At 65.0% G+C, this 57,671-nt stretch carries 45 protein-coding genes, 3 other RNA genes and 1 pseudogene (2 of these 49 running past the window's edge); 33 read left to right on the top strand and 16 right to left on the bottom strand.

The window, feature by feature from the left end:
- The 8 genes from treS to ACZZ0O_RS06535 all read left to right on the top strand — a co-directional run.
- On the top strand, positions 1-1,093 hold the 3' portion of the coding sequence (treS, locus tag ACZZ0O_RS06500; RefSeq protein ID WP_463590325.1) for a maltose alpha-D-glucosyltransferase. It extends 2,258 nt beyond the left edge of the window; only the last 1,093 of its 3,351 coding nucleotides appear in the window; its start codon lies off the left edge, out of view; it ends in the stop codon at positions 1,091-1,093.
- An 11-nt stretch (positions 1,094-1,104) separates the two neighbouring features.
- On the top strand, positions 1,105-3,288 hold the full coding sequence (gene glgB / locus ACZZ0O_RS06505; RefSeq protein WP_463592406.1) for a 1,4-alpha-glucan branching protein GlgB: 2,184 nt from the start codon (positions 1,105-1,107) through the stop codon (positions 3,286-3,288).
- A gap of 316 nt (positions 3,289-3,604) precedes the next feature.
- Entirely contained in the window at positions 3,605-3,892 is a 288-nt protein-coding gene (locus tag ACZZ0O_RS06510) for a hypothetical protein (RefSeq protein ID WP_463590326.1), read from the top strand.
- Positions 3,882-4,154 (top strand): hypothetical protein, encoded by a 273-nt coding sequence (locus tag ACZZ0O_RS06515; protein WP_463590327.1) that lies wholly within the window; start codon positions 3,882-3,884, stop codon positions 4,152-4,154. Before ACZZ0O_RS06510 ends, ACZZ0O_RS06515 begins: the two co-directional genes overlap by 11 nt.
- Positions 4,151-5,713: a PepSY-associated TM helix domain-containing protein gene (locus ACZZ0O_RS06520; RefSeq protein WP_463590328.1), complete on the top strand. Its 1,563-nt coding sequence runs from the start codon at positions 4,151-4,153 to the stop codon at positions 5,711-5,713. The genes ACZZ0O_RS06515 and ACZZ0O_RS06520 overlap by 4 nt, the downstream gene beginning before the upstream one ends.
- 145 nt (positions 5,714-5,858) lie before the next feature.
- On the top strand, positions 5,859-6,326 hold the full coding sequence (locus ACZZ0O_RS06525) for a metallophosphoesterase family protein (RefSeq protein WP_463590329.1): 468 nt from the start codon (positions 5,859-5,861) through the stop codon (positions 6,324-6,326).
- A gap of 229 nt (positions 6,327-6,555) precedes the next feature.
- Positions 6,556-7,098: a hypothetical protein gene (locus ACZZ0O_RS06530; protein ID WP_055853889.1), complete on the top strand. Its 543-nt coding sequence runs from the start codon at positions 6,556-6,558 to the stop codon at positions 7,096-7,098.
- Positions 7,099-7,540: 442 nt separating this feature from the next.
- The gene (locus ACZZ0O_RS06535) at positions 7,541-7,813 is read left to right on the top strand and encodes a hypothetical protein (RefSeq protein WP_463590330.1); all 273 of its coding nucleotides are present in this window, start codon (positions 7,541-7,543) and stop codon (positions 7,811-7,813) included.
- Positions 7,814-7,874: 61 nt separating this feature from the next.
- On the opposite strand, the pseudogene ACZZ0O_RS06540 reads toward ACZZ0O_RS06535, so the two are convergent.
- Positions 7,875-8,039: pseudogene (locus ACZZ0O_RS06540) on the bottom strand (lysophospholipase); the annotation flags it as partial.
- A gap of 281 nt (positions 8,040-8,320) precedes the next feature.
- On the opposite strand from ACZZ0O_RS06540, the gene ACZZ0O_RS06545 reads away from it, so the two are divergent.
- The 3 genes from ACZZ0O_RS06545 (at position 8,321) to ACZZ0O_RS06555 (ending at position 14,623) form a co-directional block, all read left to right on the top strand.
- Positions 8,321-8,719, top strand: coding sequence for an STN domain-containing protein (locus ACZZ0O_RS06545; RefSeq protein ID WP_463590331.1), 399 nt, complete (start codon positions 8,321-8,323; stop codon positions 8,717-8,719).
- A 158-nt stretch (positions 8,720-8,877) separates the two neighbouring features.
- Positions 8,878-11,586 carry a M16 family metallopeptidase gene (locus ACZZ0O_RS06550; RefSeq protein ID WP_463590332.1) on the top strand — a complete coding sequence of 903 codons (2,709 nt, stop codon included), beginning with the start codon at positions 8,878-8,880 and terminating at the stop codon, positions 11,584-11,586.
- 211 nt (positions 11,587-11,797) lie between these two features.
- A complete protein-coding gene (locus ACZZ0O_RS06555; protein WP_463590333.1) occupies positions 11,798-14,623 on the top strand; it encodes a M16 family metallopeptidase in 2,826 nt (941 codons plus the stop codon).
- Between the two features lie 386 nt (positions 14,624-15,009).
- Here ACZZ0O_RS06555 and ACZZ0O_RS06560 read toward each other — a convergent pair whose 3' ends face one another.
- The 4 genes from ACZZ0O_RS06560 to ACZZ0O_RS06575 all read right to left on the bottom strand — a co-directional run bounded on the left by ACZZ0O_RS06560 (position 15,010) and on the right by ACZZ0O_RS06575 (position 21,027).
- A complete protein-coding gene (locus ACZZ0O_RS06560; RefSeq protein WP_463590334.1) occupies positions 15,010-16,020 on the bottom strand; it encodes a FecR family protein in 1,011 nt (336 codons plus the stop codon).
- Positions 16,017-16,592, bottom strand: coding sequence for an RNA polymerase sigma factor (locus ACZZ0O_RS06565; RefSeq protein WP_115526682.1), 576 nt, complete (start codon positions 16,590-16,592; stop codon positions 16,017-16,019). The genes ACZZ0O_RS06560 and ACZZ0O_RS06565 overlap by 4 nt, the downstream gene beginning before the upstream one ends.
- Before the next feature lie 108 nt (positions 16,593-16,700).
- Positions 16,701-19,784 (bottom strand): TonB-dependent receptor, encoded by a 3,084-nt coding sequence (locus ACZZ0O_RS06570; protein ID WP_463590335.1) that lies wholly within the window; start codon positions 19,782-19,784, stop codon positions 16,701-16,703.
- 250 nt (positions 19,785-20,034) lie between these two features.
- On the bottom strand, positions 20,035-21,027 hold the full coding sequence (locus tag ACZZ0O_RS06575; RefSeq protein WP_463590336.1) for a rhamnogalacturonan acetylesterase: 993 nt from the start codon (positions 21,025-21,027) through the stop codon (positions 20,035-20,037).
- Between the two features lie 82 nt (positions 21,028-21,109).
- On the opposite strand from ACZZ0O_RS06575, the gene ACZZ0O_RS06580 reads away from it, so the two are divergent.
- Positions 21,110-21,185: non-coding RNA, sX9 sRNA (locus ACZZ0O_RS06580), on the top strand.
- Positions 21,186-21,335: 150 nt separating this feature from the next.
- Here ACZZ0O_RS06580 and ACZZ0O_RS06585 read toward each other — a convergent pair.
- Both ACZZ0O_RS06585 and ACZZ0O_RS06590 read right to left on the bottom strand, forming a co-directional pair.
- Positions 21,336-22,955 carry a carboxylesterase/lipase family protein gene (locus ACZZ0O_RS06585; RefSeq protein ID WP_463590337.1) on the bottom strand — a complete coding sequence of 540 codons (1,620 nt, stop codon included), beginning with the start codon at positions 22,953-22,955 and terminating at the stop codon, positions 21,336-21,338.
- Entirely contained in the window at positions 22,952-24,004 is a 1,053-nt protein-coding gene (locus tag ACZZ0O_RS06590) for an alpha/beta hydrolase (protein WP_463590338.1), read from the bottom strand. Before ACZZ0O_RS06590 ends, ACZZ0O_RS06585 begins: the two co-directional genes overlap by 4 nt.
- 138 nt (positions 24,005-24,142) lie before the next feature.
- On the opposite strand from ACZZ0O_RS06590, the gene ACZZ0O_RS06595 reads away from it, so the two are divergent.
- The 9 genes from ACZZ0O_RS06595 (at position 24,143) to ACZZ0O_RS06635 (ending at position 34,017) form a co-directional block, all read left to right on the top strand.
- On the top strand, positions 24,143-24,964 hold the full coding sequence (locus ACZZ0O_RS06595; protein ID WP_055853865.1) for a 2-keto-4-pentenoate hydratase: 822 nt from the start codon (positions 24,143-24,145) through the stop codon (positions 24,962-24,964).
- Positions 24,965-25,001: 37 nt separating this feature from the next.
- A complete protein-coding gene (locus tag ACZZ0O_RS06600; protein ID WP_115526688.1) occupies positions 25,002-26,000 on the top strand; it encodes a TRAP transporter substrate-binding protein in 999 nt (332 codons plus the stop codon).
- 10 nt (positions 26,001-26,010) lie between these two features.
- Positions 26,011-26,532, top strand: coding sequence for a TRAP transporter small permease (locus ACZZ0O_RS06605; RefSeq protein WP_161963779.1), 522 nt, complete (start codon positions 26,011-26,013; stop codon positions 26,530-26,532).
- The gene (locus ACZZ0O_RS06610; protein WP_055853858.1) at positions 26,532-27,815 is read left to right on the top strand and encodes a TRAP transporter large permease; all 1,284 of its coding nucleotides are present in this window, start codon (positions 26,532-26,534) and stop codon (positions 27,813-27,815) included. Before ACZZ0O_RS06605 ends, ACZZ0O_RS06610 begins: the two co-directional genes overlap by 1 nt.
- A 99-nt stretch (positions 27,816-27,914) precedes the next feature.
- Positions 27,915-29,498: a family 43 glycosylhydrolase gene (locus ACZZ0O_RS06615; protein WP_463590339.1), complete on the top strand. Its 1,584-nt coding sequence runs from the start codon at positions 27,915-27,917 to the stop codon at positions 29,496-29,498.
- A gap of 141 nt (positions 29,499-29,639) precedes the next feature.
- Positions 29,640-30,698, top strand: a complete 1,059-nt coding sequence (locus ACZZ0O_RS06620) for a LacI family DNA-binding transcriptional regulator (RefSeq protein WP_055853853.1) — start codon at positions 29,640-29,642, stop codon at positions 30,696-30,698.
- A gap of 583 nt (positions 30,699-31,281) precedes the next feature.
- A complete protein-coding gene (gene kduI, locus ACZZ0O_RS06625; protein ID WP_055853850.1) occupies positions 31,282-32,136 on the top strand; it encodes a 5-dehydro-4-deoxy-D-glucuronate isomerase in 855 nt (284 codons plus the stop codon).
- A 180-nt stretch (positions 32,137-32,316) separates the two neighbouring features.
- Entirely contained in the window at positions 32,317-33,072 is a 756-nt protein-coding gene (gene kduD, locus ACZZ0O_RS06630) for a 2-dehydro-3-deoxy-D-gluconate 5-dehydrogenase KduD (RefSeq protein WP_463590340.1), read from the top strand.
- Between the two features lie 288 nt (positions 33,073-33,360).
- Positions 33,361-34,017: an RpiB/LacA/LacB family sugar-phosphate isomerase gene (locus ACZZ0O_RS06635; protein WP_463590341.1), complete on the top strand. Its 657-nt coding sequence runs from the start codon at positions 33,361-33,363 to the stop codon at positions 34,015-34,017.
- A 366-nt stretch (positions 34,018-34,383) separates the two neighbouring features.
- Here the strand turns inward: ACZZ0O_RS06635 and ACZZ0O_RS06640 are convergent, their stop codons facing one another.
- Positions 34,384-34,623, bottom strand: a complete 240-nt coding sequence (locus tag ACZZ0O_RS06640; RefSeq protein WP_463602940.1) for a hypothetical protein — start codon at positions 34,621-34,623, stop codon at positions 34,384-34,386.
- Positions 34,624-34,651: 28 nt separating this feature from the next.
- On the opposite strand from ACZZ0O_RS06640, the gene ACZZ0O_RS06645 reads away from it, so the two are divergent.
- Positions 34,652-35,770, top strand: coding sequence for a GDSL-type esterase/lipase family protein (locus tag ACZZ0O_RS06645; RefSeq protein WP_463590343.1), 1,119 nt, complete (start codon positions 34,652-34,654; stop codon positions 35,768-35,770).
- 201 nt (positions 35,771-35,971) lie between these two features.
- Positions 35,972-37,708, top strand: a complete 1,737-nt coding sequence (locus ACZZ0O_RS06650; protein ID WP_463590344.1) for a M61 family metallopeptidase — start codon at positions 35,972-35,974, stop codon at positions 37,706-37,708.
- 218 nt (positions 37,709-37,926) lie between these two features.
- On the opposite strand, the gene ACZZ0O_RS06655 is transcribed toward ACZZ0O_RS06650, so the two are convergent.
- Both ACZZ0O_RS06655 and phhA read right to left on the bottom strand, forming a co-directional pair.
- Positions 37,927-38,571 carry a DMP19 family protein gene (locus tag ACZZ0O_RS06655; protein WP_463590345.1) on the bottom strand — a complete coding sequence of 215 codons (645 nt, stop codon included), beginning with the start codon at positions 38,569-38,571 and terminating at the stop codon, positions 37,927-37,929.
- 293 nt (positions 38,572-38,864) lie between these two features.
- Complete coding sequence (gene phhA, locus ACZZ0O_RS06660; protein WP_055853828.1) at positions 38,865-39,755, bottom strand: phenylalanine 4-monooxygenase; 891 nt, start codon at positions 39,753-39,755, stop codon at positions 38,865-38,867.
- Between the two features lie 129 nt (positions 39,756-39,884).
- Here phhA and ACZZ0O_RS06665 point away from each other — a divergent pair, with 129 nt between their 5' ends.
- Together ACZZ0O_RS06665 and ACZZ0O_RS06670 are read left to right on the top strand one after the other, a co-directional pair.
- Positions 39,885-40,367, top strand: coding sequence for an Lrp/AsnC family transcriptional regulator (locus ACZZ0O_RS06665; protein ID WP_055853825.1), 483 nt, complete (start codon positions 39,885-39,887; stop codon positions 40,365-40,367).
- Positions 40,368-40,720: 353 nt separating this feature from the next.
- Complete coding sequence (locus tag ACZZ0O_RS06670; protein ID WP_463590346.1) at positions 40,721-42,922, top strand: TonB-dependent siderophore receptor; 2,202 nt, start codon at positions 40,721-40,723, stop codon at positions 42,920-42,922.
- Between the two features lie 1,007 nt (positions 42,923-43,929).
- Here ACZZ0O_RS06670 and ACZZ0O_RS06675 read toward each other — a convergent pair.
- Positions 43,930-44,967, bottom strand: a complete 1,038-nt coding sequence (locus tag ACZZ0O_RS06675) for a patatin-like phospholipase family protein (protein WP_055853820.1) — start codon at positions 44,965-44,967, stop codon at positions 43,930-43,932.
- Between the two features lie 427 nt (positions 44,968-45,394).
- Between ACZZ0O_RS06675 and ACZZ0O_RS06680 the strand changes: the two genes are divergently transcribed.
- A non-coding RNA gene (locus ACZZ0O_RS06680) (sX9 sRNA) lies at positions 45,395-45,470 on the top strand.
- A 99-nt stretch (positions 45,471-45,569) separates the two neighbouring features.
- Here the strand turns inward: ACZZ0O_RS06680 and ACZZ0O_RS06685 are convergent.
- Positions 45,570-46,589 (bottom strand): TIGR00266 family protein, encoded by a 1,020-nt coding sequence (locus ACZZ0O_RS06685; protein ID WP_323526626.1) that lies wholly within the window; start codon positions 46,587-46,589, stop codon positions 45,570-45,572.
- A 317-nt stretch (positions 46,590-46,906) separates the two neighbouring features.
- Here ACZZ0O_RS06685 and ACZZ0O_RS06690 point away from each other — a divergent pair.
- A non-coding RNA gene (locus ACZZ0O_RS06690) (sX9 sRNA) lies at positions 46,907-46,983 on the top strand.
- Between the two features lie 4 nt (positions 46,984-46,987).
- Here the strand turns inward: ACZZ0O_RS06690 and ACZZ0O_RS06695 are convergent.
- Entirely contained in the window at positions 46,988-47,824 is an 837-nt protein-coding gene (locus tag ACZZ0O_RS06695) for an ABC transporter ATP-binding protein (RefSeq protein WP_463590347.1), read from the bottom strand.
- A 152-nt stretch (positions 47,825-47,976) separates the two neighbouring features.
- Here ACZZ0O_RS06695 and ACZZ0O_RS06700 point away from each other — a divergent pair, with 152 nt between their 5' ends.
- The 4 genes from ACZZ0O_RS06700 (at position 47,977) to ACZZ0O_RS06715 (ending at position 51,822) form a co-directional block, all read left to right on the top strand.
- Positions 47,977-49,182 carry a DesA family fatty acid desaturase gene (locus ACZZ0O_RS06700; RefSeq protein ID WP_055854001.1) on the top strand — a complete coding sequence of 402 codons (1,206 nt, stop codon included), beginning with the start codon at positions 47,977-47,979 and terminating at the stop codon, positions 49,180-49,182.
- Positions 49,183-49,249: 67 nt separating this feature from the next.
- Positions 49,250-49,567: an EF-hand domain-containing protein gene (locus tag ACZZ0O_RS06705; protein ID WP_082473630.1), complete on the top strand. Its 318-nt coding sequence runs from the start codon at positions 49,250-49,252 to the stop codon at positions 49,565-49,567.
- A gap of 48 nt (positions 49,568-49,615) precedes the next feature.
- On the top strand, positions 49,616-50,353 hold the full coding sequence (locus tag ACZZ0O_RS06710) for an ATP-binding cassette domain-containing protein (RefSeq protein WP_463590348.1): 738 nt from the start codon (positions 49,616-49,618) through the stop codon (positions 50,351-50,353).
- The gene (locus tag ACZZ0O_RS06715; protein ID WP_463590349.1) at positions 50,350-51,822 is read left to right on the top strand and encodes an ABC transporter permease/substrate-binding protein; all 1,473 of its coding nucleotides are present in this window, start codon (positions 50,350-50,352) and stop codon (positions 51,820-51,822) included. The genes ACZZ0O_RS06710 and ACZZ0O_RS06715 overlap by 4 nt, the downstream gene beginning before the upstream one ends.
- 546 nt (positions 51,823-52,368) lie before the next feature.
- On the opposite strand, the gene ACZZ0O_RS06720 is transcribed toward ACZZ0O_RS06715, so the two are convergent.
- A complete protein-coding gene (locus tag ACZZ0O_RS06720) occupies positions 52,369-53,550 on the bottom strand; it encodes an aminotransferase class V-fold PLP-dependent enzyme (RefSeq protein WP_463590350.1) in 1,182 nt (393 codons plus the stop codon).
- A 65-nt stretch (positions 53,551-53,615) separates the two neighbouring features.
- Between ACZZ0O_RS06720 and egtB the strand changes: the two genes are divergently transcribed.
- Both egtB and egtD read left to right on the top strand, forming a co-directional pair.
- Positions 53,616-54,905, top strand: a complete 1,290-nt coding sequence (gene egtB, locus ACZZ0O_RS06725; RefSeq protein WP_463590351.1) for an ergothioneine biosynthesis protein EgtB — start codon at positions 53,616-53,618, stop codon at positions 54,903-54,905.
- On the top strand, positions 54,902-55,888 hold the full coding sequence (egtD, locus tag ACZZ0O_RS06730; RefSeq protein ID WP_323520003.1) for an L-histidine N(alpha)-methyltransferase: 987 nt from the start codon (positions 54,902-54,904) through the stop codon (positions 55,886-55,888). The genes egtB and egtD overlap by 4 nt, the downstream gene beginning before the upstream one ends.
- A 58-nt stretch (positions 55,889-55,946) precedes the next feature.
- Here the strand turns inward: egtD and ACZZ0O_RS06735 are convergent, their stop codons facing one another.
- Both ACZZ0O_RS06735 and ACZZ0O_RS06740 read right to left on the bottom strand, forming a co-directional pair.
- The gene (locus ACZZ0O_RS06735) at positions 55,947-57,224 is read right to left on the bottom strand and encodes a type II toxin-antitoxin system HipA family toxin (protein WP_463590352.1); all 1,278 of its coding nucleotides are present in this window, start codon (positions 57,222-57,224) and stop codon (positions 55,947-55,949) included.
- Positions 57,221-57,671 carry the 3' portion of a helix-turn-helix transcriptional regulator gene (locus ACZZ0O_RS06740; protein WP_463592407.1) on the bottom strand. It continues 206 nt past the right edge of the window, so the window shows 451 of its 657 coding nt (coding positions 207-657); the start codon falls outside the window, past its right edge; it ends in the stop codon at positions 57,221-57,223. Before ACZZ0O_RS06740 ends, ACZZ0O_RS06735 begins: the two co-directional genes overlap by 4 nt.

Raw genomic sequence — 57,671 nt, forward strand, 5'->3', positions numbered from 1 at the left:
GAGCAACAGCTCGCTGGTGGTCGCCGACAAGGCGGTGTTCAAGCTATTGCGGCATGTGGCAATCGGTGCAAACCCGGAAATCGAAATCGGCCGCCGCCTGACCGAGCTGGGCTACGCCAATGCAGCGCCGCTGCTGGGCAGCGTCAGCCGCGTCGACGGGCAGGGCACCATCACGACAATCGCGCTGCTGCAGGGATTTATCCGCAATCAGGGCGATGCCTGGCGCTGGACGCTGGACCATCTGGCGCGCAGCTTCGACGAATACGCCACCGCGCAAACCGACGAGTCGCGCGCCGAAGCCATTGCTGGCTACGATGCATTTGCGGCCGTGGTCGGCAAGCGCCTGGCCGAGTTGCACGAAGCCCTGTCACGCGCTACCGACGATGCGGACTTCGCACCGCAGCGGATCGATCTGCCGACGGCCAACGACGTGGTGGCCGGTGTGGCGCGGCAGGTCGAAGAGATGTGGGAGATGGTCAACGCACGCTTGTCGGGGAGCGAGGACGCGACCGAGCGCGAGGCACTGGAAGCGGTGCTCGCCGAGCGCCCGCAGCTGGACAGCTTGCTGGCCAAGGCGCCGAGCGTGCTGGCCGATTCGCTGCTGACCCGCGTGCATGGCGATTTCCACCTGGGCCAGATCCTGGTGGCCTTCGATGATGTGGTGTTGATCGACTTCGAAGGCGAGCCGGCCAAGCCGCTGGCCGAGCGTCGCGCCAAGGCCAGCCCGTTGCGCGATGTAGCCGGTTTCCTGCGCTCGCTCGATTACGCCAGCGAGGTTTCGGCGCGTGGCGAAGAAGGTACTGCCGCACGCGCAGGCGTCGGTGTGGACACGCATCTTGATGAATTTCTGGCGCAGTTCCGCCGCCGCTCCACGCAAGCCTTCCTGGACGCTTACCATGCCGTGCTCGACGCCAGCGCCCATCCGTGGATTGCGCCGGCGGCGTTCAACGCAGCCACCTTGCTGTTCCTGGTGGAGAAGGCCTGTTACGAAGTGCGTTACGAAGCGGCCAATCGCCCGGGCTGGTTGATGGTGCCGATTGAAGGCTTGCGACGCATCCTGCAACGCGCACGCGCCGGTGCAGGAGACACATGATGAGTGGAGTGATGACAGCAGTGACCAATCGATGGGACCCCGGCGTGGTACGCGCCCTGGCCGAAGCGCGCCACGGCGATGCGTTCGCCGTGTTGGGCGCGCACCCGACCGACGCAGGGCGCTTGCTGCGCACCTACCTGCCGGGCGCCGGCCATGTCAGCGCCGTGCTCGACGACGGGCAGACGATTGCCCTGGAGGCTGGCCCGGAAGCGGGCCTGTTTGCCGGTGAGTTGCCAGCGCACGGTGCGTATCGGCTGCGCATCGGCTGGCCCGGCGGCGAGCAGGAGACGGCTGACCCGTACGCGTTCGGGCCGCAGCTCAGCGACTTCGACCTGCACCTGATCAGCGAAGGCCACCATCTGCAATTGGCCGATGCGCTGGGCGCGAACGTGGTCGAGGTGGACGGCGTGCGCGGCACGCGCTTTGCGGTGTGGGCACCCAATGCCTCGCGCGTGGCGGTGGTGGGCGACTTCAATAGTTGGGACGCGCGCCGTCACCCGATGCGGCTGCGTCACCAGTCCGGCGTGTGGGAGCTGTTCGTGCCCGATGTCGGCCCCGGGGCGCATTACAAATATCAGCTGCGCGGCCCGCATGGCCACGAGCTGCCGGCCAAGGCCGACCCGGTCGCACGTCGCGCCGAGCTTGCACCCGGCACCGCTTCGATCGTGGCCGACCCTACGCCGCACCAGTGGAGCGACGACGGCTGGATGGCCACGCGTGCGCGCCGCCAGGCGCACGACGCGCCGATGAGCGTCTACGAGATCCATGCCGGTTCCTGGCTGCGCGAAGAAGGCGTGGACCTGGACTGGGATGGTCTGGCCGACCGGCTGATTCCGTATGTGGCCGACATGGGTTTCACCCACGTCGAACTGATGCCGGTGACCGAGCATCCGTTCGGCGGCTCATGGGGCTATCAACCCTTGGGCTTGTTCGCACCGACCGCGCGCTTTGGCTCGCCCGATGGCTTTGCACGCTTTGTCGATCGCTGCCACCGCGAAGGTATCGGCGTCATCGTGGACTGGGTGCCGGCACACTTTCCCACCGACGCGCACGGCCTGGCGCATTTCGACGGCACCGCGCTGTATGAACACGCGGACCCGCGCGAAGGCTTCCATCGCGACTGGAATACGCTGATCTACAACCACGGCCGCCGCGAGGTGTCCGGGTTTTTGATCGCCAGCGCGCTGGAGTTCCTGCAGCGCTTCCACGTCGACGGGCTGCGCGTGGATGCGGTGGCCTCGATGCTGTATCGCGACTACAGCCGCAATGCCGGCGAGTGGGTGCCCAATATCCATGGCGGACGCGAGAATTACGAAACCATCGCGTTCCTGCGCCGGCTCAACGACGTGGTGCGCGAGCACACCCCGGGTGCGGTGATGATTGCTGAAGAATCCACCGCGTTTCCCGGCGTCACCGCCGATGTCGCGCATGGCGGCCTGGGCTTTCACTACAAGTGGAACATGGGCTGGATGCACGACACCCTGCATTACGCGGGGCTGGACCCGATCTACCGCCGCTACCACCACGGCGAGCTGACTTTCAGCATGGTCTATGCGTATTCGGAGCGCTTCGTGTTGCCGATCTCGCACGACGAAGTGGTGCACGGCAAGGGCTCGTTGCTGGGCCGCATGCCGGGCGACGACTGGCAGCGGTTTGCCAATCTGCGTGCGTATCTGGGTTTCATGTTCACCCACCCCGGGCGCAAGTTGCTGTTCATGGGCTGCGAGTTCGGCCAGCCCACCGAATGGAATCACGACGGCGGCATTCCGTGGCACTTGCTCGACGACCCGCGCCATCGCGGTGTGCAAACACTGGTGCGCGATTTGAATCGGCTGTATGTGCAATACCCGGCATTGCACGCATACGACGACGATCCATCCGGGTTTGCCTGGGTCGTCGGCGATGACGCGGCCAACAGCGTGCTCGCGTTCCTGCGCAAGGGCAAACGCGGCGATGCGCCGGTGCTGGTGGTGATCAACTTCACCCCGGTGGTGCAGCACGGTTATCGCATCGGCGTGCCGCAGGGCGGCCAATGGCGCGAAGTATTCAACAGCGATGCCGGCATCTATGGCGGTGCCAATCTGGGCAACGGTGGCAGCGTGACCGCCGAGCAGCAATCCATGCACGGCCACGCCCAGTCGTTGCCGCTGCTATTGCCGCCGCTGGGCGTCATCGTGCTCACGCCGCACGGCTGATGCACCCGCCCATCGCCGGACGACTGGTCCGGCGATGGAGCACCTGCTAAATTCGCGCCTCATGCCGCCCGGGGAGGGTGGCTGGGCACAGCCGCCGCCATGCCTTCCGTGGACCGTCTTTACGGGAGTTGCGCGTGCGTGTGTTGAACGATGTTGTTGTATCCAGACCTGCCGTGCGTGCTCGCACGTGCGCCAGCGTGCTGCGCGGCGCGCAGTGGCGCCCGGTTGGGCAAGCTGACTGGCCGCGCATTGCCGCGATCGCCAAGCCAGGCGCATGCGCAGCTGTGTGCAAGCGGGTGGTCGCATGATCTGGCTGATGACCTGCGCGTATTTGCTTGCCGCTGCAGGCGCGGCGACCGCCTTTTATCTGGCAACCAGCCATCAACGCGTGTGGCAATCACGTGCCCCCTTGGTGCGCGCGCTGCGTCTTGGCGGTTGCGGTTTGTTCGCACTCTCGCTGGTGTGCGCCATCGCGGCCCTGGGACTTTGGGCCGGCATCTTTGCCGCGCTCACCACCCTGATGCTGTCAGCCATCGTGCTGCCGTGTGCGGACATGTGGCAGCACGCACGTGCGCAACGCAGGCAGGTGCGGCATGTGGGCTAGATGGCTGGCGTCGGTGGTGCTGGGGTTGCCGTTGGCGGTTGCGGCGGTGGGGCTATGCGCGTTGTTGCTACCGGGGCCGCGCCAGTCCTACACGCTGGCGTGGTTGCTGCTGATGTTTCCGGTGTGGATCGGCGCAATGGCCTGGCCATTCGCGTTTCGTAGCGCTGCGCGTGCCTGGCTGTGGCTGGGTGGGTTGACGGTGCTGTGCTACCTCGCGCTGGCCGCCATCAAGGCGCTGGGCTGGACGGAGCTGCAGGCATGAAGGCAGCGACGCTACGTCTGTTTTTGTCGGTACACAGCTGGATGGGTCTGCTGGCCGGCATGGCCTTGTTCATTGCGTTTTATGCCGGTGCGATCACCGTGTTTACGCATGAGCTCAGCGCCTGGCAGCCTGCGCCGGTGGTCGCGGAGACGGCGCCTGCCGACCCGGTTGCCGCCGCGCAGTCCTTGCTGGACACCGTCATCGCCACGCATCCGCAGGTGGCCGAATCGTTCCTGCTGCTGTTGCCGGGCGAGCACGGGCCGATTCCACGGCTGTACTGGTATGGCGCGCAGGTCGATGCCAGCGGCGGCATGCGCCAATACCAGGCAGCGCCGGATGGTGGCTTGCTGGAGCTGCCGCAGCGCGTGGGCTTTGCCGATTTCCTCTACGACCTGCACTTCACTGCTGGCCTGCCGCGGGTGGCCGGGACCTATCTGTTCGGCGTGGTGAGCGTGTTGTACGGGCTGGCGTTGGTCAGTGGCGTGGTGCTGTATGCCCCAGTGTTCTTCAAGGATCTGTTTGCGCTGCGGATCGGTGCCAACCTCAAGCGCCTGTGGCAGGACGCACACAATCTGGTCGGCATGTTGTCGCTGCCGTTCCATGTGATCTTTGCCTGGTCCGGCGCAGTGTTGTGTCTGGGTGTGTTGCTGCTGGCGCCATTTCAGTTTCTGGTGTTCGACGGCAAGTTGATGCAGATCCTGGAGCCGGATTTCGAGCTCGCACCGCATGTGGCGCCAGCCAAGCGCACTGCACCGCTGCTGCCGATTGCGACCTTGCTGGACACCGCGCGCGCAGCCAGCCCGGGCTTCGTGCCGGAGAGCCTGGCCTTCCACGATGCCGGCGATGCCAACGCGCGGGTGGAGGTCTATGGCCATCACCACCAACGCCGGCTCAACACGCTGGGAGGTGTGGCGCTGGACGCTACCACCGGCCAGGTGCTGCGCGTGCTGGCACCCGCCACCATGTCGCCCGGCACCGCCGCGTTACGTGGGCTGCAGGCGTTGCACTTCGGCAACTTCGGGCATGCCCCGGTGCGCTGGCTGTATTTCCTGCTGGGCCTGGGCGGCGCATTCCTGTTCTACAGCGGCAACCTGTTGTGGATCGAAACCCGCCGCAAGCGCCGCCAACTTGCGCAACCGCGTCGTACCCATGCAATGGCGCGCCTCACCGTAGGCATTTGCCTGGGCAGTGTCGCCGGCATCTCTGCGTTGTTTATCGCCGCGCGCGTGTTGCCGCAGGGTCAGGAACGCAGCGTGTATTACGCGGTCTTTGCGGCCGTGCTGGTGTGGGCGCTGATCCGCCCCACTGCACGTGGTGCGTACGAGGTGTTGCTGGCCTGCGCTGGATTGACGGCGCTGATTCCACTGGCCAGCTGCTTATCGGCGCACGGTGTGATGCTGCCGTGGCAGGATGCGACGGCACTGGTCGCGGACCTGATTGCATTGGTGTTGGCATGGGCGTACTGGCAACTTGCGCGTGCGAGCAAGCGGCGCGGACTGCAGGGCGATCCCAGCAGCGTCTGGGCCTGGAAAGCGCGCGCAATACACCGCGCCGATTGATGCCCGGCCGCCACGGTCTGCCGGCGGACATCTGCGGCGGAACGTTTGGTTGCTGACCATGCTGCTGGCTCGACAAACTGGCATGTTGACGCGACGGCATCATCCAGCAGTGCATCCTCATCGCCCCCACCTTCACACACAGCCGATGATGGCTACCGCCTTACGCATTGGCCTGATTTCCGACACGCATGGCGTACTGCGGCCCGAAGCCGTGGCTGCGCTGCAGGGCTCCGCGGCGATCATCCATGCCGGTGATGTGGGCAAGCCGGAGATTCTTGTTGCGCTGCAGGCACTGGCACCGTTGCATGCAATCGCCGGCAATATCGACGACAAGCCATGGGCCGCGGGTTTGCCGCAGACGCTGGATCTGCTGATCGATGGCGTGCGCCTCCATGTGCTGCATAATCTGAAAACGCTGGCACCGGGCGTGGCGGCAGATGTCATCGTCAGCGGGCATTCGCACAAACCCTCGATCCAGGCGCGCGATGGCGTGCTGTACATCAATCCGGGCAGTGCCGGTCCGCGTCGTTTCAGGTTGCCGATCAGTGTGGCAACGTTGTGGTTGGGTAATGGACCGCCGCGCGCGGCATTGCAGGTGTTCGAGCCGCATTGATTCCATGGGCGACTGCAACGAGTGGCGGATTGGCGAGCTATGGCAGCACGCGCATGCTCAACCGGTCTGCTGCTGTGCTATCCGAAGATGATGAGCTTGCGCAGGCGCAAACAATGGTCTGCGACGCAAGCGCAACCGCCCAGCCAATTCAACGCCGCTCAAAAGCGCGGCTGCTAGCGTGGCGGGCGCCGCCATGCGATGGTAATACCACCGGCTCTCGGGATAATCGATGCGCATTCTGATCAAACTATTGAAGCGTCTTGTGCTGGCATGTGGGATCGTCGCAGCAGCGGGCGTGCATCTGTGGATGGTATTAGGACTACAGCAACGCCTTGATACCATCGTCAGCATGCACGAACAGTTGCAGCGCAGTGGACTCGGGCAGGTCACGTCTTTGCGCGGGATACCGCAAGTCTGCGGGGAAACCGATTATTTTTTCGGAGACATGTACTACTTCTACGCTGTCGATGTGGCGAGTATTCCAGAAACGTTCTGGGAAAGTCACGCGGCGCGCGGAATTTGGTACCGAGGCCCTGACAAGTATGACGAATTTGATCTATTTAAATTTGAAATGCCATTAGATCACTTGCAGGGATGTCCAAAACCCCCTGAAATGAATTCCTCACGCTTTTTCTTCGCCCGGGTGTCGAACCCAGCGGATTATGCTGGTCCGGACTTGCCATCTTCTTTGAATGCAATTAACGTCATGGCCTATGACACCGAGACATCAAGGATTTACTGGGTGTACCAGCGTTTCTCTGGTTTTCCGTAGCACCGCAGGTGTGGGATCCATTCCCTGGCCGGAGAGGATTGACGGCGAAGATGGATTTTCCGAAGAAGAATCATCGGTTTTCCACGTGAAACCCTAGCAGGCGCTGCGATCAGAAGCCTCTGCCATCGACTTGCTGACAAACCAACACTGTGCTTGATGAAGATGGTCTCTGTTGTCGGCTGAAAGCTCACGGGAGCATTGCTCAGATCTTTCCTGGAGCGTGTTATGACTGTTGAGAGAGCGTTGCTGTTTTCTGTGCCCGCTCCTGGCCGGTATAGCCCTGATCTACAAAAGCAATCTTGATCGCTGCGCCAGCGTATCGATCGCCATGTGCACCTTGCTCTCGTTTTTGCTTGTGCAGCCATTCGGAGCCACCGATACTTCCACGGAAGAGTCCGCCAACGCGGCGGGCGTCATGATCGACTCTTAGGACACGCGCCACATGGATCGCACGCAAGCCGATGCCATCGCCGAAGCCATCATGCTGCCGGACACGCGCGCGCGGCTGCAGCGCGAACGCAAACGTGCCGCGCAGGCACGCCGCCTTGCGCGGCGCCGCGGGGTGGCGGGAATCTCGCTGCCGTGCATGGCGATCGGGGCGCTGGTGGCTCACTTCAACGGCCAGGGGTTTGCCCATGGCATCGTGGTGGGAGGTCTGATCGGCGGGGGGCTCGGCTTGGCGCTGTACTGGTTTCGCGAACGGCGTACCGGCTGAGCGCCACGCCTGGTCGAGCATCGGTTTGCAGATGCCGGGTCGCCCTCGCTGGTTTGTGGCCCTAGGGAATCAACAGCGGCCGCAGCGCAGGCAACTGCTGCGACAACTCGTCGGCCACAATGGCGGCGAACAACTCCGCGCCGTCCGGGCCGAGATGCGTGTAGTCGAACGCGCGTTTGGCCTGGCCCATCGGCTCGGCGCTGGCGTTGTCCTGCGCTGTGGCAGTGGCGTTACTGGATCAACACAAGCACCTGTCGATAGCCGCCGCACCGCAGGTGATGTCGGCAGTGATTGCTGGCGCACGCACCGCCGAGCAGGCGCAGGCGCGGAGCCAATCGACACGGCACCGTCCCGCACCGCTCAGGGCACCTCAGCAGCGGCTGCACCGTCGCGTGTGCAGCCGTACCGGTTGCCCGCAGGATGTGCACATAAGGAAGCGTCGCTGTGCTTCGTCCTTGAGTCATGAGGTCCAGGCATGCCGCGCGGGCCGCTTTGCAAGGGAACGACATGTGCTGGAAGAAAGTGTGCGCTGTGCCGCTGCTGTCATTGCTGCTGACGGCGGCAGCGACTGGGCCGGCAGAGATCTGGCGCTTCGATGTTCCCGCGCAAACTGCCGCCAGCGGGATCGCTGCTTTCTCACGGCAGGCCACGACAGTGCAGATTCTGGTTTCGCAGGACGCGGTTGCCGCACGCCGTACCAGCAGCCTGAAAGGGGCCTACCCGATCGAGTCGGCATTGACGGTCCTGTTGCGCCACAGTGGGTTGCGCTGGCTCAAGACCGGGCCAGGGACCTACTCGATCGTGCTTGCCGAGCAGGCCTCCAGTGCCGCGCAATCGCATTCCATGCAGCCTGCAGGAGCTTCGGCACCGGTCCATCAAGTGGCACGACCAGGGGCATCGCTATGAGAACGTCTGCGAAAAAAAGGACTTTTCCCACTCGCTTGTACGTTGGCCTGCTTGGGCTGGCATTGGTATCGAACGTCGTCAGCGCGGTAGCAAGCGCATTGCCAGCGGCGACCACGGTGACCAATGCGGAACGTGTGGCTTCGGAGGAGCCTGCGCCGTTGGCGGAGCTCGTACGCGCGATCCATATTCCGTACCAGAGTTTCACGCTGCAGAACGGCTTGCGCGTCTTCGTGCATTCCGATCACCGCGCCAAGATGGTCACGCTGACCGTCGACTACAACGTCGGCTCTACGTCCGAGCCTGCGGGTCGAACCGGATTCGCGCACCTGTTCGAGCATCTGATGTTCAACGGCAGCGAGAATGCGCCGGGTGACTACGCACTGCCATTGCAGCGGCTGGGTGCCGAACTCAATGGCGTCACGATGCCTGATCGCACCAGCTATTACGAAAGCCTGCCCACGCCCGGGTTGGAGCAGGCGCTATTTCTGGAAAGCGACCGCATGGGGTATCTGCTCGGTGCACTCACCCAAACCAAGCTCGACGAGCAGCGCGGCGTGGTGCAAAACGAAAAGCGGCAGGCCGACAGCAAGCCGCTGGCGATCGTGCGCTACCGCGTGCGCGAGCGGTTGTATCCGCCGGGACATCCCGCTGCGCACGAGGTCTTCGGCTCGATGGCTGACCTGGACGCGGCAACACTGGATGACGTCAAGGCCTGGTTCCGTGCCCACTACGGGCCCAATAACGCGGTCCTGTCGATGGACGGCGATATCGACATTGACACCGCCAAGCGGTTGGTCGAGAAATACTTCGGCGCGATCCCGGCCGGCCCGTCCAATCTGCCACCGGTCGCTCCGGTCCCGACCTTGCCCAGGCGGCTGGAAGACACCTTGACGGATCGGGTGTCCACACCGCACCTCTACCGCGCCTGGGCCGTTCCCGGCGAGGCCGATCCGGTGGCTGCATCACTCAAGGTGGCGGTGGCCACGATGGCGCAAATGGGATCGTCCTACCTCAAGCAACGGCTGGTGCAGCAGGAAAAGAGTTTCAGCGCGCTTGCGGTCACGCTGGACACCTCGGTGCATTCGGGGATCGTCATGATCGATGGCAGCGTGGCGGCCGGGGTGGATCCGGTGCTGGCAAGCCGCCAGCTGGATGCCGCCATCGCCAGCATGCTGACCGCCCCTGTGTCGGCCGACGACATAGACCTCTATGTCACCCGCCAGCTCGCACAGCAGCTCGCCGCGCTGCAGACGCCCTCCAGCAAGCTCGCTGTGGTGAACGAAGGGCTGCGCTTGGGCAAGGGGCCGGACTTCTACAAGACCGAGTTGCAGACGTTGGCCGCACAAACGCCAGCGCGCGTGCAGGCAGCGGCAGCCACCTGGCTCAGCCGGCCCGCGTACGCGTTGACGGTCCTGCCAGGGGCGCCAGCGGCATTCGCGTCTGCCGCCGTGCCTTCCGCACGCAGTGTGGCCGCCACTGTCGACCCGGTGGTTGCCGGAACCCGCGGTGGCCTGCCGCCAGTGGGTGTGTTCGGCGCCATCGCTTTTCCGCAGGCGCAGCAGCTGCGCCTGAGCAACGGCATCGAGGTGATGTATCTGCGCAGCGGCGATGTGCCGTTCACCCAGATCACCATCGATGTCGATGCCGGCGTCGTGGCCGATCCGCTGCAGCGGCCTGGCACTCACGCCATGGTGCTGGGATTGCTGGACAAGGGCACCACCAAGCGCAATGCCGATGCGCTTGCGATCCAGCGCGACCGACTTGGCGCATCTACCAGTCTGGAATCCGACCCTGACCGCACCACCGCCAAGCTGTCGGTACCCAGCGCCAACCTGCGGCCGGCGCTGACGCTGCTGGCGGACATGCTGCGCTTCCCCGCGTTCGACCCGAACCGGATCCAGGAGCAGCGCGACGAGATGATTGCCGGCATCGCTGCCGCCGACACGGACGGCTCCATGCAAGTGGGACGCACCTTGCTGCAGCTGATCGATGCCGACTCGCCTTATACCCGTCACCAGGGGCCGCAAGATGCGGACGCGGTGAACGCGATCAGCCGCGAGGATCTGATCGCCTTCCACCACGCCTGGTTCCGGCCAGACAAGACCAGCATCTTCGTCAGCAGCGATCTGCCAGCAGAGGTCGTGCAGCAGCTGCTCGAGCGCAGCTTCGGCGATTGGCGGTCGCAGGGCGCACCGGGGCGCAAGGACCTGCCTGGACCGGCCAAGGCGGCGTCGCCGCGCATCGTGCTGATCGACAATCCGGATTCGGATCAGTCGATGATCCTGGCCGGGCAGGCGGTGGAGACGCGCAATCGCGGGCGTGTGTCCGACGCCACGCTGGCCAACATCGCGCTCGGAGCGAGTTTCTCGAGCCGCTTGAATACCGAGCTGCGCGAAACCAAAGGGTGGAGCTATGGCGTCGATGGCCGCTTCGATACCCTCAAGATGGCGACCCGCTACCTGGTCAATGCGCCGGTGCAACAGGACAAGACCGGCGAGACGATCGCCACGATCCGCCGGGAGATGTCCGAGTTTCTGGGCAAACGCCCAATGACGCGCGAAGAATTCGACTTTGTCATCGAGGGCCAGATCAGGAAGTTGTCGGTGGCCTATGGCGATGCACAAAGTTATCTGGATGCCATTCGTGAGAATCGCTTGCTCGGCCGCGCCGACGCATATCAAACGACGCTGGTCGAGGGCTATCGCCGCCTGGACCGCGAGACGGCGCAGGCGGCGCTGCAGCAGTCGATTGATCCGGACAGGTTCGTCTGGGTCGTGCTCGGCGACGCGGCAAAGGTCGAGCCGCAGCTTGCCCAACTCGGGCTTCCGGTGACGGTCATCCCCGCTGCCGCCGCAACAGCGCCGTGATGCGTGCAGGCCCGGGTGAGAAGACACGCCGGGCCTGCACTGCGCCGGTGTGCTGTCACGACGTCGGCCTGCGGCGATCCTGGCGAGACGGGGCGCTGTGTGTTGCCTGCGTGCCGGATAAGGAAGCGGCCCGACGCTTCGTCTAACAAGCAATGTTGCCGTCTGCGTCGTCCGACGCAGCGTCGCTTTTTGCCATGGGAATCCTTGCACAATGAACCCAAGAAACGTCACAACCTGCGTCGTCGCCGGCATTGCGGTGATTGCGTTCGGTATCGCCCAATGCGCGGTTGCTGCGCCACCTACGCCGACGTCGCTCACAGCGCTGGTGCGCTCGGCGGACATTCCCTTCGAAACGTTCACCCTGGACAACGGCTTGCGGGTGATCGTGCACACCGACCGTAGCGTCAAGCTGGTCTCGGTCAACGTCATCTACGACGTTGGCGCCAAGCATGAGCCGGCCGGGCGCAGCGGCTTTGCGCACCTGTTCGAGCACCTGATGTTCAGCGGCAGCGAAAACGCGCCTGGCGATTTCTTCGCTCCGCTCAAGGTCGCCGGTGCCACCGCCCAGAACGGCATGACCCAGAGCGACAAAACCAGCTATTACGAAACCGTGCCCACGCCCGCGCTGGAACGGGCGTTGTTCATGGAGAGCGATCGCATGGGACATCTGCTCGGCGCGATCTCCCAGGTCAGGCTCGATGAACAGCGTGGCGTGGTCAAGAACGAGAAGCGCCAGGGCGACAACGAACCCGGTGGCTTGGTCGAGTATCGCCTGACCGAGCGGCTGTTTCCGAGCGGGCATCCCTATGGTCACAGCGTCATCGGCTCGATGGCCGATCTGGATGCGGCCACCCTCGACGACGTCAAGGCATGGTTTCGCAACCACTATGGCCCCAACAACGCCACGGTCACGCTGGCTGGCGATATCGATACGGCCACCGCGCGCCAGTTGATGGTCAAGTACTTCGGCGACATTCCTTCCGGCCCGCGCGCGCAGCGGCCGGTCGCGCCGATTCCATCGTTGCCCAAACGTTTGGACGAGACCATGACAGATCGGGTCTCGGCCACATCGATCATCCGCGTGTGGACGATTCCGGGACGCAACGATCCACGTTCGATCCCGTTAGAAGCCGCCGCCGGCGTGATGGGAGCGCTCGCGACATCGCCGCTGCAGGAGGTTCTGGTCCGTGGCGAAAAATTGTTCACCGGTGCCGCTGCCAGCGTCAATTTGTACGATCAAGGCGGCATGTTCGTCGTCTCCGGCGAAGTGGCTGAGGGTGTCGATCCGGTACGCGCAGGCCTGCGCCTGGATGAGGTGGTTGCTGCGTTCCTGCGCGACGGCCCCAGCGTCGATGCGCTGCAGCGCTACGTCACGATGGATCTCACCAACGCCATCAGCGGGCTGGATTCGGTCTCCAGTCGTGGCTACGCGCTGGCCGACGGCAGCCTGCTGGATCAGGGGCCGGGCTATCTGAAAGAGCGCGCCGTTGCGCTTGCCGCGCAGACGCCAGCGCAGGTGCGCGCTGCGGCAGCGCAATGGCTGGCTCGCCCGGTCTACGCATTGACGTTGGCACCGGGTCCACGCGTGGGCTACGAAGAGTCGCAGGCCAGCGAGCGCGCGCCTGCACCGAAAAAGACCGCAGATGCTGCAGCGGTGGTCGGCACGCGCGGTCCGCTACCGGCGATCGGCACCTTCACCGACCTGGCCTTTCCCAAGGTCGAACACGCGCGACTGTCCAACGGGATCGAAGTGATCTACGCGCAACGCAGCTCCAGCCCGATGAGCTATGCCTCCATCGAACTGGATGCAGGCATTGCGGCCGATCCGCAGGATGCAATCGGTACCCAGAATCTGCTGCTGTCGCTGTTGCAGCAGGGGACCGGTACGCGCAGCCAGAAAGAATTTGCCAGCGCTCTGGAACGGTTGGGTGCGCAAATCGCGACCGGCAGCTCCAGAGACCGGACCAGTCTGACGGTGGTTGCGCCTGGCGGTAATTTGGCACCGGCGATCGACCTGTTGTCGGACATGACCCGCAATCCCGCGCTTGTCCCGGCCGAAATCGAACTGCAGCGCAGAACCTTGCTGGCTGGCATCGCGCAGGAGGCCACCGACCCACAGTCGCTTGGCAGCGCCGCAATGCTGCAACTGATCAACCCGGCATCGCCCTACGCCAAAGACAAGGGAACCGGAGATGCAAAAGTGCTTGCCGCATTGCGCCGCAGCGATCTGCTTGCATTTCAGCGTGCCTGGTTTCGGCCTGACAAAGCCAAGGTGTTTGTGGTCAGCGCCCGCCCGCTTGCCGAGATCCAGCCGATGCTCGAGCGTAGCCTCGGCGACTGGCGGTCGACCGGGACGGCTGGAGTGAAGGATTTCTCGGCAGCGCCACGCCCTGCCGCGCCGCAGATTGTGCTGATCGATCGCCCGGACTCGGCGCAAGCGATGATTCTGGCCGGGCAGTACACCGCCTTGAAGGGGACCGACGAGCTCACCGCATTGGAAGTGGCCAACGATGGCCTGGGTGGCGGCATCCTCAGCCGCCTCAATGCAGACCTGCGCGAGCGCAAGAACTGGACGTACGGCGTCCGCGCAGGCTTTCGCACGCCAGCGCATTCGATCAGCTATTCCGTCGTCGCTCCGGTGCAGTCGGACAAGACCGGCGCCTCGATCAGCACCATCCGCGAGATCATCCAGGCGTATGTGGGCAGTCAGCCGATGACCCAGGCCGAGTTCGAGTTGGCAGTGGACAGCCGCGTGCATGCGCTACCGGGCGAGTTCGCAACCTCCAAGTCGATTCTCGATGCGATGCGTTCCAACGATATCTTCCAGCGCCCCGACGATTACGACAACCGTCAGACCAGCCGCTACCGCGCGCTCACACTCGCCGATGCCCGTGGGGCAATCGGGGCGGTGGTCGATCCGTCCAAGCTGGTTTGGGTCGTGGTCGCCGACGCGGCCAAGGTCAGGCCGCAGTTGGAAACGCTCGGCCTGCCGATCAAACTGGTGCCTGCCGATTCGGACGTCGCTGCGCAACCTTGATGCGCACGCCGGTGATCGCCGCCCGACTCGGCCGGCGATCACCGCAGCAGTCAGTGCATGCCTCGAACGGCGACGCCACGTCATCCCACGCAGGGCAGCGATGGGTGGGTGGCGTTTTGGTGTGCATGCGAACCGACCACAGTTGGCATGTCGAATCGACGGCGCCGACCTGTGCTCACCATTCACCACGACACGTCGGCGAGCATCCTGTTGCCTGTTGCGATGACCGTCATTGCATGGCAGTGCGAGACAGTGGATGGGCCGCCGAGGCGGCCTGTGCGATGCGCGCATGAGTTGGCCGTTGCGCCAGCGTGGGGCGATCGCACCGATGCATCAGCGCGATCCGGGCGCTGCGACCGTGCCGTCTCTCATGCCAAGCCGGTGCACTACTGGACGTTCGGGTGGTCGACTTCGCGGCCGTCGGTGATGACGATGGTCTGGTCGCGGCGCTTGATCGACGCGCCCAGCGTGATGGCTGCCGTGCGGGCGAAGCCTTCCGGATCGTCCAGACGAAATACGCCGAACAGACGTTTTCGCGCGACCTGCGGTTGCGCGACGACAATCGGGGTCGGACTGTAACGATTGAATTCGGCAACCGCTTCGGCCAGCGTCTCTCCCGATAGATCCAGCCTGCCTGCACGCCATGCCAGCTTGCGCTCGATGACCGGCGCGGCGATTTCTGGCTCCTGTCGAATAACGGCGGTATCGGCAATGAACAACGCCGAGCCGGCGGACAATGCCACCGCGCGCGGTTCGGCGCCCACCACCCACACGCGCACCACACCCTCGGTCACCATGACATCGGCACCGTCGCTGTGCCGCCGCACCGAAAACGCGGTGCCGACTGCTTCGACCCGGACCGGCCCTGCCGACACCACGAACGGACGTTGCTTGTTCTTTGCGACCCGAAACCACGCTTCGCCTTGCTCTAGCGAGATGGCGCGCAGTTCCTGGAGATAGGCGACCCTGACCTTGCTGGCGGTGTTGATGGCCATGGTCGAGCGGTCGGCCAGCGGCACCCGGCGGACTTCGCCAATGGCCGTCTGGTACTGCTCGCCGCGCGGTAGCAGGACCGACAGACCGACAACGGCGATGGCGACTGCCGCGCATGCACCGACGACCATGGGCCAGCGCGCACGGCGCGGCGCCCGCGATGAAGCGGACTTCGGTGCAGGCAATGGCACGTGTCGGAAAGCGGCATCGCTGGTTTCTGCCAGTGCGTCCAGCGTGCACCAGGTTGCCTCGGCCTTGAGCAAGGCGCCGCGGCGGCGCACATCCCCCCCCAGCCATTGCTCCAGTTCCTCGGACACTGCGGGCGTGCGCCCCTCGCGATCCAGGCGCAGCACCCAATGCATGGCCTGCTGTTCGATCTCCTGCGCGTTTTGACGGGTGCTCATTTTCGCCACCTTCGTACCGGCTGCGCCTGTTCGGGGTCGCTCTGCAGCGCCCGCGTCAGCAGCAACATGCCCTTGACCGCGTCATTTTCCACGATGCTTTCGCTGACTCCCAACTGGGCGGCGATATCGCGCTGTGACAAGCCCTGAATCTTGCGCATCTTGATGATTGCCCGGCAACGCTCGGGCAGGGCTTCGATCAATCGAAGCACACGATCAAGCTCATGTCTGTCGTTGGTAACGCGCTCGGGATCCAGTTCGTCGACATGGCATGGCAGGTCGGCAATCTGTCCTACCGCATCGATGCGCACGACGCGGGCGCGCCGAATCTGATCGATCATCAGGTAACGCACCGTCTGAAAGAAATAAGCCCCCGGACTGTCGATCTGCTCGGCATGACGCAGACCGGCCAGTTTGGCATATGCCTCCTGCACCAGATCGTCGACATCCTCCGGGCTCAGACCACGCTGGCGCAGCCAGCTGCGGATCGCCGCCTCGTGGGGCACGATCTCCCTCGCCACCCAGCGCGTTAACCGCGTGCGTTCGATCTCGCTGGTCGACCGGCGTTCGTTCACTGGACGGGTTTCGTCTACGACACTCTCCGCACTGCATGACCTGCCGATACGCTCGAATGGCCCCAGGTCGAATCCTGCGCGGCCCGTCCCCTGATGAATCTTGCCGCGTCAGAAACTCTTGATCAGCGTCAGATAATAGCTTGCCAATCGCGGGTCGCCGAAGGTGCTGTAATACCGTGCCGGCGAAACCGAATCGACCGGCGGACGCTTGTTGAGGACATTGTTGATGCCCAGACGCAGCGTGGTGCCATCAGCAAATGCATAGGATCCGGAGACGTCGTGGTAGATCTGTTTGGGGATCTTGGCCGCACCCTGGCTGAATTCAACCGTCCTGGTTTCGTTGAGATGGTAGGAGTCGAAGTATCTGGCTTGCCATGACAGTCCCAGATGCGTACCGGTCCATTCCACTCGGCCGGATCCTTTCCACCTGAGCCCACCAATGCCGCTCAGGCGCGACAAGAAGTCGGCCCCGATGACGCCGGCATAGTTGGTATTGGCCCCGCCGGGCACCTTCTGTTGGGTCAAGCTATCCACATAGGTCGCGTTGAGGCCGACACCGATCTGGCCGCCGAACAGATCATGCGAATAACTGGCCGCAAGATCGTAGGACTCGCTGGCCGAGCCGACTAGATTGGCCAGCGAAGCGTCGATGGTCTCGATCGGCCCGACTGCGTAGCCGTCCGATGCTGGCCCACGGGTGACCCGACCAGGGTAGCGGCCCAGGAAGCTTTCGAAGGAACGCTGCACCTGCGGATTGCCATCCGGGGTCAGCAGTTCGAGTGGGTCGTAGTAGTTGTCGCGTTTGGTGATCCGGGTCCAGTCCAGCGACATGCGCAGCCCGTCTGCAAACGTGGGCTCCACGATGATGCCCGCAGTGAAGGTCTTGGATGTTTCCGGCCGGGCATCGGGATTGCCGCCACTGAAGCCGGTGAGGTAGTAAGAACCAGGAAAGAGCGGACTCGGCAATCCGATCTGCTCATTGCCACGCTGCGGATCGGTGGCACTGACGACCAGCAACGGATTGCTGATCTTGAGCAGTTCGTTGAGCTTGGGAGTCAGATAGCCGGTCGCATAGGAGCCGCGCAGGGTGATGCTGTCGATGACCCGCCAGCGCGCGCTGTAGGTTGGGTTGAAATGGGCATTGCGTGCACTGGAGGCTGGCTGCGACGGCGGACACAGCGAGCGAATGTCCAGGCTCGGCAGCGGCCCGTCTATGAACAGGCAGTTGGCATTGGGTGAGCCGGTCTCTTCGGAGCGCTCGTACCTGCCGGCGATGGTCAACAACAGCTCGCGTACCAGCGGGATCTTGTTGTCGCTGCCAATCAGCGGCAGGTTGATTTCGGCATAGGCCGAGTCGACCTGCTCGCGGCCGGGCGCCGAGATATTGACCAACGACTGGGTGGCACTGTTTTGTGCGTTCATGCTTTCGGCCTGCTTCTGCAGCGTGCGCTCCAGGCTGACCGTGGCGGTTGGTTCGCCGCCGGGCAACTTGAACGGGATCGGGCCTGCCAGGCGTAACGAGGCGACCGTCAGGTCGTTGCGCGTGGGCGTCTGCCTGGATCCGTAAGGCACGTTTTCGTAGGCATAGTTGAAATTGGGCGCAAGCCGCACGTCGCGCAGGATGTCCTGTTCGCCGTTGCGGAACGTGTTGAGGGTGTCCTGGGCGACCTCGGTTGGGAAGTCGTCGTTGCGCATGCGGCTCTGGCTGCGCGAGACGTCGATCACCGCCTGCCAGCTGGCGGGCAGCTGCATGATGGCGCCGAACACACCGCGGTAGGTCTGCGCGATGTTCTCGTTGACCACGGAATTTCCCCCGGAAAACGGCACCGTGACCGTGACATCCTGCGCGAACGGATTGTTTGGCGCATCGGCGGCCAGTACTAGATCGTTGGGAATCGAGTTGCGGCGTGCCTTGCTGACCGCACGGGTCATGCTGGCCTCTGCGTAGAGCTTCAACCAATCGGTGACGTCATGACGCAGCGCAATCGAGGCGGCCTGTTGTTCGGTGCCGAAGATGAGTTCGCGCTGGCCACCGTCGCGTGCGTCGGTCGTGGACAAGTCGAGTTGATAGGTGCCGGCGTTGGCAATCAGCGGGTTCACCCCGTCCTGGGCCAAACCGCGATAGCCATCTGGCACGTGGGTATAGAACGAGGGGAGGGTGGCGCCGCCGTATTCCGGATCCAGCTGCAGCGGGTTGCGCGTGTCGGTTGAGCGGATATTGGGTGTGTTGCCCAGCGGCGAAGCGAACCTGTAGTAGTTGGGATTGTTGGCAAGTCCGCGGCGTTTGCTGTCCAGCAATAGCGCAGAGCGGTCGCGATTCATGATCGGACTGGCGGTGGACCAGCTTGCATTGAAGGTGATGTTGGTGCGCCCGTCCTGCAGCGAGCGGCCGCCGGTCAGATCGAAGCGCCGGCCTGATCCGCCGCCATCGAACGTGTTGTTGTAGGTGCTGGACAGTTCGCTGCCGGCGTAATCGCGGCGCATGATGATGTTGATCGCCCCGCCGGTGGCGCCGTTGCCGTAGATGCCGGACGCAGAGGACGCCAGGACCTCGATTCGCTCGATCGCCGCCATCGGAATGCCGGACAGCGACGGCTGACCCAGGCTGCCGTCGCTGTTGGTGGTGCCGGCGATGCGGCGCCCGTCGACCAGGATCAGCGTTTCGCGTTCGCCCAGTCCACGCAGATTGATAGAGCTGACGTTACGGGTCTCAAATGCGCCTCCCTGGTCGGAGGTGCCTGGCGATGCATTGACGCTGAGCTGGTTACGCAGAAACGTTTCGAGATTGGGGGCACCGGAGCGTCGGATGGTTTCGCCATCGATCACCACGAAGGGCTGACTGTCATCCTCGGAGCGGCTGATGCCCGTGTTGAGCGTCCACTCCCGGCGTCCTTGCACCGTAATTTCGGGCAGGGCGACGGTGTCTTCGCGGAACTTCCTTTCCACGATCGAGAAGCTGTTTGGGCCGGTGCGCTGCCAGCTGAGACGGGTGCCGCTCAGCAGTACGTCCAGTCCATGCTCGACCTCATAAGTGCCTTTTACTTCTGCGGTGTCGACCGCTGCGGCGGTTTTTTCGCTGATCAGGATCTGTGCATCGGCTTGTTGGCCGAAGGCGCGGATGCCGCTTTGCGCCGGCTGGGCCGCCACCTCGAAGGTGTGCGACTGGGCCGCTGCGGCGCCCGACACCACCATGACGGCCACACACGTGGCACAGGCCACGTAAGGTACGACGGGAACACCTGATCGCATGAGTCTTGCCCCGAGTGAGAAGTGGAACCTTGCCGCGCGTGGACCATCCGCTGACCTAGGTGCGGTTGCAGTCGTACTAGACCCGACGAACCACCATCACACTTCCTTACATTCGCATGACAATCGCATGCGAATTATCCATTTCGTCTGCAACTACCGCGTTGCCGCTCGGTCGGCAACTGCGTGACACGCCCTAGGGAATCAACAACGGCCGCAGCGCAGGCAACTGCTGCGACAACTCGTCGGCCACGATGGCGGCGAACAACTCCGCGCCGTCCGGGCCGAGATGGGTGTAGTCGAACGTGAGCTTGGCCTGGCCCATCGGCTCGGCGCTGGCGTTGTCCTGCGCCGTGGCAGCGGGGTTGGTCGTGGCTGTGTTCTTCGACGCAGACGTTGACGTTGAAGCAGACGCCGGAGATGGCGCAACCGTCTGCGCTGGTGTTTTGCCGATGGTGGTGCCCGATTGCGCGGCGACGATCTGCGCCGGCTCGGCGGGGCGCTGCGCCAGCCGCATCGCCAGTACCGGACCCATGCCCTGCACCAGGGCGCGGCTGCGCGCATGCAAATCCACCAGCGGCACCTGCAGCTCGCGCGCGACTGCACGCGTGGCCTGCGCCCAGGGGCCCAGATCATCCACCAACTGGCCTGCCTCGAACTGCCGCCGCGTCAACGGCGTCACCAGCACTGGCACCGCGCCGGCGGCGCGCGCTTCGGCCACGTAGCGGCGCAGGTTGGCCGGGAATTCGCTGGCCAGGTCGGTGGAGCGCCCCGGCTTGCCGGGTTGATCGTTGTGACCGAACTGGATCAACACGATTACCTGTTGATAGCCGCCACTGCGCAACTCCTTGAGCGCGATGTCCCACGAACCTTCGGCGCGATAGTTGGAGGTGCTGCGTCCCCCGCGTGCCAGGTTGAGGCAGCTCAGGAACGAGGTCACATGCTGCGCGCAGAAACTCGGGCCCCAGCCGCCTTGCACGGCGGTGGTGGAATCGCCTACCAGCACGATCTTGCTGGCGGCAAGCGGCCGTGTCGCGGCCGGCGCGTTGCTGTTTGCGCTGTTGGTGGCGGATGCCGTGGAGGCGAGTGGCGTGTCGACCACGGCGGCAGCGGTGGCATCAGCGAACGCAAGGCAGGCAACTGCCAGCGCAGTCAGCAGCATGGATGGGGCAACGGAATACCTACGCATGGATCACCTCAAGATCGAATAAGTGCAGCTGACAAACCGACTGTGCTCACCGCCAGGTGGGCGGAGCTGGTGCGCGGTGCGGATTGCCACGCGGACACTCCGGGTTCCTCCGCGCCGTCCACACCTACCTGACACCTGCTCGCTACGATTGATTGGTCGCTCTAAATACTGCTGCGCTATCGCAGCAAGGGTGCGGCCGGTGCCCGCGTCGGTCTGTATCGCTCGGATCCCGGTGTACCGAACGCGCCATAAGAATCCGAGTGGCGACTGCCTGCCACGTGCTGTTCGTCGCTCGATAGAACAAGCGCTCAGAACGTGCCACGTTGGATAAACGGCGCTTGCTGATACAGCCGACGTTCGCCACCGCGCGGGTCGTTTTCCATCCGGCTTGGCACATCGAACAGCAACGTCTCGCGGCGCTGCAACGAATACTGCCGCCAGCGGGGGGCACCGCGATGCGTGGGGTCGCCATGCCGCGCAAACGCGATCAATGCAGCGCTCATTTGGTCGGCCATGCGCTGCGCATCGGCGCTGTCGCCGGTGCGCGAACCGGGCTGGCCGATGGTGTCGAACACCAGCGGAATATCCAGCGTGTGGAAGGCGCCGAACTTGCCGCCATCCAGCGGCGAGCCCCAATCCAGTTGATACACCCAGGTCGGTGCGCCCTGGCGTGCGCGCGCTTCGGCTTCTTCCACCGCGCCGCGCCACGAGCGCCCGGCGGTGGTGGCGGCAAAGAACACCTCCGATGGCGAGTAGTGCGGATACAGGCGGCGGTATTCGGCGATCACCACCTGCGGCAACAGGTCCACGTATTGCTGCGCTTCCAGCTTGGCCGGCAGCGTGTCCCAGGTCAGCGCGAAGTTGGCCGCATCGTTGCCGAGAAACGCGCGCGTCTCGTCGCGGGTATTGCCGATCACCATCGGAATCGTCGCCGACTGCAACGGTGCGGTGGGCCAGAACGGATGCACCGGCAGGTTGCGCGCATCCAGCACCGGGCCGAAATACAACGCGCTGTTTTCCACCCGCGACGGGTCGCGCACCTGCGCGGCGGCCAGCAGCTGCGCCACCGGCACGCTGCGCAGGCGTGCGAGATCGGCCGGCGCAATCTTCAGCGCCTCCAGCAGCAATTGCGCGCGCTGGGTGGCCGCGCGCGGCCCGGCCGCGGTGACCTGCTGCCCGCTCATGGTCCAGGCGCGATGGAACAGGCCGCGCGCGGCGGGCATGGCCATCAGCGTGGCGATCTTGGCGCCGCCGCCGGATTGACCGAACACGGTGACATTGCCGGCATCGCCGCCGAATTCGGCCGCGTGCTGGCGCACCCACTGCAGCGCCTGGATCAGATCCAGCTGCCCGGCATTCCCGGAATCGGCAACGCTGGCATCGCCCAGCTGCGCCAGCGACAGATAGCCGAACAGGTTGAGCCGGTGATTGACGGTGACCACCACCACATCGCCGCGGCGGCACAGGCGCACGCCGTCGTACAGCGGGTCGCTGCCAGAGCCGGTGGTGTAGCCGCCGCCATGGATATAGAACAGGATCGGCCGCCTGCCGCCATCGCGCAGGCCGGGCGTCCAGACATTGAGGAACAGGCAGTCCTCGCTGGTGGGTTCGCTGGCCTTGGGCTGCGGGGCGGCGGCGCCGAAGCCGGTGGCATCGCGCACGCCAGGCCATGCTGTCTCCGGCACGGGCGCCTGGAAGCGCCGCGCGGCGGTGTCGCCGCCGTACGGGATGCCCTTGAACACGCAGATGCCCTGCTCGCGATACCCGCGCAGTGCACCGCTACGCACCTGTGCCAGCGGTGCGCTGTCATCGCGCGGCGGTGGCGCTACGGCACTGGTGACACCGGGTAACGCGACGGCAGCACTGACGAGCAATCCACTGCGCAGCAGCGTGCGTCGGCGCACGTCGGGCGTGGATGGCGCCGTCATCGCGCCGCGTCCTGCGCGGCAGCCGGTGGCTTGCTGACGTGCGCAATCCACGCCTGCGCCAGCTGCGGCCACGCCGCCACCGTCAACCCGGTGGTGGCCGCGGTGCCGAAGCCATGCCCGCCCTGCGGAAAGACATGCAGCTCGCTGGGTACGCCGGCGCGCAGCAGCGCGTCGTGCATCAGCAAGCTGTTACGCACCGACACCACGGTGTCGTCCTGTGCGTGCAGCAAGAATGTCGGCGGGGTGCGCGCATCCACGTGCAGTTGCGGCGAGTACGCACTCACCTGTGCAGCGCTGGGCGTCTTGCCGAGCAGGCGCTCGCGCGAGCCCATGTGCGCATTGGCGCTGTCCATGTCGATCACCGGGTAGATCAGCAACGCGAAGTCCGGCCGCGCGCTCAGCGCATCGGCGGCGTCCTGCGCCGGGTACACCTGCGCGGCGTAACGCGTGTCCAGGCTGGCGGCGACGTGGCCGCCGGCCGAAAACCCCATCACCCCGACCCGCTGCGCATCGATGCCGTAGCGGCCCGCATTGGCGCGGATCAGCCGCAGCGCGCGCTGCGCATCGGCCAGCGGCACGTCGGCGCCATTCGGGTGGCCTTCGCCGGGCAGCCGGTAGCGCAGCACGAACAAGGTGATGCCGGCCTGGTCGACGAAGCTTGGCACCAGCGCGCTACCTTCGTTGTCCAGCACGATGCGCTGATAGCCGCCGCCGGGCGTGACCAGCAGCGCGGTGCCGTTGGGCCGCTTGGGGCGGTAGACAACTAGATAGGACTGGCCGATGTTCTGGATATAGCGGTCGGGCAGGGCGGCATCGCTGCTGCGGTCCACGATGCGCTGCGGCTGCGGCAACGGCGTGTCTCCCGGCGCCATTGGCTGCGGCCACAGGGCGATCCGGCTGGCCTGCTCGGCGGCGGTATCGGCGCTGGCGCGTTCTGCCGACCAAGCCGGCGCACTGGCCAGTGCCAGAGCGGCGACGGTCACGGTCAGGCAGCGGCGCAGGGCCTGCAATGCGCGGTTTCCACTAGGTTTTTGGCGTGTCTGCTGCATCTACCCCTCCCAGGGCCACTTCGGTATCGCGGTCACAATGTCGCACTGCACATTGCCAATGACACCGGTTTACCATATACAGCACACCGTGCCGCTGTCGATTGGCAGTGCAACAAAACACCTATCAGGGAGTCACCCTTGAGCAACGACGCCGCCACCCCGCCAACGTCCACATCCACGCTGTCCGACATCGCCCAGCGCTTTGTGGAGGCACGCCGTGCAGGGGCCTCGCTTCCCGACTTTCCGGGGCAAATCCCCGACGATCTGGTCACCGCCTACCAGGTGCAGGACATCGCCATCAGCCAGTGGCACGACCATGTGGTCGGCTGGAAAGTGGGCTATATCGCTGCAGAACGCCGCGATGCCTCCGGCGATGAGCGTCTGCTCGGCCCGATCTTCTCGAAGAAGCTCTGGAATGCTACCGGTGGAACAACCGAGTTTCCGATCTACGAAGGCGGCTTCGGTGCGGTCGAGGCCGAGTACGTGCTGCGTCTGGACGCCGACGCGCCGGCCGAGCAGAGCCACTTCACTCCGGAGCAGGCTGCACAGTTGCCGGCCACGCTGTTCATCGGCGTGGAGATTGCCAGCAGCCCGCTGGCGACCATCAACAAACTGGGCCCGCGTGTGGTGATTTCCGATTTCGGCAACAACAACGGCCTGATTCTGGGCCCGGAAGTGACCGATTGGCTGGCCCGCGACGAAGCCACGCTGAGCGCCGAAACCCTGATCGACGACCAGGTCGTCGGCACCGGCGGCGCCACCACGCTGCCCGGCGGATTGCGCGCGGCCTACGCATTTGCGCTCAGCCGTTCGGCTCAGCGCGGACGCCCGCTCAAGCGCGGTGATCTCATTGCCACGGGCAATGCCACCGGTATCCATGACATCGAAGTGGGACAGCGTGCCCTGATTCGCTTCGCCGGCATCGGCGACATTTCCTGTACGGCTGTGTCCGCCAAATAACGGTGGACCCCGTGACCAGACGCTTGGGAGGGCGCCAATGATCACACGCAGACATTTCCTCGGTGCCGGGTTTGGCGCCGCCGCAGCCGCTCCTTGGCTGGGCGCTGGCGCCACCACACCGATTCCCGGTGGGCAGTTGCTCACCGCCACCGACGTCCATGTCGGCGATTACCCCACCGTGGAGGCGGTGCGGTGGTTCGGCAAACAGCTCGAAGCGCGCACCAATGGCCGGCTCAAGCTGCGCCAGTACCACTCCGGCCAGCTGGGCCGCGAGTCGGAGGCGATCGACATGGCGCGCTTCGGCGCCATCGACATCACCCGCGTGTATTCGGGTGCGTTGAACAACGCCTTTCCGCTGACCCAGGCGCTGTGCCTGCCGTACGTGTTCGACTCGGTGCCGCATCTGCGCCGCGCCATCGACGGCCATGTCGGCGACAGCGTTCTGCGCAGCTTCGAACAGCGCGATCTGGTGGGTCTTGCGATCTACGATTCGGGCGCGCGCTGCTTCTACAACACCAAGCATCCGCTGCATCGCCCGGAAGATCTCAAGGGCCTGAAATTGCGTGTGGCCTCGTCGGACATCTTTCTCAAGCTGATGCGCATGCTGGGCGCCAACCCCACGCCGATGTCGTTGGGCGAGACGTTTTCGGCGATGGAAACGCACATGATCGACGGTGCGGAAAACAACATGCGCAGCTTCCAGTCCAGCCGTCATTTCGAAGCGGCGCACTACTGGTCGCAGAGCGAGCACTCCTACGCGCCGGACATTCTGGTGATGTCGCGCAAGAGCTTCGAATCGCTTAGCCCGGCCGATCGCGGCCTGGTGGTGGAACTGGCGCGCGCGTCGGTGCCGGTGATGCGCAACCTCTGGGATGCCTCGGAGGTGGTCGCACGCAAGCAGGTGATCGATTACGGCGTGAAGCTCAACCAGGTTGACATGCCGGCGTTCCGCGCCGCCGCCGCCCCACTGCTGGCCGAATACCGCAAGCAGCCGGAGATCGAAGCGCTGTACCGCCGCATCCGCGATTTCGCATAGAGGTATCCCGATGACCGTACCCGAGACCGTCGCCGTCCCGGCCGCGCCGTTGCAGCGCGCGCTGGACCGCGTTTCCGATATTGCCATTGGCGTGGCGTCGCTGGCGCTGCTTGGCCTGGTGGTCGTGCAGGGCTGGCAGGTATTCACCCGCTACGTGCTCAACAATTCCCCGAGCTGGACCGAGCCGGTGACGCTGTTGCTGCTGAGCACCGCGCTCAGCCTGGCGGCCGCCGCCGGTGTGCACACCAATCGCCACTTCGGCTTCTACCTGCTGGGCGACCATGTGCCACCGCTGGTGCGCAAACTGTTCGATCTGATTCGCCCGTTGATGATCATGGCCATCGGCGCCGTGCTGGCGTGGTGGAGTGCGGCGCTGCTGATCGATGGCCTGGACATCAAGATGGCCGGCGCGCAGATGCCGCAGAGCATCAACTACCTGCCGTTGTCCATTGGCGGTGCGCTGATGGTGGTGTTTGCCTTGTACAAGTTGTGGCGTGTGCTGCGCCCGATCCACACCGGAGGAGTGCGCTGATGGGCATCGCCATGTTGTTGGGAACCTTCGTGGTGCTGCTGCTGATCGGCGTGCCGGTCGCCTATGCACTGGGTGCGGCCGCACTGGCCACGTTGCTGTATCTGGACCTGCCCACGGTGGTGCTGGTGCAGCAGATTTCCGCAGGCAGCGGCTCGGCATCGCTGATCGCGATTCCGCTGTTTATCTTTGCCGGCGAGCTGATGCTGCGCGGCGGGATCTCCGAACGTTTGATCGCGCTGGCGTCCTCGTTGGTCGGGCGCGTGCGCGGCGGCCTGGGTCAGGTCAGCGTGCTGTCGTCGCTGTTCTTCGGTGGCGTGTCCGGCTCTGCCATCGCCGACGTGTCGGCGGTGGGCGGCACCATGATTCCGCAGATGATCAAACGCGGTTACGACCGCGATTACGCGGTGAACGTGAGCATGACCGCCGCGCTGGTGGCGCTGTTGGTGCCGCCCTCGCACAACCTGATCCTGTTCTCGGCGGCGGCCGGTGGCGGCCTGTCGATTGCCGATCTGTTTGCGGCCGGCATCTTCCCCGCGCTGCTGATGACTGCGGCAATGATGGTCACCGGCTATGTGGTGGCGCGCCATCGCGGCTACGGCACCGAGCCGTTCCCCGGCTGGCGTGCGGTGGCCTTGCGCCTGTTCGGTGCATTGCCGGGTCTGGGCCTGGTGGCGTTGATCTTCATCGGAATCCGCGCCGGCATCTTTACCGCGGTGGAAAGCGCCGCGATCGCCGTGGTCTACGCGTTGATCGTCACAGCATTGCTGTATCGCCAGCTGCGCTGGGCCGAGTTCTTCGCCGCCGTCACGCATGCCGCCCGCACCACTGGCGTGATCCTGTTCGTGATCGCCACAGCGGCGGTGTTCGGCTGGTTGCTGGCGTATCTGCAGGTGCCGGCAGCGGCGGTGAAACTGCTGCAGTCGGTGGCCGACGGCAAGAACACCGTGCTGCTGATGATCGTGGTGATGCTGCTGCTGCTGGGTATGTTCATGGACCTGGCGCCGAAGATCCTGATCTGCACGCCGATCTTCCTGCCGGTGGTCAAGGCCTACGGTATCGACCCGATCCATTTCGGTCTGGTGATGGTGCTGGCCGGCGGTATCGGCCTGATCACCCCGCCGATCGGGTCGGTGCTGTTTATCGGCACCTCCATCGGGCAGATCACCATCGCCCAAAGCATGCGCACCATCTGGCCGTTCTGGCTGGCGGCGCTGTGCGTGCTGCTGATCGTGGCGTTTTTCCCGGAGCTGTCGCTCTGGTTGCCGAGGGCACTGCGCGCGTAAGCGCGTCGGTGCTGGCGGGACTCTCCCGCCTTCATCCAGCAGCCGGCGATCTAGGCGTCGGCCCTGCACCGCCCCGCGCGACGGGGACAAGGAGAAAGCATGCGTCACCGTATGACATCCGCGCGCTTGCGTTGGCTGCTGGCCGCCGGGCTGGTGCTGTGCACCGGCCTGAGCATGGCCGCCGACTGGAAGCGCGGTATCGAACATCAGCGCATTGCCGACCAAGGCAATGGCACCTTCCTCAACCCGGTCCTGGCCGGCGATCACCCCGACCCGTCGGTGCTCAAGGACGGCGACGATTACTACCTCACGCTGTCCTCGTTCGACGCGTATCCCGGCCTGCCGATCTGGCATTCGCGCGATCTGGTCAACTGGCAGCCGCTGGGCCACGCCATCACCCAGAACGTCGGTGCGATCTGGGCGCCGGACCTGATCAAGCACGGCAAGCGCTATTACATCTATTTCCCGGCCCGTCGCGGCGACCAGGCCGAGCGCAGCAACTTCGTGGTGTGGGCCGATGACATCAAGGGCCCGTGGAGCAAGCCGATCGACATCGGCCTGGGCAAGTACATCGACCCGGGTCATGCGGTGGGCGAAGACGGCAAGCGGTATCTGTTCCTCAGCGGCGGCGATTACGTGCAGCTGTCCGACGACGGCCTGACCGTGGTCGGCACGCCCAAGCACGTCTACGACGGCTGGAAGTACCCGGAAAGCTGGGACGTGGAAGGCTACGCGCAGGAAGGCCCCAAGATCACCCGCCACAACGGCTGGTACTACATGACCACCGCCGTGGGCGGCACCGCCGGCCCGCCGACCGGGCACATGGTGATCACCGCGCGCTCGCGTTCCATCCATGGTCCGTGGCAGAACGCGCCCAACAACCCGATCACCCGCACCAAGAGCGCCGACGAGCCGTGGTGGTCGCGTGGCCACGCCACCCTGGTGGAAGGCACCGACAAACGCTGGTGGATGCTGTACCACGGCTACGAACACGGCTTCTGGACGCTGGGCCGGCAGGCCTTGCTGGACCCGATCGAATGGACCCCGGACGGCTGGTTCGTCGCCAAGGGCGGCGATCTGGGCACCCCGCTGAAAAAACCCAGCGGCCAGGCGCTGGCCCACGGCCTGGCGCTGTCGGACGACTTCCGCGCCAACACGCTCGGCCCGCAGTGGGCGTTCTTCAACCCGGCGGCCGACGAAGCCAAGCGCCTGCAGGTGGGCGATGGCGTGTTGCGTCTGCAGGGCAAGGGCACCGCTCCGCGCAACGCCTCGCCGCTGACGGTGATCGCCACCGACCAGGCCTACCAGTTCGAAGTGCAGATGACCGTGGCACCGGGCGGGCAGGGCGGGGCGCTGCTGTTTTACAGCGACAAGCTCTACGCCGGCGTGGGCAGCAATGGCGAAAACTTCGTCATGCACCGCTATGGCGAAGAACGCCCCGGCACGCTGGCCCCCAGTGCTACCGGTGGCACCTTGTGGCTGCGGGTCACCAACAACCGCCACATCGTCACCATCCACAGCAGCACCGACGGCAAGACGTGGACCAAGTACCCGGTGCAGATGGAAGTGTCCGGCTACCACCACAACGTGGCCGGCAAGTTCCTGGCATTGAAGCCGGCGCTGTATGCCGCCGGCCCGGGCCAGGTGGAGTTCCGCAACTTCCGCTACCGCGCCCTGGACTGACCGTTCTGCATCGCCGGGCATGCCGCCGCGATGGCCGCTACGGCGTGCCTTGCGCGGCGGGTCCGGGGTGGCGGCAGGCTTCGCTCAGGTCTGCCGGCCGTCTGGCCGGTAGAATCCAATCAACTTCACTGGTTGACCGCTATGCCCGCCCGCAAGATGCCTGAAGAGGGAATGCCCGGCCTGCCGAAGGGCAAGGTAGCCACGATCAACGACATCGCACGGATGTCGGGCGTGTCCAAGAAGACCGTGTCGCGGATCATCAACAACTCGCCGCTGGTGCGGCAGGACACCCGCGAGAAGGTCGAGGCGTTGATGCGCGAGGTTGGCTACTCGCCCGACCCGCTCGCGCGCGGGCTGGCGTTCCGGCGCTCGTTCCTGATCGGCATGGTCTACGACAATCCCACCGCGCAATACATCGTGGACATGCAGTACGGCGCGCTGGACGCGCTGCGCGGCTCCAGTTTCGAGCTGGTGGTGCACCCTTGCGACAGCCGTAGTCCCGGCTACATCGAAGGCGTGCGTCGTTTCGCCCAGGCGCAGAAGCTGCACGGGGTGATCCTGGTGCCGCGCGCGTCCGAAGATCAGGCGCTGGCCGATATGCTGGCCGAGATCGGCTGCCGCTACACCCGCATCGCCTCGGTCGCGCTGGATACCACCTCGCAAACGGTGATCACCCACGACCGCGACGGCGCCGCCGAGGCGGCCGACTACCTGCTCTCGCTCGGCCACCGCGACATCGCCCTGGTCACCGGCCCCAGCGCCTACCGCTCCTCGATCGAACGCACCTCGGGATTTGCCGACGCGCTGACCCGGCGCGGCATCGAACTGCCGTCCGAGCGTATCGTCGAAGCCGGCTACACCTTCGAATCCGGCGTGGCCGCCGCCGAAAAGCTGCTGCTGGGCAAGAAGCGCCCCACCGCCATCTTCACCGGTAACGACGAAATGGCCGCCGGTATCTACAAGGTCGCCCTGCGCGCCGGCATCAACATCCCGCGCCAGCTCTCGGTGATCGGCTACGACGACAGCTCGCTGGCCTCGCGCCTGTGGCCACCGCTGACCTCGGTGCGTCGCCACACCCGCGACACCGGCCGCACCGCCGCGGCCATGCTGATCCAGCCCGACAATGCCCCGCAACTGCCCACCGCCAGCGTGCGCCCGCATCTGATCGTGCGCGACTCCTGCCAACCGCCGGAAGATTGAGCACTGCGCGCCGCGACCCCACGCGGCGCGGCCTTCCGCTCCACCTTGCAGGACGTTGTGCCGGTCAAGGTGAGAACAGCTGTTTTGATCGGCCAACGGCTGGCCCCCATCCGCCCTTCGGGCACCTTCCCCCGCAGGCGGGGGAAGGCAGTGCGCCGATCGCTGCGGTGACGCCCCTCTCCCGACGCCCCTCTCCTGCTTGCGGGGGCGAGAAGGCACGGCTTGCGCGCCGCGGGCGGGCGTGACTTGGAGCGCTCGCGCCGCAAGCGCGGGCCAGGGCGCGGAGCGGGGATTGGGGTGAGGGCACGGCGGCAGATAGGCACCTGAGAACAACGTAGGCATGCGCTGAAAACGCGGTAGGACACCACTTACCATTCAGGCCGCGTCTCCAAACACTGCGCGCCGCCTCGCACCCTCATCCGGCGCTGCGCGCCGCCTTCTCCCGGTGGGAGAAGGAAGCAGGCAGTCCCTCAGACCTACCCACTCCCACTATCGTGCACTGCGCAATGACACCGGTTAACCAGAGCCGGTAGAATACCCACGGAGCAAGCCCTCTTCCCCCCGCTTGCCACGGAGATCGCGCATGTCCCTGTACTGCAAGACCCACTACGCCACCCACCCGGATGCCATCAAGGGCGCCAGCAACGACGACCTGCGCGAGCTGTATCTGCTCGACGGCCTGTTCGTCGATGGTGCGGTGACGCTCAAATACACCCATTACGAGCGCTTCGTGCTCGGTGGCGCCGCACCGCTGGGCACCGCGCTGGAACTGCCCAAGCAGACCGAGCCGGCCTCCGCCGCCGGTCACCCGTTCCTGGAGCGCCGCGAACTGGGCGTCATCAACGTCGGCGCCGGTAGCGGCACCGTGACCGTGGATGGCACCGCCTACACGCTCGGCCCCAAGGACGGCCTGTACGTGGCGATGGGCAGCACCGATGTCAGCTTCGCCTCGGACGATGCCGCCAACCCGGCCAAGTTCTATCTGGCCTCGACACCGGCGCATGCGCGCTTCGAGACCAAGCAGCTGTCGATCAAGGATGCGGTGGCGCTGGACCGTGGCGCGCTGGAAACCAGCAACGAGCGCACCATCTACCAGTACATCGTGCCGGCCACCTGCCAGTCCTCGCAGCTGCTGCTGGGCTTGACCGTGCTCAAGCCGGGCAGCGTCTGGAACACCATGCCGCCGCATCTGCACGACCGTCGCAGCGAGGTGTATTTCTATTTCGACCTCGGCGCCAACGACCGCGTGTATCACTTCATGGGCGAGCCCGAAGCGCAGCGTCACATCGTGATCCAGAACAACGAAGCGGTGGTGTCGCCGCCGTGGTCCATCCACATGGGCGCCGGCACCAGCAACTACGCCTTCATTTGGGCGATGGGCGGTGAAAACCTGGATTACACCGACATGCACGTGCTGGATATCTGCCAGCTCAAGTAAGCCCGGTCTCGATCCATTGTTCGCTCTAGTGACGCCTGCGATCCAGGCGAGCGCTGGCAACATCAGCGCGCTCCACCTCAGGCGTTGGTGACGCAGCATTTCAAACGACACACGCACTCTGCCGCGCCTCGCGCGGCTCACCCATCACAACGTGGCACATCCAGCAGGAGCGATAAGGTAATGAGCAATCCGTTCAGTCTCGAAGGCAAGGTCGCATTGGTCACCGGTGCCAACACCGGCTTGGGCCAGGGCATCGCGCTGGCATTGGCCGAAGCGGGCGCGGACATCGCCGCCGCCGGCATCCAGGCGCCCACCGAGACCGAAGAAAAGGTCAAGGCGCTGGGCCGCCGTTTTATCGCCATCGAAGCCAACCTGATCAGCATCGAGCCGGTGCAGCGCATCGTCGACGCAACCGTCGCCGGCCTGGGCGGGTTGGACATTCTGGTCAACAACGCCGGCCTGATCCGTCGCACCGACGCGGTCGATTTCAGCGAGCAGGATTGGGACGACGTGCTCAACGTCAACCTGAAGTCGGCGTTCTTCATGGCACAGGCGGCTGGCCGTCATTTCATCGCCCAGGGCCGCGGCAAGATCATCAACATCGCCTCGATGCTGTCGTTCCAGGGCGGCATCCGCGTGCCCTCGTACACCGCCAGCAAGTCGGGCATCGCCGGCATCACCCGCCTGCTCGCCAACGAATGGGCCAGCAAGGGCGTGACCACCAACGCCATCGCGCCGGGCTACATGGCCACCGACAACACCGCGCAGCTGCGTGCCGATGAAGACCGCAACAAGTCGATCCTGGATCGCATCCCGGCCGCGCGCTGGGGCGTGCCGGCCGATCTCGGCGGCACCGCGGTGTTCCTGGCCAGCAGCGCCTCGGACTACGTCAACGGCGCCATCATCCCGGTCGATGGCGGCTGGCTGGCGCGCTGATCCAGATCGCATGGCGACGGCGCGCACTGTCAGACGCGCGCAGCCGCCGCCCCTGGTGTCCCGCGATACCACGTCCTTCTCCCGCGAGCGGGAGAAGGTGCCCGCAGGGCGGATGAGGGCAGCAACTCGTCCGGGACCGTCATCAAGGGGTGCGCAGAGTCTTGGTCACTGCTTGTTCGTTTCGTGCCGAAAGCCCCGGATGGGCACCGCAATCGAAAGCACCTCGCGGCAGTCCCTAGCCTCCATCCTTTTTCGAACCACTCTTCCCCAACCAATCGGAGCATTCCCATGAAAATTGCACTCATGAATGAGTTTAGTCAGGCCGCCAAGAACCCGGTGATCCTGCAGCAGCTCAACGACGTCGCCGGCGAACAAGGCCACAACGTGTTCAACGTCGGCATGGACGGCGACAACGATCACCGCCTGACCTACATCCATCTGGGCATCGTCGCCAGCCTGCTGTTGAACTCGAAGGCGGTCGACTTCGTCGTCGCCGGCTGCGGTACCGGCCAGGGCGCAATGATGTCGCTCAACGCCCACCCGAGCGTGTTCTGCGGCTACTGCATCGAGCCGACCGACGCCTACCTGTTTGCCCAGGTCAACAACGGCAACGCGCTGTCGCTGGCATTCGCCAAGGGCTACGGCTGGGGCGCGGAAATCAACGTGCGCTACATCTTCGAAAAGGCCTTCAGCGGCGAGCGCGGTCTGGGCTACCCGGCCGAGCGTCGCGAATCGCAGGCCGCCAATGCCGGCATCCTGACCCAGGTCAAGCAGGCCACCGCCAAGTCCTACCTCGACGGCCTGCGCGCCATCGACCCGGAACTGATCAAGCAGGCCATCGGCGGCGAGCGCTTCCAGCAGTGCTTCTTCGACAATGCGCAGGATGCGGAGATTCGCAACTTCGTCGCCGGCCTGCTGGGCAAGAGCGAAGCCGCTGCTGCCTGAGTGCAGCCGCATGCGCATGCCTGTGTTCCTGCACCGGGAGCAGGCATGCGCCGCAAGGTAAGTGCTTGAGACGTCACTGACGCGTCAGGCATCGCACGGCGTCACCCACGGCTAATACAAGCAGTGGGTGACAGTCACTGCACGCCCTGCTGTGACTGACTCCGATGCAGGCGCCCAAAAGCGTGAGTGCATCCGCTGCGAACAGAGAGCGTGCGTGGACGCGAGCAGAAGCAGTGTGCATTCGTCCACAAGCACTAGTGCATTTGATCGAAAGCGCGCATGCATCCAGCCCTTCTCCCATCGAAGCGAGAAGGCACGGTTTACGCGCCATGGGCGCGGGTAGGGCGGAAGGCAGCCAACCGGCAGTCAAGCGCAGGTATCGGACTCGCTCAATAACCAGCAAGTGCCGATGTTGACGATGACCCATCGAAGCATCACGTCGCCCGTTCTGGATCCTGCCACCGCGCGAAGTACGGATGCAAGTCGCGTCGAAAAATCACGCATCAAGCATGCAGCCATACGTCGGTACTGCACTGCAGATAGCAGCAAAACCAGATCCAAAAGCAACAGCAGCAACAGCAGCAGCAACAACAGCAACAACAACACCAAACACCGCACTCACCAGGAGCCCCTCATGCGTCGACTGCTCATCGCCATGCTGCTGCTCTGCACTGGCATCGCCCATGCTGCGCCCAATCGCATCTTTATCGCCGGCGATTCCACCGCGGCCGAGTACGGCGCCGATCGTGCACCGCAAGCCGGCTGGGGCCAGATGCTGCAAGCGTGGTTCGACCCCGTGCAGTGGCAAGTGCACAACCACGCCAAAGGCGGCCGCAGCACCCGCAGTTTCATCGCCGAAGGGCGCCTGGATGCCATCGCCAAGCAGCTGCAACGTGGCGACATCCTGCTGATCCAGTTCGGGCACAACGATGCCAAACGCGAAGACCCCACACGCTATACCGACCCGCAAGGCGACTACGTGCGGTTCCTGCGCCAATACATCGCCACCGCGCGCGAGAAGGGCGCCACGCCGATCCTGATCACCCCGGCCGCACGCCTGCTCTACGACTTCGGTGCATTGCTCGATACGCATGGCCGCTACACCCTGGCCATGCAGCAACTGGCGGCCGACGAACGCGTTGGCCTGATCGATCTCAACGCCAGTTCCAGCGACTGGATTCGCGCACTCGGCGAGCAAGCCGCCAAGCCGTACTTTCTGTTCGTCCCCGAACAGGGCAAAGCAGATGGCACTCATTTCAGCCGCGCCGGCGCTACCGCGGTGGCCTGCCTGGTCGTGCACGGCTGGGTGCAGCTACAGCCTGCGTTAAAACCCCAGCTGCGTCGCGACGCCGATTGCGGCGCAGCCCCCGATACCGCCGCGCAACGCGTCGCACAGACGCATCCGTCGCTGGTTGTGCACGAGCGCGATCTCGCCCGCGAACAACCCGGCCCGCACGGCGGCGCCGGCCCCACCACGGCGTATCCCTTTTTCGCAGACGCGCCGGAGTTGAAGTTCGTGCTGCGCAAACGTGTGCTGCACAAAGATGCCGGCATCGGCCTGCACCTGCACGACAAGGACGAGATCTACTATATCGTCAGCGGCCGCGGCCTGTATGCGCTGGATGGCAAGCAATACGACGTTGCGTCAGGCGATGCACTGCTGACGCGCCCGGGCAGCACCCATGCATTGCAGCAGACGGGTGATGCACCATTGGTGCTGTTGTTGGCCTACCTGCCAGCGCCGGCAGGGTGAACCGTCGGCGCGATGCAGCGCAGGTATGAGCGCCGCAGACGCGCCACCCAAGCGATGCCCCGCCGCCCCAGCGCTGCAACCCTGGTGGCATTCGATTCAGGCCTGCAGCCATCGCCGTGCATTGCGCCGCATGACCTTCGGCATGCTGGCAGGCGGCCTCGACCGGCGGCATGATCGGCGATCCCACACTGCTCGGCGCGCATGAAAACTCCCTGGTTGCTTCTGTGTGTGCTCATCGCGCTGGCACCTGGTGCACTGGCCAGCCCGGCGTCGGCCGTCCCTGCTCCGATTGCGCTGGACCTGGAGCTTGCACCGCATGCAACCAAGGGCAACGTGGACACGTTAGAGGTGCGTCTGCGCCTGGCCACGCTGACCGTCGCCCGCGGCGGCATCGTGGCGCAGCTGCCGATGCAAGAGGGAAACGTGGATAGCGCTGCCGAGCACATCGTCTCGATCGAAGCCACCGATGCGCAAGGGACGGTGGAGCTTGCCGGGCGCGCGGCCACCGCGCAGGAACGCGGCGATCAAGGCCCGTTGCGCGTCTGGACTGCGCCACGCGCGCTCGGCGGCCCGCTCAGCCTGCACTACCGTGTCCCGGCCAATGCGACCCGGCCGCCGCGCGGCCCGGCGCCGCCCATTTCGTTCCGTAACGATGCGCATGCGTTTTCTGCAGTGTCGAGCATGTTTCTGGTGCTGCCGCCGCAGACACAAACGTACGCGTTGACCATTCGCTGGGATCTGTCGCAGCTGCCCGATGGCGCCAAGGGAGTGAGCTCGTTCGGCGAAGGGACGGTGCAGGTCGCGCAGATCGACAACGACAGTTTGTCCGGAGTGTTCTTCATGGCCGGGGAGGTCGGACGTTGGCCGCGCGTGCCGCGTGCGGACGGGTTTTCGGTCGCCTGGCAGGGGCAACCGCCCTTCGATGCGAATGCGTTATCCGCGTGGGTGGGCAAGCTGCACGAGCAGTTCGAGCTGGCGTTTCCGCACCCCGAGTCCAGGCCCTACACGATCTTCCTGCGCTACAACCCGGTCAACGCGGGCGGCGGCACCGCACTGAACCAGTCCTTCGTCACCACCTATGGCGCAGGGGTCGGCGCCGATGTGGACCTGATCAAGATCACCTTGTCGCACGAAATGTTCCATACCTATCAGCCGCGCCTTTCCGAGCACGGGCCCGAGTCCACGACCTGGTTCAGCGAAGGCTCGGCGGTGTTCTACGAGGCGCTGCTGCCGCTGCGATTCGGTTTGCTCTCCCCGCAGCAGTTTCTGGATTCGCTCAACACGACCGCAGCGCGTTACTACACCAATGCGCTGGGAAATCTGCCCAACGCGCGCATCGATGAGGGATTCTGGAAGGACACCCGCATCCGCACGCTCGCCTACGACCGCGGCATGTTGTATCTGGCCACGGTGAACGATGCGCTACGCAAGCGATCGCAGGGCCAGCGTTCGCTGGATGACCTGCTGCGTGTGCTGCTGGTGATCGGCCAGCAGCGCGAGGCAACACAGGGCGATTGGGAGGCCTTGCTGAAGGCAGAGCTGGGCGAGGCGGCGGTGCAGGACTTTCATGCCTTCCTGGCCGGCACGCCGCCGTTGCCGGCGTCGGACGCGTTCGGGCCGTGCTTTCGCAGGACCAGCAAGCCGCTGCGGCGGTATGTGCTGGGATTCGAGCCTGCGGTGCTGGCCGAACCCAAGCGTGTCGTGCGCGGGCTGATGGCAGCGTCGGCGGCGGCGCAGGCAGGAGTGCGCAATGGCGATGAGATCGTGCGTCCGGTGCCGCAAGATGGCATCCAGGGCAATCAAACCGAGCACCTGCAGTTGCGCTTGCGTCGCGACGGCAAGGAGTTCGATGTGGACTATCTGCCACGCGGCGAGCAGGTAGACGCCTGGCAATGGGAGCGCGTGCCTGGGGTGGACGATGCGCAATGCCGGCTGTGAGTCGGCGCTGATGCGTGTGGGCGTGCCCGTCTGCGGATAGGCACCCAGCCATCCAGTGCGCAGTTGCGCACGTGCAGCTGCCGCTGCCGGATCACTGCGTCGCTGAGGTGCCCGCATGCGCGACGGGGATTGCCCTCGCACGCCGCGAGCGCAGCGTGTCCGTCTGCGTCACCCTGCGCATGCCCGTCGCACACGGCGCACAGCGCATGGATGAAGGCTCAGGCCTTATCCACCCCGTAATGCACCAGGCCCAGCCGCGCCAGGTCGCCGGAGCGGCGGTAATAGACCTCTTCCCAGCCCTGCACGCGTTGGCGGTCGGCCTCGTTCATGGCGTCCAGGATGTCTTCGATGCTGAGCAGGTCGGGGTCTTCTTCCAGCCGTTCGAACACCGCGCCCAGGCCTTCGATAGCCTGTCGGGTTTGCGCTGCGCCCATGGCCGCCAGACCGCGCACTGCGTCGCTGCGGGTGGCAGCATCCCAGCGGTCGAAGTAGCGGGCGTAGCCGCTTTCGGTCATGTCCGCATCCAGCCGGGCGAGCGCGACCAGCTCGCGTTCGCCCGGCGATAGCGCGTCCAGGCGTCCGCGTAACGTTGCCAGTTTTGCCTGCGCGCGTGCGGCGCGACGGCGCCACAGCAGCTCGGGCATGTTGATCAGCCCTTCCGCTGTGGGCGGCGCCACCGCAGGCCAATTCACGCCATGGCCGTCCTCGGTGATCTGCCAGTGCGCGCGCTGTGGTGGCGTGGCCTTGAGCAACAACGGATGCGCCTGGATGGGCTCGTCGATGCGGATGCCGTTGGCCAGGGTGAACAGCAGGCGGGTATCGTCCAGCTCCAAGCGCCGGATGCGCAGATGCGTCAGGTCCATTGAGCGAATGCGATGTGGGGAGTCTCGACCATAGTCCGCACTGGCGACGGTGTCGAGTCGCTGCGCACTGCGTTGTCCCGCAGCGCGAACTGCACGTGCGTCGCATCGCCTTGCCAGGGTGACGCCGCCGTCTGGCGAAGGCGCGACAGGGCAGCGCAATGCAGCCACGCACCACGGCGCGCGGCTTTCAGCCTCGTACCTCACGGTGTCAAACACGTAGCGCAGGTGACACGGACGCGCAGTCCTTCGCTGCGTTGCACCGCGGCGGGCAGCGCAGCGCCAACGTGGCTGCTTCACACGTCGCCGTCGCGGCTCCAGCCTTCGCCACTGCCGCGCTGAATCACCTGGTCGCTGCTCAGCACATCGCCGGCCGGCACCTGCGCCTGTTGCGCCAATGCAGCGTAGATCGGCGTGAAGTCCGGGCTGGTCGCGTCCATCAACTGCGCAAAGCTGTCGATGACGAAATAGGTCTTCTGAAAACTGTCGATGCGGTAGCGCGTGCGCATGATGCGCTGCAGATCGAAGCCGATGCGATTGGGCGCGGGCGAGTCCAGCGAATACAGCGATTCGCCTTTCGACGACACGATGCCTGCGCCATAGATGCGCAGGCCTTGCGGCGTGTTGATCAGGCCGAATTCCACCGTATACCAATACAGCCGGGTGAGGTTCTGCAGCGCGTCCGGGCCAATGCCGTGCGCCTTGACCCCGCCACGGCCATAGGCCTGCATGAAGTCGGCAAACAACGGGTTCATCAGCAGCGGCACATGCCCGAACAAGTCATGAAACAGGTCCGGCTCGGCGATGTAATCGATCTGATCGGGACGGCGGATCCACCAGGTCACCGGAAAACGCTTGTTGGCCAGGTGATCGAAAAAATCCAGTTCCGGCAGCAGGCCTTCCACGCCGACCAACGTCCAGCCGGTGGCCGCCTGCAGCACCGCGTTAAGCGCGTCGAAGCGCGGGATCTGGCTATCGTCCATGCCCATGGCGTCCTGCGCCTGCAGGAACTCATCGCAGGCGCGGCCCACCAGCAACGCACGCTGGCGGCGGTACAGCGTGCCCCAGGTGGCATGGTCGTCGCTGCTATAGCCGTCCCACGGCTGATCGACCACGGCCGTGGTGTAGACCGGCACATAACCCTTGTCGGTGAGCTGGTTTTCGACGCGGCGCGGGGCAGTGTTCATGCGGCAGGACTTCCGTAGCGACTAAGGATTCACCTTAGCCGGATCGCTGCGCAACAGGATTGCGAATCTTGCGCAGCGCCGGGACTTATGCGCAAGATTCATGCGTCTCGATCTGCTGCTGCGCAACATATGGACCAACCAATCGCCTTGGACCGCACCGATCTGCGGTTGCTCGCCTTGCTGCAGACGCAGGGACGTACCAGCAACGCCGAGCTCGCCGTGCAGGTGAATCTGTCCGCGTCGGCCTGCCTGCGGCGCACGCAACGGCTGGAGGCCGCCGGCATCATCGCCGGCTACGGTGCGCGCCTGGATGCGCGCGCGCTGGGGCTGGGTCTGCAGGCTTTTGTGCGGGTGCAGCTGGAGCAGCACGGTCAGGCCGATATCGAGCTGTTCGCCGACGGCGTGCGCGGTTGGGACGAAGTGGTGGCGTGCTGGGCGCTGACCGGCGACATGGATTATCTGTTGCAGGTACAGGTGCGCGACTTGGAGCATTTTTCGCGGTTTCTGCTGGATCGGCTACTCAATGCCACCGGCGTGTCCGACGTCAATTCCAGTTTCGTCCTGCGCACGGTCAAGGCGCCCGAAGGCCTGCCGCTGTCGCATCTGGCGTGATGCATTAGTCGCCTGGCCTGGATGCGAAACGCGTTGTGCCGGCGGAATAGGGCGCCCCCGATCGCGCGTACAACCTGTTGCGATCAACGAATCTTGCTGAACTGCGACGTCCGGCAGCGGGCACCGTCGCGCAGATGGCGCCGGCAGGAGCAGACGATCCACGGCAGACCGCACTTGCTCTGCAAACGATAACGATTTACATTTACATAACGTCTGGCCGGCTCCGGCCATGTCCTGTTCGTCGATCCGCCAGCCTTGCCAGGCCAGCCAGCTCGTCGCCCGAGCAGCACGCCGACGCCTGCCTGCTTCCTGTCGCCACGCCCTAGCGTGCGCCCACGATCGATGAGAGACCGATGCCTGCACTGACCCACCCACTGACCACCCTGTCTGTTGCCCTGCTGTGCGCGTTGACCTGGCCTGCCGCTGCGCACGCAGCCGACCTGGCCGATGCCAAGACGCTCGACCAGGTCACCGTCAACGGCACGGTGAGCCGCGCGCAGCCGGCCACCACCACGCGCCTGCCACTGACCCTGCAGGAGACGCCGCAGTCGGTGAGCGTGATCGGATTGCAGCGCCTGGAGGACGAGTCGCTTTTCAGCATCGATGACGTGATGCGCAACGTCACCGGCGTCAACGTGTCGTTCTACGACACCCAGCGCCCGCTGTATTTTGCGCGCGGTTTCCAGATCACCGACTTCCAGGTCGATGGCTTGCCCACCTATAGCGGTGCGACCAACCAGGAATACGACACGGTGTTTTACGACCGCATCGAAGTGATCCGCGGCGCCAACGGCCTGCTGACCGGCGCGGGTATTCCCTCGGCCACGGTGAACCTGTTGCGCAAGCGCCCGGGCAAGACGTTCGACGCCTCGGTTGCCGCAAGCGCCGGCACCTGGGACTTCCGCCGCACCCAGGCCGACGTCAATGCACCGCTCACCGACGATGGCCGTTTCCGCAGCCGCGTGGTCGCGGCCTGGCAGGACCGCGACTACTACTACGACCGCTACCACGACAACAAAATGTCTGGCATGGCGGTGCTGGAAGGCGATCTTACCGACAGCACCACACTCACCGTGGGCTATCAACGTCAGGACAACAGCCCGGTCGGTTCGACCTGGGGCACGGTGCCGTTCTTTGCGGCCGATGGCACGCTGGCCAATCTGTCGCGCTCGACCAACATGGCACCGGAATGGACGCGCTGGCAGCGCGAAACCAGCACCGCCTTCGCCAATCTGGAACAACGCTTCGGCGAAGATTGGCTGCTGCGCGTCAACTACGCGCACACCAAGGGCGATGTGCAAAGCATTCGCGTGTACGGCACCGGCTATCCGGCCGCCGATGGCAGTGGCGTGTTCCTGCGCACCGGCGTCGGCGAAACCAGCGACACCCGCGATGGCGTGGATGTGTATCTGTCGGGCGGGTTCTCGCTTTTCGGCCGCCGGCACGACGTGGTGCTGGGTGGCAGCTGGCAGGATCTGCAATCGACCACATACGGCATCGCGCAGCAGTACCCCAGCGGCTGGGGATCGTGCATCAACGAAAGCGGTGGGTCTGAGCGCTGCTATCGGATTCCCGACATCCGCAACTGGGATGGCGATGCACCCGAGGTGAGCTACAGCCGCACCGGTGCGCGCCGTGAGGCACGCACCACGCAGCGCGGCGTGTACGCCTCCACACGCCTGCGCCTGGCCGACCCGTTGTCGCTGATTGCCGGCGCGCGCCTGAGCACCTGGCAAACGCGCACCCAGGCCTTCAACGTCAGCGGCGGCTACACCGGTACCACCGGCCGCTACAAGGTGAGCGATGAAGTCACTCCGTACGTGGGCCTGGTGTACGACATCGTGCCGGATGTGTCGGTGTACGCCAGCTACACCGAAATCTTCAATCCACAGAACTACCGCGACAAGGACAACAACCTGCTCGCGCCGGTGGAAGGCTCCAATCTGGAGGCCGGCATCAAGGCGCAATTACTCGACGGCCGCGCCATGGCCACGGCCGCCGTGTTCGAAGCAAAGCAGGACAACTACGCGGTGCGCGACATGACCCAGCCCGAATCGTCGTTGCCCGATGGAACCTCCGCGTTTATCGGCGTGGACGGCACCAAGAGCCGCGGTTGGGAGATGGATATCAACGGCGAGATGCTGCCGGGTTGGACGGTCAATGCCGGCTACACCCACGTCAAGGTCACGCGCGCACCCACCGATGCGATCTACGCCAACCTGCCGGAAGACTATCTGCAGCTGTCCACCCAGGTACGCCTGCCCGGCGCGTGGGATCGCCTGAGCATCGGTGGTGGCGTGAGTTGGCAAAGCGCGGTGCGCGGCTTCAACATCGCACGGCCCACCGGCGATGGCAGCGGCGCCACTACACCGGTCACCGTGGTGCAGAACCCGTATGCGTTGGTGCACTTCAACGCCAACTACCGTATCAGCGACCAGTGGACCGCCACGCTGGCGGTACGCAACGCGTTCGACAAGACCTACTGGGCCAACCTGGATTACCAGAACTACGGCGAACCGCGCTTTGTCAGCGTGTCCCTGCGCTGGCGGTACTGAGGAAACGACGATGCCGGCCGATTACCGCGCGGTGCATGCACCACGGTGATCGGCCCGGCATCGCAACCAAGGTCCTAAAGCGGAATTCAACGTATCTGCCGTTGCGTAGGAGCGGACCTGGCCGCGACGCCGTCGCGACACAGCGTCAGTGCTTCCGCAGTAGGAATCGAGCCAGGCGAAAGAAGCTCGCCCGCCTGGATCAACCCCTCGCGCAACAGCATGCAAATGGCAGACAGATAACGCCGTAGACCATACGAGCGAAAAACGCGCCGAACGCGTTAAATCAAGCAAGCGAGATGCGGCATTTCGTAGGAGCGGCCCCGGCCGCGACGCCGTCCCGACACAGCGTCAGTGCTTACGCAGCAGGCATCGACCAAGGCGAAAAAGCTCGCCCGCCTGAATCAACACACCTCGCGCAACAGCGTGCAAATGGCAGGCAAATTACGTCGTAACCCATGCGAGCGGAAAACGCGCCGAACGCGTTACATCAAGCCAGCAAGATACGGCACTTCGTAGGAGCGGACCTGGCCGCGACGCCGTCCCGACACAGCATCAGCGCTTACGCAGCAGGCATCGACCAAGGCGAAAAAGCTCGCCCGCCTGGATCAACACCTCGCGCAACAGCGTGCAAATGGCAGGCAGATACCGTCGTAACCCATGCGAGCGGAAAACGCGCCGAACGCGTTAAATCAAGCAAGCAAGATACGGCACTTCGTAGGAGCGGACCTGGCCGCGACGCCGTCCCGATACCACCGACGCGCAAAAACGTTTTACACAACAACGAAGAACCCGCTCATCCGCGCCCAAGCGAGCACATGCAACTCACCATCGCACGCACCCCGCCACATGCAGACGCGCGGTTTCTTCCTTCACCTCGCGGACCGCGGCTTACAGTGAGCGGTAAAACCGCAGCACCTGCCTGCCACCAGCAAGCCCCGCGATCACCCTGTACCTCCAATTCAACAACGCATCGAGCGCAGCGGATATCCCGCTGTACCACAACCGCTTTACGGCGCCACGCATTCCTCGTCCTTGCCGCGCAGTTTCTGCCAGCGCGACCGTTGTTCCAGGCAGCGCTGGTAGGCCTGCTGTTTTGCCGCCGCGGCCTGGTCGGCGGCGTTACGCGTGGCACTGCTACGCGCGGCCTGCAGCTGCGCGATCTTGGCGCGGATCTGCGGCATCACGGCCATCGCGGCGCGTTCGCCTTCCAGGATGGCGACACTGCGCTGATTGAAATCGGCCGAGCCGATATCGTTGACCTTGGGGCGCACCACCACATCTGCACGCTTTAGCTCGGCTTCGCCCAGACGCTGGCCCATGATCGAGATCGACTGGTTCACCGTGCCCAGCAGATCGCCAGGATTCTTGCCGCTGGCCTTGCTGGAGATATCCACTGCCACCACGAATTCGGCGCCGAGCTGACGCGCGGCATCCACTGGCACCGGGCTGACCACGCCGCCGTCGACGAAATGGTATTTGCCGATGGTCACCGGCTCGAACACGCCGGGAATGCTGCTGGACGCACGCACCGCCTGGCCGGCGTTACCGCGCACGAACACGGTGCGCTCGCCGTCTTCCAGGCGCGTGGCCACCACCGCAAACGGCTTGCGCAACTTCTCGATAGGCTTGCCGCCGAGTTGCTCGTTGACGTAGTCCTGCAGCTTCTGGCCCTGCACCAGGCCACCGGAGAACAGTCGCACATCGCGGATGCTGGTCTGGTCGAGCGCCACCGCTTTTTCCTGCATTTCGAACGCGTCCATGCCGCTGGCATACAGCGCGCCGACCACGCTGCCGGCGCTGGTGCCCGACACCACCACAGGCGCAAACCCGTTGGCTTCGAGCATCTTGATCACGCCGATATGCGCAAAGCCTTTGACTGCACCGCCGCCAAGCGCGATGCCGATCTTCACCGGTTTGGCCGCAGCGGCCGAAGGCGCCTGCACCACCGGCGCAGGGGTTGCCGGGCGTGGCTCGCCACCGCAGGCCGAGAGCAGACCGAGCATGGACAACAGGGCAAGCGAGCGGGAGCGGCGGAGCGCAGTCATGGCGAAAACGTCGATGGGAAAGGCGAGGGAGAATACACGCGCGCCGAGACGACCGCTGCGGGCGTAGACCTCATTGCTCACGCTAACAGGCGCGTTGGCTCCGCAAGGACAGTCGCCGGCTGCGCTCGGACCGTCGTTATGACACCAATCGCCCGGTGCGTGTCCCTTCTCCCGCCGGGAGAAGCGGGCGGATGAGGGTGCGGCACTGCGCGGTGACAGTGCACAGCAATCGCCCTGCTCATCCGTTCACCGCACTCGCATTCCGCGCGCAGACCCGCGCCGACAGCGCCGGCGTTTCCGCGTACGCGCGCAAGCAGTGCGGTCTCTCCCCGCAGTTAGATCGCCCTTGGTCCGCCTTGGCCCATGAGCAGCTACCAAGACGACTGTGCTCGCCGCCAGGCGGGCGCGGCCGGTGCTCGGTGCGGGCATGTACCACGCGTACACACCGTTTGCTCCGCGCCGGCTGCACCCACCTGACGACGACTCGCTACGTTTGGGCAACCGCTCGAAAGCGATCGCCGAGTCACCCCGCCCGCACCAAGCGCAGTCGTACCGAGGTGCGCTTGCACCTGACCACCGCACTCAGCTGCCGCGTCACCCAATCAAAACCGGTTATCGCCATCCAACAGCCTTCCCAGGCCGCCGAGCACCGAGCCTTCGCCGCGTTGCTGGCCGCCGGCTTGCGGGGCGGCCTGTAGCATGCGGCCGGCCATGCGCGAGAACGGCAGCGATTGCAGCCAGACCTTGCCGGGGCCGGTGAGGGTGGCCAGGAACACACCTTCGCCGCCGAAGAACATGCTCTTCAATCCGGCCACGCGACGCACGTCCATGTCCACGCCGGCGTGATAGGCGACCACGCAGCCGGTGTCCACGTCGATGCGCTCGCCAGGGCCGAGGTCGCGTTCCACCACGGTGCCGCCAGCATGTACGAATACCCAGCCGTCGCCTTCGAGTTTCTGCATGATGAAGCCCTCGCCGCCGAACAGGCCGGTGAGGATTTTCTTCTGGAAGGCGATGCCCAACGACACCCCGCGCGCACCGGCCAGAAAGCTGTCTTTCTGGCAGATCAGGCGCCCGCCGTGCTCGGACAGCCGCAGCGCCAGCACCGTACCGGGGTAGGGCGCGGCGAACGCCACCTTGGCCTTGCCGCTGCCGGCATGGGTGAACACGGTGGTGAACATGCTTTCGCCGGTGACCACGCGTTTGCCGGCAGAGAGCAATTTGCCCATCAGCCCGCCGCTGCTGCCGCCCTGACCATCATGCGAGCCGTCGCCGAACACGGTGTCCATCTGTACCGCCGAATCCTTGTACATCAGCGCGCCGGCCTCGGCGATGGCGCTCTCGCCCGGGTCCAGTTCCACTTCGACAAACTGCATATCGTTGCCGACGATGCGGTAGTCGATTTCATCGGCGCGTCCGGCGCTGGCAATGTTGCCAAGCGGAGGCGGTGCGCTGCCACCACCCTGCAGCTCGGCCAGCTGACGGGCCGGCGTCCAGCCATCGAGTCCATCGCGCCAGGCCAGCGCGTCGGGTTGGCGCTGGGCATGCGCGCGGGCGCTGGCATCGTCGAGCGGGCCGATACGGTCGGCCTGTCCGGGAATATGGAAATACCACTGGGCCATCGGGAAGACTCCTGTCGGTGTGTGCGGCGAGTCTAGCCGCAGCAGCCGGCACCGCGTCCCGTGTCCAAGGTCATGCCGTGCAAGGCGGTCAGGCGTGGTTGCGACGCTAGACGCCGCACGCGGGCCAGCCAGACCTGCACGCCGCCAAGGCGGTCGCGGCCAGGCGGTTGCGCTGGAGTAGGCCGCAGCGTGGCGAGCGCCTGCATCGGGCAACGGCGTCACGTTGACTGCAGCACTGGCGCCGCCGGCTTAGAGCAGCTCCCAAAACGACTGTGCTCACTCACCGCCGAGCGGACGCGGCCGGTGCTCGATGCGGGATGGTCCACGCGTGCACTCCGGTTCTGAGTGTGCCGTCCGCACCTACCTGACGACGGCTCGCCACGTTGTGTTAGCTGCGCTTATTCCCCCACCGTCGCCCAATAGCGCTCGCCGTCGCGGTGCACGCGCACCGGGCCGTCGAACGCTGCCGACAGGCTGGCATCGGTCAGCAGCGCTTCGCGCGGACCATCGGCGATCACCGTGCCGGCGCGCAGCAGAATCACCCGCGCGATTTCCGGCACGATCTCTTCGATGTGATGAGTCACCAGCACCAGCGTGATGCCTTGCCGGGCAAGGTCGCGCAAGGTGTCGAGCATGTACTGGCGCGCCACCAGGTCCAGGCCGGTGGATGGCTCGTCCAGTAACAGCGCCTGCGGGCGATTGACCAGGGCGCGCGCGATCAGCACGCGGCGGGTCTCGCCGGCCGACAACTCGGCAAACGGTCGATCCAGCAACGGTAAGGCACGCGCCAGCGCCAAGGCCTCACGTGCCCGCGCGCGCATGTCGTCGCTGACCTCGTGATGCGGTGGCACCACGTAGCTGGCGAAGAAGCCGGACAGCACCGCGCTTTCGACATCCAGCCCCGGCATGTCCGCCAGATTGACGCTTAGATCGCCGCTGACGATCCCCAGCTGCGAGCGCAACCGCTCCACCTGCCAGCGCGCCTGCCCCAGCACCTTCACCGCGGGCTGGCCATCGCCACGCGCCAACGGATACAGCTCGCGCGTGATGAGCTTGATGAACGAGGATTTGCCGCAGCCGTTGGGGCCGAGGATGGCAGTGTGCTGGCCAAGCGCGATCCGCAAACGCAACGCATGCAGCACCCGGATCTGGCCGCGCATCACACTTGCCTGGTCGAGTTCGATCAGCGCAGGCGCATCGGCAAACGTAGCGGCAACATCGGTGGAAACAGTCATACGTAAGACAGTCAGGCAGTAAGGGAGAAGACACGTGTGAACCGCTTTAGGAAGGCAGGCGTCACCCTACGCATCCGAAGGGTGAAGTTTGCCGCGATCGCCCCCATCATGTCTGCATCGACCAACGAGAAACCGCCGCCGTGGAACTGCCGATGCTGTCCGATCCGATCATCGACTTCCTGACCGCCGGCGTGGCCGGGCTGGGTGTGTGGGGCATGCTCGCGGTGCTGCTGGTGTTCACCCAGCTCACCATCTTTGCGGTGACCTTGTACCTGCATCGTAGCCAGGCGCACCGCGGCGTGGATTTCCATCCGGTGGTGGCGCACTTCTTCCGCTTCTGGACCTGGCTCACCACCTCGATGATCACCCGCGAATGGGTGGCCATCCATCGCAAGCATCACGCCAAGGTCGAAACCGACGAAGACCCGCACAGCCCGCAGACCAAGGGTATCAAGCAGGTGTTCTGGCGCGGCGTGGAGCTGTATCGCGAAGCACGCGCGCAACGCGCCGACATCGAGCAGTACGGCAAGGGCGCGCCCAGCGACTGGATCGAGCGGCATCTGTACACCCCGCACGCCAATGCCGGCCCGATCGCGCTGCTGGTGCTCAACGGCGTGTTGTTTGGCTTGCCCGGCATTGCACTATGGGCGATCCAGATGGCGTGGATTCCGTTCTGGGCCGCTGGTGTGGTCAATGGCCTGGGCCACTGGTGGGGCTATCGCAATTTCGAATCCGCCGACACCTCCACCAACCTCACCCCGTGGGCGCTGTGGATCGGTGGCGAAGAACTGCACAACAACCATCACGCGTTTCCGAGTTCGGCACGGTTTTCGATGCGGCGTTGGGAACTGGATATCGGCTGGATCGCGATTCGCGGACTGCAGGCCATGGGTCTGGCCAAGGTGCTGCGTGTTGCCCCGTCGCTGGATATCCGCCCCAATATCGCCGTGCCCGATGCCGATACGCTGAAAGCGCTGTTATCGCACCGCTTCCAGGCCATGACCGATTACCAGCGCAACGTGCTCAAGCCGGCGTTGCGCGAGGAAGCCGCTGCCACCGGCGCCAAGCTACGCGAGTTGTTGCCGCGGCGTCTGCGCAAGGGCCTGGTCGATGACGGGCGCTGGCTCAAGCCGGATGCGCGCGCGCAGTTGCAGGCCTGGGTGGCGCAGCGTCCGCGCATGCGCACGTTGGTCGAGTACCGCGCGCGCCTGACCGCGGTGCTGGAAGCGCGTAGCCATGATGCGTCCGAGCGTCTCAAGCAGTTGCAGCAGTGGTGCCATGAGGCCGAAGCCAGTGGCAACGCCGCGCTGCAGGCGTACGCGGCGCGGCTCAAGGGCTATGCGCTGAGTGGCGCGTAAGCGCAGGGGTGCGCGTGCTGCGGTGGGCGCACGCGGCTGGAAACGTTCGGTGACGCGCGCGCTGCTGATGGCCTGCATCGTCTGTGCGTGCGCGTCTGCAGCGCATGCCCAGGTGCAGGACAGCCAGGACTATCTCAAGCGCATGGACACCGATGGCGATGGCCGCGTCAGCCGCGATGAATATCTGGACTGGATGAGCTACGCCTTCGATCAGCGCGATGTCGATCACGACGGTGTGCTGCAAGGCGACGAACTGCCGGGCCGGCGCGGCAAGCCGATCACCCGCGCTGCGCATCGCGCCACCTTGATCGAGCGCTTCGCACGTCAGGACGCCAACGGCGATGGCACTCTGAGCGCGCGCGAACTGCTGGCGCCGCCGCGCTGATGCGCACCTTCGCGCGTGCCTGACGTCGCGTTCGGCAAGCTCGCGCGCATGTTTACTCTCGACCAGGTCAGCCGCCGCTACGGCCAGGCCATCGCACTCGACACGGTCACGCTGGGCTTTGCCAGCGGCGTCACGACGGCGTTGATCGGCCCCAGCGGCGCGGGCAAGTCCACCGTGTTGCGCATGCTGGTCGGGCTGGAATGGCCTGACAGCGGCACGGTCGCTGTCGATGGCGTGCCATTGGCGCGCGCCAGTCTGCAGGCGCAACGCCAACGCATTGGCTATGTCATCCAGGAAGGTGGGCTGTTTCCCCACCTGGACGCACGCAGCAATGTGGTGCTGCTGGCGCAGACCCTGGGCTGGACGAAGCAACGCATCGATGCGCGCCTGGATAGCCTGTGCACGCTGTGCCAGTTGCCACCGGAGTTGCTGGCGCGCTATCCAGCCGAACTCTCCGGTGGGCAGCGCCAACGCGTGGGACTGATCCGCGCCTTGATGCTGGACCCACCCGCGCTGCTGCTGGACGAACCGCTGGGCGCGCTCGACCCGATCGTGCGCTACGACCTGCAGGCGCAGATGCGCGCGCTGTTTGCGCAGCTTGGCAAGACCGTGGTGCTGGTCACCCATGATGTCGCCGAAGCGGCGTATCTGGCCGACACCCTGGTGCTGATGCGCGCCGGCCGCGTGGTGCAGCAGGGCAGTGCACACGAGCTGCTCGCGCAGCCTGCCGACGCGTTCGTGCAGCGGTTTCTCACTGCACAACGCAGCATCGGCGACGCCGCATGATGGCGCGCCTCTTTGCGGCAATGCTGCTGCTGATCTGCAGCTTCGGCGCGCAGGCCGCGCCGGTGATGATTGGCTCGAAGAACTTTACCGAGGCAGTGATCCTGGGCGAAATCGCCACTGCGGCTGGTCGGCGCGATGGCGTGGACGTGCAACACCGCGCCCAGCTCGGCGGCACGCGCATCCTGTGGCGCGCGCTGGAAACCGGCCAGGTCGATGCCTACGCCGAATACACCGGCACCCTGGCACAGGAACTGCTGCAGTTGCCCAAGGCCAGCCACGCCGAGCTGCGTGCCGCGCTGGACGCACGCGGTCTGGCGATGACCGAGTCGCTGGGATTTCAGGACACCTATGCGTTTGGCATGCGCCGCGCGCGTGCGCAGGCGCTGGGCATCGCGTCGCTCTCGGATCTGGCCCGCCACCCGGCACTGAAGATCGGGTTGAGCAATGAATTCATGCAGCGTGCCGACGGCTGGCCCGGCGTGCGTGCGGCCTACGGCTTGCCGCAAACCGCCACCGGGCTGGATCACGATCTGGCTTATCGCGCGCTGCAAAGCGGGGCGATCGAGGTCACCGATCTATACAGCACCGATGCGGAGATTCCGTATTACCAGCTGCAAGTGCTGCGCGACGACCGCCAGTATTTCCCCGAGTATCAAGCGGTGTTTTTGTATCGTGAGGACCTGGCGCAGCGCGCACCGGCGATGCTCAAGGCTTTGCAAGGTCTGCAGGGACGGATCGACGAAGCCACCATGCAGCGGCTCAATGCGCAGGTGAAACTGCAGCGACAGTCCGAGGCGGCGGTGGCCGCGCAATGGCTGGGCGTTGCGGCCACGGCGCAGGCGGATTCGCGCATCGGCCGGTTGTTGCGTCACACCCGCGAACATCTGGCGCTGGTCGGCATCTCGCTGGGCTTCGCGTTGCTGATCGCGCTGCCGTTGGGGGTGCTCGCAGCGCGGCGGCCGCGGCTAGGCCAGGTGGTGCTGTCGTTGACCGGTGTGTTGCAGACGCTGCCCTCGTTGGCCGTGTTCGTCTTCATGATTCCGTTGTTCGGCATCGGCGCAAAGCCAGCAATTGCCGCGTTGTTCCTGTATAGCCTGCTGCCGATCGTGCGCAATACCCATGCCGGGCTCACGTCGATTCCGCGCGAGCTACGCCAGACCGCCGAAGCGATCGGGTTGCCGGCCTGGACGCGATTGTGGCGCGTGGAATTGCCGCTGGCCCGCCGCACCATCGTGGCCGGTATCCAGACCGCTGCGGTCATCAACGTGGGCACCGCCACCTTGGGTGCGCTGATCGGTGCCGGTGGGTATGGCCAGCCGATTCTCACCGGCATCCGTCTCGATGATATCGGCTTGATTCTGGAAGGCGCGATCCCCGCTGCCGTCCTCGCCCTGCTGGTGCAGGCGGCATTCGAAGGGCTGGAGCGTTGGGCAACCCCACGCGGCCTGCGACTCAGCCAGCGCGGTTAAGCAGCGGACAAATAATCCCCCCATGAACCCGTAGGAGCGGACCCGGCCGCGACACCGCCTTACTCGGGTCACGCCCCGTCGCGGCCAGGTCCGCTCCTACATGCGCTGGCGTACCGCTTCACTGCCCTGGCAGCGCAGCAATCAAGTGTCATAGCGAATCTTCGGCGGCACGCACGCACTACTTGCGACTCAGCCAGCGCGGTGGTGCAGCGATTCAACCGTAGACAGCCAATCTCCACGAACCCGTAGGAGCGGACCCGGCCGCGACACCGCCTTACTCGGACAACGCCCCGTCGCGGCCAGGTCCGCTCCTACATGCGCTGGCGCACTGCATCACTGGCAGCTGCCCAGCAATCAAGCGTCATAGCGAATCTTCGGCGACACGCACGCACTACTTGCGACTCAGCCAGCGCGGTGGTGCAGCGATTCAACCGCAGACAACCAATCCCCACGAACCCGTAGGAGCGGACCCGGCCGCGACACCGCCTTACTCGGACAACGCCCCGTCGCGGCCAGGTCCGCTCCTACATGCGCTGGCGTACCGCTTCACTGCCCTGGCAGCGCAGCAATCAAGCGCAGGAGGGCATCGTCGGCAACACTCAGGTGCGGTGCGATACGTAAACGGCCATGCCGCCGCGTGCAGATCGCGCCCTGCTCGCCGAGCGTCTTTGCCACCGCATCCAACTGGGTGGCCGGCGGCTGCAACGCGGTCAGATGCGGCGCATGGCCGGGGGTGCACCAGCTGCCGAGCCCGCGCTCGGATAACGCCGCATCCCACTGCGCGGTCAGTACGCCGAGCGCCGCTGCGATACGTGCGGGTTGCCAGGCCGTCACCTGCTGCAGGGCGGCCGTTGCCATCGCAATCCGCAACGGGTCGGTAACGCCGCCGGCATCGAACCGCCGTGCCCCTTCGCGATACTCCGGCGCCTGCGCCACCGGAAACTCCCAGCTGCTGCCGGCATCCCGGCCAATCCAGTGTTCTTCGATCGGCACGCCCTGCGTGCGCCACTGCGGCGCCACCCACAGCCACGCCAGGCCCATCGGCCCCAGTAACCATTTATGGCCGACACTGACCACGAACTCCGGCTTCCAGCGCGGCAGGTCGGTCGGCATGACGCCCAGGCTTTGGCTCAGATCCAGCACCAGCGCCGCACCGCGCGCGTGCACCGCCGCGCTGATCCGGTCCAGGTCCAGCTGCCGCCCGTCCAGCCAGTACGCATGCGGCAGGCTGACGATGCGCAGCGCAGGCGTCTGTTCAACCGCTTCCAGCACCGCATCGGTCAGCACTGTGCCGGCAGTGGTCGGCACCGCCACAATGTGTGCACCGACCTCGGCGCAGCGCCGTTGCCAGATCAGCAGGTTGGACGGGAATTGCCCGTCCAACAGCAGCACCGCGTCGCCGCGATGCAGTGGCAGATTGCGTGCAGCCGTGGCCAGCCCATGCGCGGCCGACGGTAACAGCGCCACCGCATCGACATCGTTGTCGAACAGACCTGCGGCCAAGCTGCGTAACTGCTCGATGTCGTGCAGCCATGCATCGAACGGCAACCGCCACGGCGTGGCCATCGCATCGACCGCCTGATGCGCCACAGCCTGCACCGCAGTCAGTAATGGCCCGCGCGAAGCAGCGTCCAGATAGATGACCTCATCGGGTAGCGCAAATGCGCGGTGCCGGTGTTCCCAGGCGACAGGGGTGGGGAGCGAACTGGGCAGCGAAGACGATGGCATGCCAACAGCTTACCGCTGGCTGCCATGCCGCCGACACGGCGCGTTCACGGACGCTCCTCAAGCATATGGCGATGTCTGCACTCTCACCCCTGGTGGTCGACCGCCAGCAACAGCAGTTGACGCTGCTGCAACGCTACGCGCAGACCCGCGCGCTGAGCGACCGTCTTGCCGCACCCCTGAGCGCGGAAGACGCGATGGTGCAGAGCATGCCCGATGCCAGCCCCAGCAAATGGCATCTGGCGCATACCACCTGGTTTTTTGAACGCTTCGTACTGCAGGCCGACCCTGCGTACCGCGTCTTCGACCCGGCGTGGGATTTCTTGTTCAATAGTTACTATCAAAGTGTGGGCCCGATGCATGCGCGTACACGTCGCGGCGTGTTGTCGCGGCCATCGCTGCAGCAGGTGCGCGACTACCGCGCGGCCGTCGACACCCACATGCAGCAGCGCTTGCAAGATGGCGCGCTCGACGCGCAGGCCTGCACCATCGTGCAACTCGGTATCCAGCACGAGCAGCAGCACCAGGAATTATTGCTGACCGACATCAAGCACGCGCTGTGGAGCAATCCGCTGCAGCCGGCCTACCGCGATGCGCCCGCCCCCGAAGCTGCATTGCCGAGTGCACTGCGTTGGCATGCGCGCGATGAGCAGATTGCAGAGATCGGTGCAGCCGCGTGGCCGCAGTGCGACACGTTTGCCTACGACAACGAGTCGCCGCGTCACCGCGTGCTGATCGGGGCGCATGCCTTGGCCAACCGTGTCGTCACCAATGCCGAGTTCCAGGAGTTCATCGACGCCGGCGGTTACCGCAGCGCCGGTGCCTGGCTCAGCGATGGCTGGGCGATGGTGCAGGCGCAGGGTTGGCAGCATCCGCTGTACTGGGATGCAGATGGACGCGAATTCACCCTGGATGGCTGGCGCACGCGCGATGCGCACGCGCCGGTCTGTCACCTGAGCCTGTTCGAAGCCGATGCGTTCGCACGCTGGGCCGGTGCGCGTCTGCCCACCGAAGCAGAGTGGGAACAAGCGGCTGCCGGGGTGCCGGTGCAGGGCAATTTTGTCGATACCGACGCACTGCATCCCCGCGCTGCGCAGGCCGTCGATACCGGCATGCAGCAGCTGTTTGGCGATGTGTGGGAGTGGACCGGCAGTGCCTATCTGCCGTATCCGGGTTTCGCACCATGGCCTGGCTCGTTGGGCGAATACAACGGCAAATTCATGAATGCGCAATGGGTGCTACGCGGTGGCAGCTGCGCCACGCCGGCCAGCCACCTGCGCGCCAGTTATCGCAACTTTTTCCCCTCCGATGCGCGTTGGCAGTTTGCCGGCGTGCGTCTTGCCAAGGATCTGCCTTGAACGCCGCCGCCCATGCCATGCAACGCGCCCATGCCGCGCTGACCGATCTGCGTCCGCAGCCGGACGACATCACCGCCGACGCACTAGCGGGCCTGTCGCAAACACCCAAGACGCTGCCGTCCAAGTATTTCTATGACGCCCGCGGCTCGCAGCTGTTCGAAGCCATCACCCGGCAGCCGGAGTATTACCTAACCGGCACAGAATTGACGTTGCTGGAAGCCAGCATGTCCTCGATCGCGCAGGCGATTGGCCCCGACGTGCATGTGGTCGAATACGGCAGCGGCAGTGGCCGCAAGACCGAGCTGCTGCTGCAAGGCCTGCGCGATGTGGTGGCGTACACGCCATTGGAAATTTCGCGCACCGCATTGCTGGAAAGCACGGCTCGCTTGACCCAGCAATTTCCGCAGATTCAGATGCTGCCGGTCTGCACCGACTTCACCAAGCCGTTGCGCCTGCCCGATGCGCAGCGTCCTTCGCGCCGACACGTAGTGTTCTTCCCCGGCTCGACGCTAGGCAACTTCACCGACACTGCAGCCATCGCCTTGATGGATGCGATGCGCCAGACCATGGGCAGCGATGGCTGCGCCTTGATCGGCATCGATCTGGACAAGGACGCCAGCCTGATCGAAGCCGCTTACAACGATGCGGCCGGCGTCACTGCCGAGTTCACGTTGAACCTGTTGGCGCGGCTCAATCGCGAGATCGGCAGCGACTTCGATCTGGATGGTTTCCGTCACCACGCGGTGTATGCGCGCGAACGCGGCCGCATCGAAACCTTTTTGATCAGTCAGCGCGACCAACGCGTGCACGTGGGCGGAAAGGAATTCGCCTTTGCCGAAGGCGAAGCCATGCAGGTCGAATACAGCTACAAATACACCGATGCGCGTTTTGCCGAACTGGCCGCCGCCGCCGGGCTCAAGGTCACGCACGGCTGGAACGATGCGAAGGATTGGTTCGGGCTGCGCCTGCTGCGCCCGGTGTGAGCGAACCGGATCGCCACCATGGCCGAGTGCGGCCTGGCGATACGGTTCCAACCATCGATCAGTTCGATTGCAACAGTGTGCGCATGCGGTGGCACGAAGCGGCGATGGCATCCACCAGCGCATCTAGAACCGGATGCGCGACGCCTTCCTGCCGAAGCACGACAGCAAGATCACGCGCCTGATCGGGCAGATCGCTTGCGGCCATTTCCATCCAGGCGAGGCAGGTCATGCCGTCCAGGCGCAGCGTTTCGGCCAGTTGCTGCCAGTCGCCTGGACGAATGTCCCACCAGCGATAGTGGCTGCCGATCTTCATTGCCATCTTGATTTTGCGCTGTTGCAGCTGCGGATACGGCAGGGCGCTGGAGATGTCATACAACGGTGCCAGCCGGACCTGTCGGTGTTGGCCGAGCAGCAGCGAATAGTTCTTCGCGTGCGCATCGGTGCCGCCGATCAGGTGGTTGAAGACCAACGCCTGGAACAAGGTGTCGATGTCCTGCCGCGGCTGCGAGGAGTGCGTCCACAACAGTTGCGACAGCGCAGCCGGTCCCGGGCCGCCCTGGTTCTGGTACTTGATCTGCGGCATCACTCCCAGCGCTTGGCAGACGTCTTCCTGGTGTACGCGCAGCAGCCTGCCGTCGCTGGCGATGCGGTCGTAACGTTCGACGCAAATGGCGGTTTCATCGCCGAAGCGCAGCGCCTGGGCGGCGGCGCTCGGCAGGCCGATGCTGCGCGCCAGGCGCAGGCAGAACAGCTCGTTCTCGACGAACCCGTCGTATTCGCCGCTCGGTGGTTTGAGGATATGCGTGGTCGGGATGCGTCCGGCCGGGATGGCCCACTGCTGCCCGTCGTGCAGCAACGCGATCTTGGCCTGCGCGCCGGCCAGGCTGAACTGCCCGACGTCATCGACTTGGCGCGCCGCGCCGATGTCCTGGCGCAGCCTGTGCAAGCGTGCTTCCAGTTCGCCATCCGTGAGCGGCTCGATGCTGTCGCTGGCGCCGGACAGCACATCCTCAAGCCGGGCTTCGGTGACGAACTGCACCGCACCAGCGCAATCCTCGCCGACGTGCGACAACAGGGCGAGCGGGTTGCGCGGAGAGACCTGGAACCTGGAGGCCCAGCGTTGCAAGGTGGCTTCGTTGTCTGGCAACAAGCCCCACAGCACTGCACTGACCGCCTCGGTGCGGTGATCCTCCTTGCTCAGGGGAAGGTTCAACGACAGCGGTATCGCACTTTTCGAATGCTGCCAGTCCGGCGTGTAGGTGAACCGTGGATGCCCATGCGGGTCGGGCGCCAGATAGCCGATCACCTGGTTTTCGATCAGTGCGATCAGTCTCACGGATCGCCCTTCTTTTTAGAAGATGCTGATATGACTTTGGAAATTTTCGCTGCCTTGCCAACCTTCGAACGATCAAGTGCGGAGAACTGGTTCTGCAAGACTTCATTCACTACATGTTTTTCATTCGGTGCATTGATCATTGAGGGATATTGATTCAGCGCTGCTGTTAAGGCTGCCTGCGCCGGAGACTGTTTTAGAGCATCCAATACTGCCCGTGCCGGAGACTGCTTTAGAGCATCCAATGCCGAGGATGGTCTGAGTAAGCCTGCATTTTTCAGGCTATCGAGCGACGAGAATTGGTTCTTGAGGAGGGTGTTGTTGAACGCATTGAGAACGTCGGTTCCCACTGGTGGATTGGACCGGTTATGTTCAACGATCGCGTCGAGATTGATCGGCGTCACGGTGCTGCGATCGGGCACGTGCGCTTGCGGAGCCTGAGCAACGCCT

Source organism: Xanthomonas sp. AC360, assembly GCF_979258225.1.

Bases quoted from the DNA above. Each gene is read 5' to 3' on its own strand.
- kduI (WP_055853850.1), top strand. From the start codon at position 31,282: ATGTCCCTGTACTGCAAGACCCACTACGCCACCCACCCGGATGCCATC.
- egtB (WP_463590351.1), top strand. From the start codon at position 53,616: ATGGCGATGTCTGCACTCTCACCCCTGGTGGTCGACCGCCAGCAACAG.
- ACZZ0O_RS06575 (WP_463590336.1), bottom strand. From the start codon at position 21,027: ATGCGTAGGTATTCCGTTGCCCCATCCATGCTGCTGACTGCGCTGGCA.
- ACZZ0O_RS06560 (WP_463590334.1), bottom strand. From the start codon at position 16,020: ATGAGCACCCGTCAAAACGCGCAGGAGATCGAACAGCAGGCCATGCAT.
- ACZZ0O_RS06530 (WP_055853889.1), top strand. From the start codon at position 6,556: ATGCGCATTCTGATCAAACTATTGAAGCGTCTTGTGCTGGCATGTGGG.
- kduD (WP_463590340.1), top strand. From the start codon at position 32,317: ATGAGCAATCCGTTCAGTCTCGAAGGCAAGGTCGCATTGGTCACCGGT.
- ACZZ0O_RS06600 (WP_115526688.1), top strand. From the start codon at position 25,002: ATGATCACACGCAGACATTTCCTCGGTGCCGGGTTTGGCGCCGCCGCA.
- glgB (WP_463592406.1), top strand. From the start codon at position 1,105: ATGACAGCAGTGACCAATCGATGGGACCCCGGCGTGGTACGCGCCCTG.
- ACZZ0O_RS06700 (WP_055854001.1), top strand. From the start codon at position 47,977: ATGCTGTCCGATCCGATCATCGACTTCCTGACCGCCGGCGTGGCCGGG.
- phhA (WP_055853828.1), bottom strand. From the start codon at position 39,755: ATGAACACTGCCCCGCGCCGCGTCGAAAACCAGCTCACCGACAAGGGT.
- ACZZ0O_RS06605 (WP_161963779.1), top strand. From the start codon at position 26,011: ATGACCGTACCCGAGACCGTCGCCGTCCCGGCCGCGCCGTTGCAGCGC.
- ACZZ0O_RS06570 (WP_463590335.1), bottom strand. From the start codon at position 19,784: ATGGTGGTGTCGGGCGCCGCAGCGGCCCAGTCGCACACCTTCGAGGTG.
- ACZZ0O_RS06685 (WP_323526626.1), bottom strand. From the start codon at position 46,589: ATGGCCCAGTGGTATTTCCATATTCCCGGACAGGCCGACCGTATCGGC.
- ACZZ0O_RS06510 (WP_463590326.1), top strand. From the start codon at position 3,605: ATGACCTGCGCGTATTTGCTTGCCGCTGCAGGCGCGGCGACCGCCTTT.
- ACZZ0O_RS06555 (WP_463590333.1), top strand. From the start codon at position 11,798: ATGAACCCAAGAAACGTCACAACCTGCGTCGTCGCCGGCATTGCGGTG.
- ACZZ0O_RS06705 (WP_082473630.1), top strand. From the start codon at position 49,250: ATGGCCTGCATCGTCTGTGCGTGCGCGTCTGCAGCGCATGCCCAGGTG.
- ACZZ0O_RS06670 (WP_463590346.1), top strand. From the start codon at position 40,721: ATGCCTGCACTGACCCACCCACTGACCACCCTGTCTGTTGCCCTGCTG.
- ACZZ0O_RS06650 (WP_463590344.1), top strand. From the start codon at position 35,972: ATGAAAACTCCCTGGTTGCTTCTGTGTGTGCTCATCGCGCTGGCACCT.
- ACZZ0O_RS06585 (WP_463590337.1), bottom strand. From the start codon at position 22,955: ATGACGGCGCCATCCACGCCCGACGTGCGCCGACGCACGCTGCTGCGC.
- ACZZ0O_RS06710 (WP_463590348.1), top strand. From the start codon at position 49,616: ATGTTTACTCTCGACCAGGTCAGCCGCCGCTACGGCCAGGCCATCGCA.
- ACZZ0O_RS06620 (WP_055853853.1), top strand. From the start codon at position 29,640: ATGCCCGCCCGCAAGATGCCTGAAGAGGGAATGCCCGGCCTGCCGAAG.
- ACZZ0O_RS06715 (WP_463590349.1), top strand. From the start codon at position 50,350: ATGATGGCGCGCCTCTTTGCGGCAATGCTGCTGCTGATCTGCAGCTTC.
- ACZZ0O_RS06635 (WP_463590341.1), top strand. From the start codon at position 33,361: ATGAAAATTGCACTCATGAATGAGTTTAGTCAGGCCGCCAAGAACCCG.
- ACZZ0O_RS06610 (WP_055853858.1), top strand. From the start codon at position 26,532: ATGGGCATCGCCATGTTGTTGGGAACCTTCGTGGTGCTGCTGCTGATC.
- ACZZ0O_RS06535 (WP_463590330.1), top strand. From the start codon at position 7,541: ATGGATCGCACGCAAGCCGATGCCATCGCCGAAGCCATCATGCTGCCG.
- ACZZ0O_RS06665 (WP_055853825.1), top strand. From the start codon at position 39,885: ATGGACCAACCAATCGCCTTGGACCGCACCGATCTGCGGTTGCTCGCC.
- ACZZ0O_RS06545 (WP_463590331.1), top strand. From the start codon at position 8,321: ATGTGCTGGAAGAAAGTGTGCGCTGTGCCGCTGCTGTCATTGCTGCTG.
- ACZZ0O_RS06655 (WP_463590345.1), bottom strand. From the start codon at position 38,571: ATGGACCTGACGCATCTGCGCATCCGGCGCTTGGAGCTGGACGATACC.
- ACZZ0O_RS06645 (WP_463590343.1), top strand. From the start codon at position 34,652: ATGCGTCGACTGCTCATCGCCATGCTGCTGCTCTGCACTGGCATCGCC.
- ACZZ0O_RS06720 (WP_463590350.1), bottom strand. From the start codon at position 53,550: ATGCCATCGTCTTCGCTGCCCAGTTCGCTCCCCACCCCTGTCGCCTGG.
- ACZZ0O_RS06515 (WP_463590327.1), top strand. From the start codon at position 3,882: ATGTGGGCTAGATGGCTGGCGTCGGTGGTGCTGGGGTTGCCGTTGGCG.
- ACZZ0O_RS06590 (WP_463590338.1), bottom strand. From the start codon at position 24,004: ATGCAGCAGACACGCCAAAAACCTAGTGGAAACCGCGCATTGCAGGCC.
- ACZZ0O_RS06695 (WP_463590347.1), bottom strand. From the start codon at position 47,824: ATGACTGTTTCCACCGATGTTGCCGCTACGTTTGCCGATGCGCCTGCG.
- ACZZ0O_RS06675 (WP_055853820.1), bottom strand. From the start codon at position 44,967: ATGACTGCGCTCCGCCGCTCCCGCTCGCTTGCCCTGTTGTCCATGCTC.
- ACZZ0O_RS06525 (WP_463590329.1), top strand. From the start codon at position 5,859: ATGATGGCTACCGCCTTACGCATTGGCCTGATTTCCGACACGCATGGC.
- ACZZ0O_RS06615 (WP_463590339.1), top strand. From the start codon at position 27,915: ATGCGTCACCGTATGACATCCGCGCGCTTGCGTTGGCTGCTGGCCGCC.
- ACZZ0O_RS06520 (WP_463590328.1), top strand. From the start codon at position 4,151: ATGAAGGCAGCGACGCTACGTCTGTTTTTGTCGGTACACAGCTGGATG.